We start from the raw sequence: 55,094 nt of genomic DNA, 5'->3' as shown, positions 1-55,094 counted from the left end.
GACCTGCTCGGCACCATCGACCTCGGCGCGCTCGGCTCGCTGGAGCCCACGCAGACGGTGCTGGCCGTCTCCGGGCTCATCGTCATCGCCGGGACGTTCCTGATCCACTCCCCCGTCCCCGAGGTGAGCGCCGAGGCGGACGGCGGGGCGGAGGCGGACGTGGACCACGGCCCCGACGCCGAGCCCTCCGAGCCCTCCGAGCCTGGCCCCGGCCCCGGCGCCGGACCGGGCGCGGACGGCCGGGAGAGCGGGCCCGGCGGGCCCGGCGGGCCGGGCGGGCCGGGTCAGGCGGGCAGCGGGAGCAGCAGCTCGACGACCTGATGCAGGTAGCGGCGGAAGTCCGCCAGGTCCTGCGGGGTGAGGTGCATCCCCTCGCCGTGGCCGTGCGCGTCGGGGTCGCTGTGCATGATGCCGCTGCTGAGGAACCCCGAGATCAGCCACGGGATCGTCCACAGGGCGTAGTCGATGTCGATGTCCTCCGGCGCCGCCCCGCGCAGCGCGCCCGCGAGCCGCGCGAACGGCGGCCGGACGTACAGCTCCTCCAGCTCGGCGATGTCGGCCGCGTCGCCCATCCGGCGGTGCAGCCACAGCGACACCATCCGCGGGTTGCCCGCGTAGAAGTCGAAATAGGCGTCCACGACGCCCGCCATGCCCTGCCGGGTCGGGGTGAACGCCACGGTCGCGTCGGCGAGCGCGGCCCGCTCGGCCTCGTGCGCCCGCATCATCACGGCCCGGTACAGGTCGGTCTTGCCGCCGACGAGGTCGGTCACCGACGCGACGCCCACCCCGGCCGCGTCGGCGATCATGCGGAGGGACGTCCCGTCGAACCCGAGCTCGGCGAACAGCTCGGTGGCGACCGCGATGATCCGCTCCGTACCGTCATCGGTGCTGGTCATGGGCCCATTGTAGAGAACGGGACGGTCCCGGCCCCGACACCGGGGGCGCCGGTGCGGCGCGCGGCCCGCCCCGGGCGGCGCGGCGCCGCGCGGGTCAGGACTTCTTGACCGTGATCTCGCCGTTGCCGGTGGTGAGGTCGAGCGTGTGGTCGCCGGCCGGGTCGTCGGCGACGCCGATCTCCCGGTCGCCGTTGTCGGTCTTCGCCGACACCCGGTAGCGGCCGGGCGGCACCGCGAGGACGATGCCGCCGTTGGACGTCTTCGCCCGTACGTCCATCGCGGTGGCCGGGACGAGGTCGATCGTGCCGTTGGACGTCTCCGCCTGCACCCGCCCGCCCCGGAGCCCGCGCCCCTTGACCTCCCCGTTGGTGGTATGGGCCTTGACGGGTCCGGCGACGCCGTTCAAGCTGATCGACCCGCTCGTCGTGCGGACCGACACCTCGCCCACGTCCGACAGCCGGATCCCGCCCGACGTCGTCCGGCCCGAGACGGGGAGCCCGGCGGGGAGGCGGACGGTGTAGTCCACGGAGCAGTCGTCGCCGCAGCCGCGCAGCACCAGCACGCCGTCCTCGACGCGGTGCGTTTGGCCCTTCGGGCGGTCGCCGCGGTAGCGGACGGTGCGGTGCAGGTCCACCTCGGCGCGGCCCTTCTCGCCCCGCAGGGTGACGCCGCCGGACCGGCCGTCGAGCCGTACCGAGGTGATCTTCTGGGTCACGGTCGCGTCGTCCTCGAACGTGGACCGGGGGCCGCCGTCGCAGGCGGCGACCGCGGTCGCGCCGATCACGCTCGCCGTCGCCGCCGCGATGACGTGGGCCCGCTGCCGCATGGACGCTCCTTCGCAGGTCGTTCCGGTCGGGACCGCCCCGTACCGGCCGTACCCGACCACGTTAGGTAATCCAGGCGGGAGGTTCGTCACGCTGCGGAGCCACAACGGCCTTCATCGCGGGTCGCAGTACCGTCACGCGACCGAGGCGGTCACCAGCCTGGGGAAGCCCGCGGCCTCGACCGCCGCCTCGATCGGGGGCGGGAGCGGACGGCCGTACGCGCGGGACCGCTCGGCCGGGGAGTGCGCCTCGGGCGGCCAGCCGTGCTCGGCGAGCACGGCGGCGGGCTCGTTCTCGCCGTGCGCGTGCCAGAGCGGGCCGACCGCGTCGTCCCCGCCCGCGGACGCCAGCGCCCGCCGCATCGCCTCGCGGCGGCTCCGGCTGTGCAGGTCCAGCCCGAGGACGCTGCCCGGCCCGCTCAGCCGGCCGACCTCGCGGACCAGCGCCCGGTACGCGTCGGGCGTGAGGTAGGGGTGCAGGCCCTCGGCCAGCCACGCGGTCGGCCGGTCGGGCACGTGGCCCGCGCCGCGCAGCGCCGACGGCCAGTCGTCCCGCAGGTCCAGGCCGAGGACGGCCCGCGCGCAGCGCGGCAGGGCGTCCCGCTCGGCCAGCACCGCCTCCTTGAACGCCAGCACCGACGGCACGTCCACCTCGAACAGGTGCGTCCCGTCCGGCCACGCCATCCGGAACGCCCGGGTGTCGAGGCCCGCCGCGAGCAGCACCACCTGACGGGCCCCGGACCGCACCAGGAACTCGTCGTAGAACCTCGTGCGGATCTGGACGTAGGAGGTCACCCACGTCCGCCACCGCTCCTCGGCGCCCCGCCCGCCGGCCGCCTCCTCCGGACGCGGCCCGTGCGCCCGCGACCACGCCGCAACGAAGTGCGCCGCGTACGGATCGACGAACCACGGCGCGCCCCGCTCGGCCTCCGCCGCCCGCGCCGCGGCCACGGCCACGGCCGTCCACCCGACCTGCGCCCCGGCCTCCGCCGCCCTGTCCCCCTGACCACCCATAGGGCAAGGGTCGCACAGAGTGACGTCCCGTCCCCGTTGCGAACGCGCGCCTGTTTCCCATTTCCTCCGGCGCCCGCCGCCATTGGTCAATGCCTTTACGGAACCGGAACCGGACGCGCCGGAAAGGGCGTCCGGACGTGGCCACCGCGCGGCGGGCCGCGTTTCACGACGGCGATTCTCCGGCCAAGTAGGCTGCGACTCCCCGTTGCCTTTCCACGTCCCCGCCCCGACCCACGGAGGTGGCATGCGGACCCTGCCGCGCCTGCTCGCCGTCACGACCGCGCCCGGCCGTTCCGCGCCCGTTCCCGCCGCCCCCGCCACGGACCTCGGCGCGGACGGCACGGCCGCGCTCGTGCTGCGGCCGCACGACCACGCCTGCCGCGAGCCGGACGCGCTCGACCTGCGGGAACGGGTGCTGACCGGCAAGGGGCTCGCGGAGCTGTCCGCGCCGTTCGGCGCCGCGGCCGCGGCGGACGGCGCGGTCACCGTGGCCGCCGATTGGCTCGGGCTGCGGCACCTGTACGGGGTGCAGGGCGACGGCTGGGCGGCGGCGGGCACGTCCGCGCGGGAGCTCGCCCGGCTGGCCGGGCGCGGGCTGGACCGCGAGGCGCTCGGCGTCTACCGGCTCGTCGGCCATTTCCTCGACCAGGACACCGCGTTCCGCGGGGTGAAGAAGCTGCGCCCCGGCCACTCCTGGACGCTGTCCGAAGGACGTCTCGTGGAGAACGAGATACCGCCGGGCGACTTCCGCGCCGAACGCGTTCCGTCCGCCGATGAGGCCGTACGGGAAATGGCCGGGATTCTGCGCGAGGCCATGGAGCGGTGCCTCGATCTGTTCCCCGACGCGGTCTTCCAGCTCTCCGGCGGGCTCGACTCGCGGCTGCTGCTGGCGGCGGTCCCGCCGTCGCGGCGCGCCGGGCTCGGCGCCCTCACCCTGGAGGCGCCCGACAGCGGCGACGGCCGGGTCGCGGCCGCGCTCGCCCGCCGGTACGGGATGCGCCGCGACGTCATCGACCTCGCCGAGCTCGGACGGCTCGGCCCGGCCGAGACGCACCGCCTCGTCGTCGGCACGGCGCTGAGCCGCGAGCAGGTCCTCAGCCCGCTGCACCTCGGCATGCTCGAATGGGTCGAGGGCCGGACGAGCGACGCGCCGCGGATCAGCGGGCTCGGCGGGGAGCTGTCGCGCGGCATGTACTACCCGATGCAGCGGCGGCGCCCGGCGGTCGAGCGCAAGGCGGTCGAACGGCTCGCCCGGTGGCGGATCTTCAGCCTGGACCCCGTCGCGGCGGGGTGCCTGGACGCCGAGTTCGCCCGCGAGTCGGAGGCGACCGCCCTGGACCGGCTCCAGCACGTGTTCGCGGGGTTCGGCGGCGACTGGCTGTCGGCCACCGACGCGTACTACTACCGGCAGCGCTACCACCGCGTCATCGGGCATCGCTCACCGCGTCCTGCACCGAGCACGCGGGCGTCAACCCGCTGCTGCACCCGCGGTTCGTGGCGCTCGCCGAGGCGCTGCCGCCGGACGCCAAGCGCGGCTCGCGGTTCAACGCGCGGCTCGTCGCGGCGCTGGACCCCGAGCTGGCGGCGCTGCCGATGGACACGGGCGTGCGGCCGTCCGCGCTGACCGCGCCGCGTCCCGTCACGGCGGCGCGCACGGCCCGCGCGCAGGGCGGCAAGGTGTGGACCAAGACCCGGCAGCGGATCTCCAAGCGGGGCGAGGCCGTCTCGGTGACCAGCGCGCTGACCCGTTCGCTGGTCGAGCACTGGCGCGCCGAGCCGTACCTGCTGGAGCCCGTCGCCGGGACCGGGCTGCTCAGCCGCGAGTGGCTCGACCGGATGCTGGCCGGGTCGGCCGTCCCCGCCCCGGCGACCGCCGGTTTCATCGCCCTGCTGGAAGCCGCCCTCGACGGCCGGTGACGGCCCATCGCCCCGTCCGCCCGCGCGCACGGCGGGCGGGCGGACCGGGCGGAACGGTCACTTGCGGGTGAGGTACTCCCATCCGGCTTCGAGCTGCGAACGGGGCCAGCACTGGGCGCGCTTGGCCGCGGCCTCGTCCGCGTCGGAGTACGTGCGGATCGGGCCCGCCGCCATGGCCGCGAGCTGGACCTCGCACGCCCGGTCGAGCAGGACGGCGTGCATGACGGCCTCGGGGACGGTCTCGCCCGCCGCGACGAGCCCGTGCTTGGGCATGAGCGCGGCGGGCGCGTCGCCCAGGCAGGCGGCGAGGTCGCGGCCGAGCGCGGGGTGCAGACCAGGCCGCCGGTGGTGGTGAAGCGCGGCGCGTCCGCGCCGCCGAAGATCGTCGCCTCGTGGGAGACCGGGAGCAGCGGGACGTCCAGCGCGGCGAACGCGACGGCGGACCGGGCGTGGGTGTGCACCGAGCAGTTCAGCTCGGGGCGGGCCCGCAGGATCTCCAGGTGGATGTGGCACTCCTTGTGCGGCGTCCCGTCGCCCTCGACCACCTCGGCGTCGAACGACACGAGCTGCACGTCGCCCGGCTCGACCTCCTCCAGGCCCCAGCCCGGCGCCTTGATCCAGATGCCCCGGCCGCCGGGGTCGCGGACCGCGACGTGGCCCCACACCATGTCGCCCTGCCCGGCGGCGGCCAGGGCGCGGCTCGCGCGGACGGCGTCGTCCCGGCTCACGCGGCCGCCTCGGCGCGCACGGTGTTGCGCAGCGTCCCGATGCCCTCGATCTCGACCTCGACCACGTCGCCGTCGGACAGGAACACCTGCGGGTCGCGCCGGTAGCCGACGCCGCCGGGCGTGCCGGTGAGGATCACGTCCCCCGGCTCCAGCACGGTGAACTCGGAGATCACCGCGATCAGCTCCGGCACGTCGAAGATCAGCCGGTCGGTGCTGGACGCCTGCATCTCCTCGCCGTTCAGCCGCAGGGCGATGGCGAGCTTGGACGGGTCCAGCTCGTCGGGCGTGACGAGGACCGGGCCGAGCGGCGTCGAGCCGTCCCACGCCTTGCCCTGCACCCACTGGTGCGTCTTGTACTGGTAGTCGCGCATGGTCACGTCGTTGCAGATCGTATAGCCGAGGACGTGGTCGTACGCGTCGGCGCGCGCGATCCTGCGGCCCCGCCTGCCGATCACGACGGCGAGCTCGGCCTCGTAGTCCACCTGGGCCGACTCGGGCGGCAGCGCGATGTCGGCGCCGTGCCCGACCAGGCTGGAGGCGAACTTGGTGAACAGCACCGGGTACTCCGGCAGGTCGCGTCCCGTCTCGTCCACGTGCGACCGGTAGTTGAGGCCGACACAGAAGATCTTGCCGGGACGGGTCACGACGGGCAGCGGGGTCAGCTCGTCCAGCTCGGTCCCGGCGGTGTCCGCCGGGGCGTCCAGCAGGCCGGCGAGCGAGGTGGCGCGGTCGATCCCGGCCACGCCGCGCAGCCGGTGCGCGCGCGAGCCCTCGACCCGGCCGAACGCCTCGGCGCCGTCGTCGTCCCGGTAGGCGATGAACCGCATCCGGCCTCCATGTCCTGAAAAATGAATCAACCATCCTGTATGGCGATACAGCCTAGGGACTGGAGCGATCGCCGGTCAATCGGTTACGCTCATCTCACATAACAGGATCTATGTTCTGAAAAACAGGACAAGGAGGGGGCCGCATGGCCATCGCCGAACTCGGGCACACCGGACTCTGGGTGTTCGACCTGCCCCTGATGAAGGACTTCTACGAGCGCGTCATCGGGCTCACCGTCACCGACGAGGACGCCGACCACGGCATCGTGTTCTTCAGCTCCCGCCCCGAGGAGGAGCACCACGAGTTCGTGATCCAGACCGGCCGCACCGCCGAGCGCGGCGCGAAGCAGCAGCATCAGATCTCCTGGCGGGTCGAGACGCTCGACGACGTGATCGCCTACCACCGGCGGTTCCGGGAGGAGGGCGTCGAGGTCCAGCAGGAGGTCACGCACGGCAACGCGTTCGGGATCTACTTCTTCGACCCCGAGGGCAACCGCAACGAGGTCTACCTGCGCATCGACCGCGACGTGCGGCAGCCGTTCCGCAAGTCCCTCAACCTGGACCAGCCGGCCGAGGACATCCTCGCCGAGGCCGAGCGCCTGCTCGACGACGGCGGCCCGGCCTACCAGCCCGTCCAGTAGCCCGGCGGCGCGCCTCCTGGCACGGTGCGGCGCGGTGCGGCGAGTCCCGCCGCGCCGGTCAGGAGGCGAGGGTCTTCAGCCGGTCGCTGATCCGCTCGGCGGAGGCGCTGACGGCGCGGGCCACCTCGGGGACGCGCTCGTCGGGGACGCGGTGGGACAGGGCGGCGACGCTCACGGCCGCGACGACCTCGCCGTCGGCGCCGCGGATGGGCGCGGCGAGGCCGAGGACGTCGTCGTCCAGCTCGCCGCGCGACACGGCGATGCCCTCCTGGCGGATGACCTCCAGCCGCCGGCGCAGGGCCGCCGCGTCGGTGAGCGTCCGCCCGGTGAACCTCGGCAGGCCGGCCTTCTCCACGATGCCGTCCACCTCCGCGTCCGGCGCCCAGGCGAGCAGCACGAGCGCGGCGGCGCCCGCGTTGACGGGCAGGACGTGCCCGCGCTCGTACGACAGGCGGACGGGGTGGTCGGCCTCCTCGCGTTCGAGGCAGACGACGGCCGTCCCGGCGCGGCGGGTGAGCAGCGCCGTCTCGCCGACCGAGGCGACCAGCTCGCGCATCACCGGGCGGGAGACCTCCGAGAGGCCGATCCCCTTGCGGGCGAGGCGGGCCAGCTCGAACACGCGCGGGCCGAGCCGGTAGCCGGCCGGGCGCTGCTCCTCGATGAAGCCGGACGAGGCGAGGCTCTGGAGGTAGCGGTAGGCGGTGGAGCGGGCGACGCCGAGCCGGTCGGCGACGTCCTGGCCGCTCAGCACCAGCCGGTCGTCGTCGAAGAGCAGCAGGATGTCCAGTGCCCGGTCGGCCGTGGAGTTGCGCTCCCGGTAGCCGCTCGCCCGTGTCGATTCCCGTCCTGCCATACAGGAAAGCGTACATGGGGCACAGGTCGCGGCGGGGGCGTCCGCGCACATCGGGCAAGGCGCGCCGGACGAGCACGAGGGCGAGCACGATGGCGAGCACGAGGTCGCGGACGCAGGGCCTGGTCAGGCTTGCGTCGCGGGCTCCGCTCGGCCTAATGTTTCACAACACAGGACGCTTGTCCCCGTAATTAGGACACACCGATCGGGAGACGTCATGACCAGCACACCGGCGGGCCCGCGCCCGCGGGAACCGAGGATCGGCAGGTCCCTCACCCTGCACCTGCGCGGCGACTGGGGCGGCGCCAACCTGCACCGCGTCTGCGGCTGGATCTCGCAGGAGCTGACCGACCGCTGCGGGCCGCACACCCGCGTCGCGATCTGGAACGGCCGCGGGTTCTCCGACTCGGTGCGCGCCGTCGGCCGCGGCGAGGTGCACATCGCGCTGACCACGCCCGCCGCGTTCGCCGCCGCCGCGCTGGACGGGCGCGGGGCGTACGAGGGCGAGGGCTTCCCCGAGCTGCGCGCGCTCGGCGTCGTCCCGCAGCGCGATCGGCTCGTGGTGGGCGTGCACCGGTCGCTCGGCGTCTCCACGTTCGCCGAGCTGCGGGAGGCCAAGCCGGTCCTGAGGCTCGCGACGTCCGTCCACGACGGGGTGAACCACGTCGGGCTGGCGGCCCACGAGATCCTGGACCGCTCCGGCGTGGACGTGACCGGCTGGGGCGGCGAGTTCATCGAGGACGAGCGGCCGTTCGAGACGTTCGCGCATGTGAAGGCGGGCCGCGCGAACGCCGTGGCGCACGAGGCCGTCATGCTCCCGCACTGGCAGGAATGGGGCGGTGACCTGCACTTCCTCGAAGTGGAGGAGAATGTGCTGGACGGGCTGTGGAACGACCTGTCCTGGCCCGCCGCCGTCGTGGAGGAGGGCCACTTCCCTGGGTGCCCGCGGTTCCGCACGCTCGACTTCTCCGACTTCCTGGTGCTGGCGCGCTCGGACCTGCCGGACGACGTGGCGTACGCGATCGCGTGGGTCCTCGGCGAGACGCGGCACGTCATCGAACGCCAGTACCGGCACCTCCCGCCGGAGCGCAGCCCCGTCACCTACCCGCTGGACCCCGTGACGATGGGCGAGTCCCCCGTCCCGCTGCACCCCGGCGCCGCCGAGTACTACGGCGCGCTCCCCCAGGCATGACCGTCCCCGAAGCGAAGGAGAACCGAGAGATGACCGGCTGGACCACGGTGGACACCGCCGACGGGCCGATGCGTGTGTACGCCGCGCGGCCCGCCGAGCCGAACGGGAGCGCGGTCGTCGTGCTCCAGGAGGCGTTCGGCGTCAACGACCACATCCAGGACGTCGCCCGCCGCCTCGCCGAGCGGGGCCACCTCGCGCTCGCGCCGGACCTGTTCCACCGCAACGGCGTCGGGACGCTCGGGTACGAGCAGCACGCCGAGGCGATGCCGCTGATCGGCGCGATCGGCGCGGACGCGATCATCACGGACGTGCGGGCCGTCCTCGACCACCTCGCGGCGGCCGAGGGCATCGGCGCGGACCGTACGGCCGTCGTCGGCTTCTGCTTCGGCGGGCGCGCCGCGTTCACCGCCGCGACGGCCCTGCCGGGCCTCGCCGGGACCGTGGTGTTCTACGGGCCCGGCATCGCGGCCGGGCCGCACGCCGTGCTGGACCGGGCCGCGTCGATCGACGCGCCGCTGCTGCTGCACGTCGGCGCGCAGGACCCGACGATCCCCGCCGAGCAGGTCGAGGCGATCGACGCGGCGCTGCGGGACGCGGGCGTGGACTTCGAGCAGCACGTGTACGAGGGCGCCGGGCATGCGTTCGCCTGCGACGCCCGCCCCAACATGTACGTCGCCGGGCCGGCCGAGACCGCCTGGGCCCGCACGCACGCGTTCCTCGACCGCCGCCTGCCCGGCCGCCCGGCCTGACCGGCCCCCGGGCCCGGCCGCCGGGCGGGGCCCGGCCGCCGGGCTAGGTCCGGCCGCAGCAACGCGCGAGAGAGCAAGGAGAACCGTGGGAACCGTCCAGGAGACCGTCGCCCTCATGGGCTCGGACACGCCGCTGCGCACGGTCGAGCGCGACGAGGAGCGGTTGCTGACCGCCGCGCCGCAGGGCCCGATGAAGCTGTGGCGCGTGCACGACCCGCTGACCGTCGTGCACTTCTCGCAGGAGTTCACGGCGCGGCCGTTCGCGCCGCCGCGCGGGGTGTACGAGAACGACCGGATCCGCGTCGAGTGGCAGACGATGGACAACCGGCAGCCGTTCTACCACCGCAACACCGACGTGGACGAGATCTCGTACCAGATCGCGGGCGAGCGGACGCTGATGACCGAGCTGGGCGTGGTCGAGCACCGGCCCGGCGAGTTCTCGCGGCTGCCGCGCGGCGTCGCGCACGACAACCACGGGCGCCGGGAGAGCCACCTGCTGTTCTACACGCCCGCGCCCGTCGCCGAGGAACGGGACGCGGTGCGGCTGTCGGAGCCGGTGTCCCCGCCGTTCGAGGGCTGGGAGCCCGGCGCGGACGCCAAGGAGGCCGTGACCCAGTGCATGGGCGCGCCCGGCAACGACATCGCCGTCTTCCCCATCGACGAGCGGCTGCTGCTCGACCAGGTGCACGCGGAGCGGGACCGGCTGCGGGTGCTGCGCGCGTCCGGCGACACCGGGACGACCTGGCTGTACCGCTCGGCGCACCTGCGCCTCGGCGTCGTCCGGCTGCGCTCGGCGGACGGGCGAGCCTACGTCCGCACGCTGGACGCCGACGAGATCCAGTACCAGGTCAGCGGGCGCCGCACGCTCGTGAGCCAGCGCGGCGTGGTCGAGCTCGGGCCGGGCGACTTCGTCCGCGTGCCGCTCGGCGTCGCGCACACCAGCTTCGTGTCCGGCGGTTCGGAGCACATCCGGCTGCTGTCGGACCGCGAGCTGCCCCAGGTCGCCGCGGCGGCCCGGACCGCCGACCCCTGCGAGCCGGGGCGGATCGCCGCCCTGCGCGCCGCCTGACCCCTTACCCCTGAGAGGGCACCCACGCCGATGACCGCCATGCTCGCCGCGCGCGCCGAGAAGGGCTCCGACGCGCCGCGGATGACCGAGATCCCCGTCCCCGAGCCGGGACCGCTCGACGTACTGGTCAAGGTCGCCGCCGCCGGGCTCGCGCCCGGCATGATGCGGCTGCTCGCGCAGGGCGCGTTCCGGCACCTGCCGACGACGCTCGGGCACGAGGCCGCCGGGACGGTCGCCGCCGTCGGCGGCGCGGTGACCGGCGTCGCGCCCGGCGACCGCGTCCGCGTGCACCCGAACCTCACCTGCCGCGCGTGCCGGTACTGCCGCACCGACCGCGAGATGATGTGCGCGCAGCAGGCGATGATCGGGCACGCCGCGTTCGGCGACGTCCCGATGCCGCTGTACGACGCCTACCACGACGGCGGGCTCGCCGAGTACGTCCGCGTGCCGCACTGGCTGATCGACCCGCTGCCGGACCGCGTCGGGTTCGACCTCGGCGCGAAGGTGCACGACCTGGCCAACGCCGTCCGCGCGCTGAAGTGCGCGGACCTGCCGCTCGGCGGCACGCTCGTCGTGACCGCCGCGACCGGGACGATGGGCACCGCCGCGGTCAAGCTCGCGCCGCACTTCGGGGTGGCGCGGCTCGTGCTGGTCGGCCGCAGCGCCGAGCGGCTGGAGGCCGTCCGCGCGCTCGCGGGAGACGTGCCGGCCGACGCGGTCGCGCTGGAGGAGCTGCCGGACGGCTGGGAGTCGTCCGGGCGGAACGACCTGGCCGGGGCGCTGCGCCGGCTGGTCCCGGAGGGCGCGGACGCGGTGCTGGACTTCGTCCCGGAGGGGCCGGCGTCCGCGCAGGCGATGACGTCGCTGGCCACCGGCGGAACGCTCGTGCACATGGGCGCGAACCGGGCGCCGGTGCCGCTGCCCATGGCCGCGCTCATGGTCAACTGCTGGCGGGTGGTCGGCACCCGGTCCTGCACCCGGACGGACGCCGCGGAGGTCCTCGGCCTGCTGGGGCGCGGCGCGCTGGAGGCGGACGAGCTGATCACGCACCGGTTCCCGCTGGCGGAGACGGGCCGCGCCGTGGCCGAGATGCAGAGCCGCGCGGAGCCGATCTGGATGGCGGTGGTGAACCCGTGACCGCGCCGGAGCCGAGCGGGCCCGAGGCGGAACGGGACCGGGCCGGGGCGGCCGGGGCCGCGCCGGTGCTGGTGGTGGGCGGCGGGCCGGTCGGGCTCACCGTCGCGAACCTGCTGGCCGCGCGCGGCGTCCGCGTCGTCGTGGTCGAGCGCAACGCCGGGACCAGCGACGAGGCCAAGGCGATCAGCCTGGACGACGAGTCGCTGCGCACGCTCCAGGCCGCCGGGCTGGCCGAGCGCGTCCTGGAGATCGTCGTCCCGGGCACCGGGACCCGCTACCACGACCGGAACGGCCGGGTGCTGTTCCACGCCCGCGGCCCCGCCCCGTACCGGCTGGGGTACCCGTTCAAGAACCAGTTCGCGCAGCCCGAGCTCGAACGCGTCCTGCTGGAGGCGCTGCGGGCCCGTCCCGAGGCGGAGGTGCGGTTCTCGACCGAGCTGGTCTCCGTCGCCGAGGACGAGACCGGCGCCGTCGCCGGCCTGCGCACGGCCGGGCCGGACGGACCGAACGGGCACGGGCCGAACGGGCACGGCGGCGGGCACGGCGGCGGTGTCACGGAGCTGCGCGCGTCCTGGGTGCTGGGCTGCGACGGGGGCCGCAGCACGATCCGGGAGCTGCGCGGGATCGACATGACCGGCACCAGCCACCAGGACGTGTGGCTGGTGGCCGACACGGTCGGCGACCACCACGACGAGCGGTTCGGGATGCACCACGGCAGCCCCGACCGCCCGGCGGTGGTCGTCCCCGGGCGGGGCGGGCGGTGCCGGTACGAGTTCCGGCTGCGCCCGGACGAGGGCGAGAAGGGCGTCGAGCCCGACTTCGGGACGGTCCGGCGGCTGATCGCCCCGTACCGCGACATCACCCCTGACCAGGTCGAGCGCTGCACCGCCTACACGTTCAACGCGGTGGTCGCGGACCGCTGGCGGGACGGCCGCTGCCTGCTGCTCGGGACGCGGCGCACATGATGCCGCCGTTCGCCGGGCAGGGCCTGAACTCCGGGGTCCGCGACGCCGCCAACCTCGCGTGGAAGGTCGCCGAGGTGTGGCACGGCCGCGCGGACGCCCGGCTGCTCGACACCTACGAGCCGGAACGGCGCCCGCACGCGGCGGCGACGGTCGCGTTCTCCGAACGGCTCGGCGACGTCGTCATGACCACGAGCCGCCGCCGCGCCCTGGTCCGGGACGTCGCGGCGCGGGCCCTGCTGCTGACCGGGCCGGGGCGGCGGTACCTGACCGAGATGCGGTTCCGGCCGCGCGTCCGGCACGAGGCGGGGGTCGTCGCGGGCGCGCATCCCCTGACCGGCACGCAGATCCCGCAGCCGCGCGTCCTCGTGCCGCCGAGCCTGCGGCCCCGGCTGCTGGACGAGGTGCTCGGCGACGGCCCCGCGCTGCTCGGCGTGGACGTGCCGGACGCCGCGTGGGCGCGGGCGCGCGCGGCGGGCTGGCCCGGCGCGGCGGGGGCGGCGGTGCGGGAGGTCGAGGTCGTCCTCGGCGACCGGCTCCCCGCGCGACCGGGGAGCGGCGGGCGGTCGCTGACGCCGACGGGGCGCTGGAGGCCGCGCTGGGGGCCGCGCGGGGACGGTTCGTGCTGGTGAAGCCCGACCGCTACATCGCCGCGGTGATGGGCCCGGCCGACCTCGGCCCGTTCGCCGCCGCCCTCGCCCCGCTGTTGCGGGCCGGCGGCGAGGCGTCGCCGGACGCGGCGGCCGCCCCCGCCGCGCGACCGAACAGCTAACGCGGCGGACCGGCGCCGGTAGCGGGGTCGGTGAAGTAGCCCGTGGGCGTGGTGCCGAGCGCGCGGCGGAACATCGCGGTGAACGCGCTCGGGGTCGCGTAGCCGAGCGCCGCGGCGATCGTCGTGACGGGCGTGCCGCGGGCGAGCAGCGTGACCGCGTGGACGAGCCTGGCCTGCTGGACCCAGCGGGCCAGGCTCATTCCGGTCGCGGCGGCGAACCGGCGCTGGAGGCTGCGGGCGCTCAGGTGCGCGTGCGCGGCGGCGTCGGCGGTCGTCCAGCGTTCGCCGGGGGCGCGGCGGATCGCCTCGCAGAGCCGGGCGAGGTCAGCGTTGTCGGCGGCGCCGGAACCGCCGGGGCCGTCCGCCGGGGCGGGCAGGTGCAGCGCCGGGACGGGCCGCGGGGCGAGCTGGAGCAGCAGCAGGTCCATGACCTTGCCGTCGCGGCCCTCGGGGTCGTACTCCACCGGGATCCGGGTCGCCTCGTCGATCAGCTCGCGCAGCAGCGGGGACACCGACACGACGGTCGGCTCGGCGGGCAGGTGCCCGGCCGCTCCGGGCTCGATGTAGAGGGTGCGCATGGCGACGGCGCCCGCGCAGGTCATCGCGTGCTCCATCCCGGCCGGGATCCACGCGCCCCGGGTGGCGGGCACCACCCACGCGCCCCGGCCGGTGACCACGGTGATCGCGCCGGTGGTGCCGTAGATGAGCTGGGCCCGGCGGTGCCGGTGGGCGGGGATGCGGTGGCCGTCCGGCAGGTCGCGCGCCATCGCCGCCACGGGCCTCGGGACGTGCTGGTAGTCGTCGCGGTTCTCGCTCTTGCCGTACATGCCCCTCCCCGGTTGGCGCGTTCTCGACAGATGATGGCGTGACAGCGAAAGTATGCCAGCCAGGGACCGTTCTAACGTCGGGCCACGTGACCCGAACAGCCTCGCCGCCCGCGCCCCGCGCGCTGATCCCGCTGCTGGCCGCGGCCAGCGCGGTCACGGCGGCCAACGTCTACCTCAACCAGCCCCTCCTCGCGGACGCGGCGGCCTCGCTGGGCGCCTCCCCCGCCGAGCTCGGCAGCGTCCCGACCGCCACGCAGGCCGGGTACGCGGCGGGCATCCTGCTGCTGGTCCCCGCCGGGGACTCCCTCGACCGGCGCCGCCTGATCCTCGGGCTCGGCGCGGCGTCGGCCGCCGCGCTCGCCGCCTGCGCGGTCTCGCCCACCGTGGCGTTCCTGATCGCGGCGAGCTTCGCGGTCGGCCTGCTGTCCCCGGTGCCGCAGCTCGTGACGCCCCTGGCCGTCCTGCTGGCCGGGGACCGCGGCCGGGGACGGGTCGTCGGGACCGTCCAGGGCGGCCTGCTGGTCGGCGTGCTCGCGTCCCGGGCGTACGCGGGGGCGCTCGCCGACCTGGTCGGGTGGCGGGCGGTGTACGGCTGCTCGTGCGCGCTGACCCTGGTGGTCGTGCTCGTGCTGCGGCGGGTGCTGCCGCCCGTTCCGCCGGTGTCGGCGGGCGCGTACCGGGCCGCCCTCGCGTCGCTGCCCCGGCTGCTCGCGCGGCCGCCGGTCCTGCGCGTCACCGGGTCGGGCGCGCTGGTCGGGGTGGCGTTCGGGGCGTTCTGGACGGCCCTGACGTTCCTGCTGGAGGGGCACTACCACATCGGCCCGACCGGGATCGGGCTGTTCGGGCTGGTGGCCGCCGCGAGCGCGCTCGCCTCCCCGTACGCGGGCCGGGCCGCCGAACGGCTCGGGCGGCGCGGCGCGCTCGCGGCGCTCATCGGCATGGTGATCGCGGGCTGGCTCGTCCTGCTGCCCGGCGGCACGGGCCTCGGGTGGCTGGTGGCGGGCGTGGTCGTCCTGGACGTCGGGGTGTGGGGCAACCAGGCCGCCTCGCAGACCGTCCTGCTGGCGGGCGACCCGGCGGCCCACAACCGGCTCAACACGCTGTACTTCACACTGCGGTTCCTCGGGATCGCGCTCGGCTCCCTGCTCGGCTCGGTCGCCTGGGCGCGCGGCGGCTGGCCCGCCGTCGCCGCGGTCGGCCTCGCGTCGGCCGCCGCCGGCCTGGCCGTCGGAGTCTCCGGCAAGGACGGCCCGTCTCCCCACGACCAGCCCGCGGCCGGAACATCCCGGCCGAAAGCGGGTAGCTCCCCCTAATGAGCACCTCAGCGAACGACGCCGGGCCCTTCGTCCCCGAGAAGGCCGACCTCGCCGGGCTGCGCGAGGCCGCCGCCGGGTGCCGGGGGTGCGCGCTCTACGAGGACGCCACGCAGACGGTCTTCGGGGACGGCGGCGCGGGGCGCGGCTCGTCATGGTCGGCGAGCAGCCCGGCGACCAGGAGGACCGCAAGGGCGAGCCGTTCGTCGGCCCCGCCGGGCGGCTCCTGGACCGGGCCCTGGAGGAGGCCGGCATCGAACGGGGCGACGCGTACCTGACCAACGCGGTGAAGCACTTCAAGTTCACCCGGCGGGAGGGCAAGCGGCGCATCCACCAGAAGCCGGGCGTCACCGAGATGGCGGCGTGCCGTCCCTGGCTGGTCGCGGAGCTGCGCCTGATCGGGCCGGACGTGATCGTCGCGCTCGGCGCCACGGCGGGACGGGCGCTGCTCGGGTCCGCGTTCCGGGTGACCAAGCAGCGGGGGGTGCCGCTGCCCTGCCCGCCGTACGACCGGCTCGGCACGGCGGCGGAGGGCGACGAGGCGAACGGGCGGATCGTCGCCACCGTCCACCCGTCGTCGGTGCTGCGCTCCGACGACCGGGACGCCGCCTACGCCGGGCTCCTCAGCGATCTCAAGGTGGCCGCCGGGCTGCTCGGCCGACCGTGAGCCGAGCGCGTCCGCGGGTCCGGGCTCAGTCGACGTCGACCCAGTCGAGGGTGCGCTCGACGGCCTTCTTCCAGCCCTCGTAGCCCGCGGCCCGTTCGTCCTCGCCCCAGTGCGGCGTCCAGCGCTTGTCCTCCTGCCAGTTCCGGCGCAGCTCGTCGGTGTCCTTCCAGAACCCGACGGCGAGCCCGGCGGCGTACGCGGCTCCGAGCGCGGTCGTCTCGGACACGACGGGGCGGCTCACCGGGACGCCGAGGATGTCGGACTGCAACTGCATGCACAGGTCGTTGGCGGTGACGCCGCCGTCCACCTTCAGCACGTCGAGGGTCACGCCCGAGTCGTTCGCCATCGCCTCGACCACGTCGCGGCTCTGGTAGCAGATCGACTCCAGCGTGGCGCGGGCCAGGTGCCCGTCGTTGTTGAAGCGGGACATCCCGACGATCGCGCCGCGCGCGTCGGGCCGCCAGTACGGCGCGAACAGCCCCGAGAACGCCGGGACGAAGTAGAGCCCGCCGTTGTCCTCGACCTGGCGGGCGAGGGTCTCGCTCTGCGCCGCGCTGCTGATCACGTGGAGCTGGTCGCGCAGCCACTGGACGGCCGAGCCGGTCACCGCGATCGACCCCTCCAGCGCGAACACGGTGGGCTCGTCGCCGAACTTGTAGGCGACCGTGGTCAGCAGCCCGCTCTCGGACCGTACGAGGTCGGTGCCGGTGTTGAGCAGCATGAAGTTGCCGGTGCCGTAGGTGTTCTTGGCCTCGCCCGGCGCGAAGCACACCTGCCCGACCGTCGCCGCCTGCTGGTCGCCGAGCACGCCGGTCAGCGGGACGGCGCCGCCGACCGGCCCCTGCCTGATGGTCGTGCCGTACGTCGCGGGCTCGGACGACGGCCGGATCTCGGGAAGCATCCGGCGCGGGATGCCGAAGAACGACAGCAGCTCGTCGTCCCACTGGAGCGTCTCCAGGTCCATCAGCATGGTGCGGCTGGCATTGGTGACGTCGGTGACGTGGACGCCGCCGTGGGTGCCGCCGGTGAGGTTCCACAGCATCCAGGAGTCCATGTTGCCGAAGACGGCCTCGCCCTTCTCGGCGGCCTCGCGGACGCCGTCGACGTTCTCCAGGATCCATTGGATCTTGCCGCCGGAGAAGTACGCGCCGGGCGTGAGGCCCGCCTTGCGGCGGATGACGTCGCCGCGCCCGTCGCGGTCGAGGGCGCGGGCGATCCGGTCGGTGCGGGTGTCCTGCCACACGATCGCGTTGTAGTACGGGCGGCCGGTCTTCGGGTTCCACACCACGGTCGTCTCACGCTGGTTGGTGATCCCCATCGCGGCGAGGTCGGTGTCGTGCAGCCCGGTCTCCTGCATCGCGCTCTGGATCACGGCGCTGGCGCGCGTCCAGATCTCGATCGGGTTGTGCTCGACCCAGCCCGCGCGCGGCAGGAACTGCTCGTGCTCAAGCTGGTAGCGGCCGACCTCCGTGCCGCTGTGGTCGAAGATCATGAACCGGGTGCTGGTGGTGCCCTGGTCGACCGCTCCCACGAAGTCGGGCATGGTCATCGTCCTTCCTGGCCGTCGGCCGGATCGGGGTCGCGGCGGGCGCTGGTCGGCTCCAGCTCGCTCGCGGGCGCGGGCAGGAACCTGCCGACGAGCGCGCGGTACAGCGCGGCGCCGACCACGCCGCCGACGAGCGGCCCGACGATCGGCACCCAGAAGTAGAAGTCGCCGTACTGGTCCCGCCAGGCCGTCCGGTAGCCGGTGAGGTACTGGGCGAGCCGCGGCCCGAAGTCGCGGGCCGGGTTGATCGCGTAGCCCGCGTCGGTGCCCCAGGCCATGCCGATCGCGACGATCAGCAGGCCGATGACGACCGGGCCGAGGTTCGACTCGGGCGCCATGTTGCGGCTGTCGGAGAGCGCGAACAGCACGAACATCAGGATCGCCGTGCCGATGATCTGGTCGCGCAGCCCGCCCCACATGCTGACCGGCAGCGTCCCGTTGCCGGGGAGCGTGGAGAACACGCCCTGCGTCTTGAAGGTGTGCCCGGGGTCGGCCTTGGCGAGGACCTCGGTGAAGTTCCAGCGGACGATCAGCGCGGCGATGAACGCCCCCGCCGTCTGCGCCAGCATGTACGGCAGCACCTTGCGCCAGGGGAACTCCCGGAACACGGCGAACGACAGCGTCACCGCCGGGTTGATGTGCGCGCCGGTCGTCCGGCCCGCGACGTAGACGCCGAGCGTGACGCCGATGCCCCACGCCCACGCGATGCTGTCGTGGTCGCCGATCATCGCCGCGCTGACCTGGGCGACGACCGCGGTGCCGAAAAGGATCAGCACCATCGTCCCGGCGAACTCGGCGAGCATCTCGCCCGCCAGCCCCATCCTGCTCAACCGTCCGGCCACGCGCGCCCCCCGAGTCCCGCTGCTCCCCCGAACACCACGGCCCATACCCACCCGGCCGGTGACTTTATGCGTTCTGTAGCCTGTTCCTTACGGAACGTACGTACCACGCGAAACACACGTGGCGCAGACGCGGACTCGGGGGACGACGCATGAACGTGACTGGGGGCCTCGACGCCCGGAGACGGCGGGACACCATCGACCGGCTCGCCTCGGAGCGGTTCGACGTGCTGGTGGTCGGCGGCGGGGTGACCGGCGCGGGCGCGGCGCTCGACGCGGCGTCGCGAGGGCTGCGGGTCGCGCTGGTGGAGGGCCGCGACCTGGCGTCCGGCACGTCCAGCCGGTCCAGCAAGCTGATCCACGGCGGGCTGCGGTACCTGGAGCAGCTCGACTTCAAGCTGGTGCGCGAGGCGCTCAAGGAGCGCGACCTGCTGGTGTCGCGGCTCGCGCCGCACCTGGTGAAGCCGGTGACCTTCCTCTACCCGCTGCACCACAAGGTGGTCGAGCGCCCCTACGTCGGCGCGGGCCTGACCCTGTACGACACGCTGGAGGGCGTCCGGCGGCCCATGCCGCGGCACCGGCACCTGTCGGCGCAGGCCGCGCGGCGGCTCGTCCCCGGGCTGCGGGCCGACGACCTGACCGGCGGGATGATCTACTACGACGCGCAGGTGGACGACGCGCGCTTCACCCTGACGCTCGCCCGCACCGCCGCCGCCCACGGCGCGGCGGTCGCGACCCGCGCCACCGTCACGGGGCTGCTGCGCGGCGAGGACGGCGAGCGGGTCGTCGGCGCCCGCGTCCGCGACGCCGAGGACGGCCGGGAGGTCGAGGTCACCGCCGACGCCGTCGTGGTCTGCGCCGGGGTGTGGACCGACCCGCTGAACGACTCGGCGGAGGTGCGGCCGGGCTTCACGGTGCGGATGTCGAAGGGCGTGCACGTGATGGTGCCCGCCGCCGCGATCGACTCGACGACCGGGATGATCCTGCGCACCGAGAAGAGCGTGCTGTTCATCATCCCGTGGGGCGGCGAGCGGTGGATCGTCGGCACGACCGACACCGACTGGACGGGCGACCGCGCCGAGCCGGGCGCGACCGGCGAGGACGTCGACTACATCCTCGGGCACGCCAACACCGTGCTGACGCGCCCGCTGACCCGCGACGACGTGGTCGGCGTCTACTCCGGGCTGCGCCCGCTGGTCGCCGCCGACGCCGACTCCCCGACGACCAAGCTGTCCCGCGAGCACGTGGTCGACTCGCCCGCGCCGGGCCTGACGAGCATCGCGGGCGGCAAGTTCACCACGTACCGGATCATGGCGCGGGACGTCGTGGACGCGGCGCTGGACGGCTTCGAGGTGCCGGAGTCGGTCACCGACCGGCTGCCGCTGATCGGCGCCGACGGGCTGCCCGCGATCCGGGCGGGGGTCGGGCGCCTCGCCGAGGACCACGACCTGGACACCGCCGTCGTGGAACGGCTCGTCTCCCGCTACGGCAACCTCGCCGCGCAGGTCCTCGAACTGATCGACGGCGACGCTTCGCTCGCCGAGCCGCTGCTGGCCGGGCGGCCGTGGCTGAAGGCCGAGATCGTCTACGCGGTGACGCACGAGGGCGCGCTGCACCTGGAGGACGTGCTCGCGCGCCGTACCCGGATGCTGATCGAGGCGTACGGCGACGCGCGGGAGGCCGCCGTGCCCGCCGCCTCGATCATGGCGGGCCTGCTCGGCTGGGACGACGAGCGCGTCCGGCGGGAGGTCGCGGAGGTCATCGGGCTGGTCGAGGTGGACGAGGCGGCCGTCGCCGCCGCGTCCGCGACGCCCGTCCTGCCGGAGGCGCCGCCCGCGTCCGCGCAGCCGGGCGTCGCCGAACGCGTCCGCAAGCGGGTGCAGGGCGGCCGGGCGGGCCGCCTCAAGGAGGCCGACTGACGGGCCGCGCCGCCCGCCGGCGCGGGGGCGGACGTGCGGCGGGGCGGCACGCGCGGGACGATGATGATCCGGGACGAGCCGGACCGACAACCTGAGGAGCTTTCATGGTGGACGCGCGCGCCGGGCAGCCCGCCCTCCCCGCCGATCTCGTGGACGTGCCGCGGCTGGTCACCGCCTACTACAGCCTGCGGCCCGACCCGTCGGTCGCGGCGCAGCGGGTGGCGTTCGGGACGTCCGGCCACCGCGGGTCGGCGTTCGACGCGGCGTTCAACGAGGACCACATCGTCGCGACCAGCCAGGCGATCTGCGAGTACCGCGCGGCGCAGGGCACCACCGGGCCGCTGTTCCTCGGCGCCGACACGCACGCGCTGTCCGCGCCCGCGCAGGCGTCCGCCCTGGAGGTGTTCGCCGCGAACGGCGTCCGCGTGCTGGTCGACGCCCGCGACGGCTACACCCCCACCCCGGCCGTGTCCCACGCGATCCTCACCTACAACCGCGGCCGGACGTCGGGCCTCGCGGACGGCGTGGTCGTCACCCCGTCGCACAACCCGCCGCGCGACGGCGGGTTCAAGTACAACCCGCCGAACGGCGGCCCCGCGGGCACCGGCGCGACCTCGTGGATCCAGGACCGGGCCAACGCGATCATCGAGGGCGGGCTGAAGGAGGCCCGGCGGATCCCGTACGAGCGGGCCCTCGACGCCGACACCACGGGCCGCCACGACTTCCTCGCCGCGTACGTGGACGACCTGCCGTCCGTCGTGGACCTCGACGCGGTCCGGGACGCGGGCGTGCGGATCGGCGCCGACCCGCTCGGCGGCGCGAGCGTCGCGTACTGGGCCGAGATCGCCGAACGGCACCGCCTCGACCTCACCGTGGTCAACCCCGAGACCGACCCGACCTGGCGGTTCATGACCCTCGACTGGGACGGGAAGATCCGGATGGACTGCTCGTCCCCGCACGCGATGGCGTCGCTGATCGCCAACCGCTCGGCGTACGACGTGTCCACCGGCAACGACGCCGACTCCGACCGGCACGGGATCGTCACGCCCGACGCGGGCCTGATGAACCCCAACCACTTCCTCGCCGCCGCCATCGCCTACCTGTACGCGCACCGCCCCGGCTGGCCGGACGCCGCGGGCGTCGGCAAGACCCTGGTCAGCAGCGGCATGATCGACCGGGTCGCCGCCGCGCTGGGCCGCCGCCTGTACGAGGTGCCGGTCGGGTTCAAGTGGTTCGTGCCGGGCCTGCTGGACGGCTCGCTCGGTTTCGGCGGCGAGGAGAGCGCGGGCGCGTCGTTCCTGCGCCGCGACGGGTCGCCGTGGACGACCGACAAGGACGGCGTCATCCTCGCCCTGCTCGCGTCCGAGATCACCGCGGTCACGGGAGCCTCGCCCAGCCGCCTCTACGCCGAACTGACTGAACGCCACGGCAGCCCCGCCTACGCCCGCGTGGACGCCCCCGCCACACCCGACGAGAAGGCCGTCCTCAAGAAACTGGACGCGTCCCAGGTCACCGCCGACACCCTCGCCGGAGAGCCGATCACCTCGGTCCTGACCGAGGCGCCGGGCAACAGCGAGCCGATCGGCGGCGTGAAGGTCTGCACCGAATCCGCCTGGTTCGCCGCGCGCCCGTCCGGCACCGAGGACGTCTACAAGATCTACGCCGAGTCGTTCAAGGGCGAGGAGCACCTCAGGGCCGTCCAGGACCAGGCCCGCGACCTCGTGGCCTCGGCCCTCACCCGCTGACGACGTCCTGTAGCAGCCCCCACACGAAATGCGCGACGTAGGTCTCGCCGTCCGCGCCGAACCGCACGTGCCACCGGCTCGGCGCGTCCCCCGCGAAGTGCTCCACCGGCCCGAACGCGTCGAGGTCACCCACCACGCACGACCAGGGCACCATCTCGTCCACCGTCCTCGGCCCGGCGCCGTCCGCCCGCACGAGCCACTCGTGCAGGACGGTCCCGTCCGGGCCGAGCAACGTCTCGAACCTCAACTCGGGCCAGAGCGACAGCCGCCACCACGCCACCCGGCACGAGACGTCCCCGACCCGCCGCTCCCGCGTCTCCTCCGGCGGCCCGATCACCGCCTCGTACCGCCGCACCCCCTGCGGGAACGCCCGCGACCGCACGATCCGCTGCCACCGCGCGTTCACCCCGCGCATCTCAGTACGCGAAGCCCCCAGTTCCCTCATGGCCGCCTCGACCATCTCCGGCCGGTAATCAGCCATCCGCCGAAGCAGCACAAGCTGAAACTCCCGCCGAGCAAACCCGTTCACAACCTCTACTTCACACCCTCAACACCCGCACAAGCTCACCAAACTCTTCCCGCCCCACCCGCAGAACCCCACCCTCGGGGTCCTTACTGTCCCGAACGGCGATGACATTTCCGAGGTCGGCCAGCTCCACGCAGTCGCCCTGCTGCACGCCGCTGTGACTGCTCTTCCGCCACACGATGCTCGTCATGTCATCGCCTCCATCACGTTCCAGATGAGGTCCCTGGACGCTCCCGCGGGCAGCGCCTTGGCACTGATCCGATCATGCCGCACGGCGAACTTCCGCACATCCTCCGCCAACGAGACGAGCCGCCCGCCCTCCGGCGATTCGGTGTAAGCCACTTCACCGTAGTCCGCCCCGGACAGCCGCGTGAACGACCCGTCCAGCCCAAGATAGGCACCCGTCTCCCAGTTCCTGGGGACCACCCGGAGCACGACGTTCCACTGCTCTCCGGCCGCCAGCAGATGGGCGAGCTGCCGCCGCATGATGTCGGGGCTGCCCACGGGCCACTCCAGCGCGTTCTGGGACAGGATCACGGAGAGGTGCGGAGGCGGAGTCTCGCGAAGAACGAGCTGGCGCTCTATGCGCTCCCGCAACAGCCGATCGACGTCGTCCGGGTCGCCCGCCTCGAACAGCCCTCGCGCGTAGTCCTCGGGACTTCCGACCCAGACAGGCCCAACGTTGCGATGTGCACGCACATCATCACGGAGGGTGATCACATGAAGGTCGTCACTGCGGGCGCGGAGGTTGTGCGCGTGCTGGACTGGAAGGCGCTGCCTGGCGCCGGTACGGCGGGTGCGGCCAGGTTGCTTCTGGAGGGGCGCATCGCGGTGGGCGGGTTGTCGCCATTCTTCAAGGAGCGTGTGGGCGACCTCTGCCTCGCGACTTCGGAGCTTGTCACCAACGCGTGCAAGGAGACGCCGGAGACGCCCATTCGCTTCCGGGTGGTGTTCAGGGTGCGGGCGGTCTGGTTGGGCGTGTGGGACGCGTCCGACGTTCTTCCCCCGGAACCCGCGCCGGTGGACGAGCTGGACTTCGCGGCGTTGGACGGTCTGGCGGAGGAGCAGCTCGTCACCGGGCGGGGCCTGGCCATCGTCCGCGAACTGGCCGACACGTGCGGTGTGACGTCCACTCCCCCGAACGGCAAATGGGTCTGGGCCGAGTTCGCCTGTCCACTGTCCCGGCAGGACGGGCCGCGGGGCGGGTGAGGTCGTGGCGCCGTTCAAGCCCCGGGCGGCGGCGGCCCGGGGTTTGAACGGCGGGGGTCAGCGGGTGCGGGTGTAGGTTACGGCGAGTTCGCCTAGGGTGCCGGTCTGCTGGTGGGTGAGGGTCCACTTGGTGGGAGGGAGGCCGTCGTCGAAGAGGCGGGCGGCGCCGCCGGCGATCTCGGGGACGATCACGAGGTGGAGGCGGTCGATCAGGTCCGCCGCGAGGAGGGGCTTGATGACGCTGGCGCTGCTGTTGACGAGGATGTCGCCCTCGCCGGTGGCCTTGAGTTCGGTGATGACGTCCGCGGCCGGGGCGTTCACCACGCGGGTGCGTGCCCACGGGGCTTCGGTCAGGGTGGACGACAGCACGACCTTTTCCGTGTCGACCAGCCATTTCGCGTAGCCGCGGTCGCGGGGGTCGGCGTTCTCGTCGGCGGCGACGGCGGGCCAGAAGCCCATGAAGCCCTCGGCGTTGAGCCGTCCGAGGACCGCGGTCGTCGCGCCCTCCCGCATGCGGGTCATGTGGTCGCGCGCGGCCTCGGTGGTCGCGTACGGGGCGAACGCCGCGAAGTCGGCGGGGCCGCCCGCGCCGTGGTAGCGGCCGTCGAGGGTGAGGACCAGGTTCGCGGTCACGGTGCGGTCGGTCATGTCGTGCTCCTTGTGTCGGGGGGTTGCGTGGTGAGGGCCGCCGCGAGCTTGTCGAGGCTCTGGCCGTAGCCGAGCTCGATGCCCGCGACGAAGTCCGCGGAGTCGACGGTGCTGCCGGTGATCCGCCAGTGGACGTCGAGGTCGGTGCCCGTGCCGGTGGGCCGGAGGGCGAGGTCGAGGTGGGCGGTGAAGGCGAGGCCGCCGCCCGGCAGCAGTGGGGAGAGCCGGTAGGCGAGCCGTTCACCCGGGCGTACGTCGATGACGGTGCCCTCCGCGCGCCCGGCGACGGGGTCGGAGCCGTCGGTGTCGTCGGCGTCGCGGTACTCCTGGACGATCCGTCCGCCCGGCCGCGGCTCGAAGACGAGTTCGGAGACGCGCAGGTCGTCGGGCGTCCACCAGCGGGCGAGGAGGGCGGGTTCGGTCAGGTGGCGCCAGACCCGCTCGGGCGGCCCCTCCAGCGACCGGAGGAACGTGAACGTGCGGCCGTCGGCCCATCCCGGCTCGTCCGCGGCGAGCCGCTCGGTGCGGAGGCCCGCGCCATAGCGGTCGTAGGTGGCGTTCGGCCCGTCGGCGGTGTCGGCGAGGCGGTCGAGGGCGGCCGCGAGGTCCCGCAGGGCGGCGGAACGGAGCGCGTAGACGCGGCGCTGGCCGGAGCGCTGGGACGTGACGACGCCGGCGCGTTCGAGGGTCTGGAGGTGCTTGGTCGTCTGCGGCTGGCGGGCCTCGGCGAGCCGGGCGAGGACGCCGACCGGGCGCGGCCGCTCGGCCAGCAGGGTCACGAGCCGCCAGCGGGCCGGGTCGGCCAGCGCGGAGAGGAGGGGTTCCACTGCGTCCATGGGCATGAGTATTCCTTACGACGAATATTCGTGTCAAGGAATAGATGCGCGCCGGTCGGCGGTGCGCGCTTTCGGGTGCGATGAGAGGCTTGCGTGTTCGCGCCTCCCCGGACAGCAAAGACGCACCCTCGGGGTCAACGCTCCGCATCGCCGCAGGTAGTAGTGGCCATGGCCCGCCGTCCGCCGGCGTAAGGGTGGGCTTGCGAGGTCGGACGCATGGTGTCCTGGTTGGTGCGGAGAAGGAGTGCACCGGCGAAGGAGGCTCCTGTGGCGCGGGATCGGCTGGAGTTGGGTGAGGTCCTGGCCGCGGCGGCGGACGCCGCGCCGGTGGCCTCCATCGACGTGGTCGCCCGCACCCTGCGGGAACGGTTCGACGCGGTGGCGGTGTCGTTCCTGTTCGTCGACGTCATCGGCCGGCAGGTGGTGCGGTTCACCGAGAAGGCCGCGGCGCACCGGGGGAAGGGCGTCGAGCTGATCCCCCTGACCGGCAGCGTCTACGAGCGGGCGCTGCGCACCCAGCGGCTGACCCGGGCGTCCGGCGGGCGGCGCGGGCACCGGGTGATCGTGCCGGTCACCAACCGGGGCGACGCCATCGGCGTGCTGGAGCTGACCCTGCCCGAGGCGGGACGGGACGTCCTGGAGCAGGTCGGCCAGGCCGCGCACGCGCTGGCGTACATCATCGTCGCCGACCGCCGCTTCACCGACCTCTACCACTGGGGGCGGCGCACCACCCCGCTCAGCCTGGCCGCCGAGATCCAGCACCAGCTCCTGCCCGCGTCCACCTGCTGCGAGGCCGCCGAGTTCACCCTCGCCTGCGCGCTGGTGCCCGCCGACAACATCGGCGGCGACACCTACGACTACACCCTCGACCACGACACCCTGCACGTGTCCATCACCGACGCCATGGGCCACGACGTCGGCTCCGCCATGCTGGCCACGCTGCTGGTCAACGCGTCCCGCGGCGCCCGCCGCGCCGGGCGCGACCTGACCGAGCAGGCCCGCCAGACCCACCAGGCCATGGTGGACCACGGCCGCGACGCGCTGGCCACCGGCCTGCTGCTGCGCATCTCGCTGGACGGCACCCGGGTCGAGCTGGTCAACGCCGGGCACCCGTGGCCGCTGCGGCTGCGCGACGGCCGGGTGGAACGGGTCCGGCTCGACGTCGACCTGCCGTTCGGCACCCCGCTGGTGGACGCGCACCGCGTGCAGGAGATCGACCTGCGGCCCGGCGACCGCCTCGTGCTCCACACCGACGGCATGCAGGAACGCCGGGCGCAGAAGGTGGACCTGCCCGCGCTCATCCGCGGCACCGCGTCCGAGCATCCGCGCGAGGTCGCGCGGGCCCTGACCACCGCGGTCGACGACGCCACCGGCGGCAACCTCCAGGACGACGCCACCGTCCTGTGCCTGGATTGGCACGGTCCTCAGTCCGGAGGCCGTCCCGCGCGGGCCTGAACCCGTCGTGCGGTGCGGCCTCGTCGAGGCGGTTCAGTCGGGGCGGAGGGCGGGGATCCGCACGGTGAAGGTCGAGCGGTCGGTGACGCGGACGGTGCCGCCGAGGGCGGTGACCAGTTCGCGGACGATGGTCAGGCCGAGGCCCGTTCCGCCGCCCGCGCGGGTGCGGGACTCGTCCAGGCGGACGAACCTGTCGAAGATCCGTTCCCTGTCGGCCGCCGGGACGCCGGGCCCGTCGTCGGCGACGGTCAGGACGACGGCGCCCGCCTCCGGCCGGACCGTCGCGTGCACCGCCCCGCGGGCGTGCCGCGCGGCGTTGTCGAGGAGGTTGCGGACGACGCGGCCGAGCCGCACCTCGTCGCCGGGGACGAGCGCGGGCCGTTCGGCGTCGCAGGTGAACACGGGCGCGCCGCGGACGTAGGCGCGTTCGGCGACCTGCTCCTCCACGATGTCGGCCAGGTCGACGGCGGCGCCGGTCCGCGGCGGTCGGCCCCCTTCGGAGGACAGCAGGAGCAGGTCGTCGGTGAGGCGCTGGAGGCGGGCGGTGTCGGCGAGCGCGGCGGAGACCACGGCGGGCCAGTCGGCGCGTTCCGGACGCGCCAGCGGTATCTCCAGCGTGCCGCGCAGCGCGGCGAGCGGCGAGCGCAGCTCGTGGGAGGCGTCGGCGACGAACCGCCGCTGGCGGACGAGGGCCTGTTCGAGCCGTTCGAGCGTCTCGTTGGTGGTCCGCGCGAGCCTGGCGATCACGTCCGCCGAGGGCGGGACGGGCACGCGCCGGTCGAGGGCCCCCGCGGTGATGCCGGCCATCTCGGCCCGGATCGCCTCCACCGGGCGCAGGGCCCTGCCGGTGACGAGCCAGGCGGTCAGGCCGACGAACGCCACCGCGACCGGGAGTCCCAGGCCGAACACGCGGTCGAACGTGGCGACGGCCGCCTCGGCGCCCCGAGGCGAGGCGAGCGCGTAGACGGTGAGCCGCTGGGCCGTCCGCACGTCGTCCAGGCCGGTGATCCGGCGGATCCGTTCGGGCGGCAGGACGTCGGTGGTCCCGACAACGAACGTCCGGAGGGGCCGCTCGCCTCCCTCCGCGGCCGGCGGCCGGAGCCTGCGGGTGCCCCAGCCGACCGTGGGCGCGAACCCCGGCCAGGCCCGTTCCGGGCTCGGCCCGGACGCCGCGTCCATGCCGCCGCCCAGCCTCCCGTCGGCCAGCACCACGACGAACGGGCTGTCGAACCCGATCGGCTGGCGTCCGGCCTCCAGCGCGGAGACCACCTGGAAGGCGTCCTGGGTCGCCCGCCTCTCCGCCTCGTCCGCCCACCGCGCCCCGATGCTCTCGCGGGCCCAGAACACGCCGAGGCCGAACGCGACGGCGGCCGCGGCCATCGCGCCGAGGGCGGCCTTGGTCCGGACCGACCACCGCCGCGGCCGGCGCTCACGCATCGCGGGCCGCCAGCCGGTAGCCCGCGCCCCGTACGGTCTGGATCGTCGAGCGCCCGAACGGCAGGTCGAGCTTGCGGCGCAGCGCCCGGACGTAGACCTCGACGATGTTGACGTCGCCGTCGAACGCCTGGTCCCACACCTCGTCGATGATGTCGATCTTGGCGACGGCCTCGTCCGGGCGGCGGGCGAGGCACTCCAGCACCGCGAACTCCTTGGCGGTCAGCCGCACCTCGGTGCCGCCGCGCCGGCAGCGCCGGGCCGCCGGGTCCAGCCACAGGTCGCCGACCTTCAGCGCCGCCGGGCGGACCGCGCCGCCGCGGCGCAGCAGCGCGCGGAGCCGCGCGACGAGCACGACGTAGGAGAACGGCTTGCAGAGGTAGTCGTCGGCGCCGGTGTCGAGCGCCTCGGCCTCGTCGTACTCGCCGTTCTTCGCGGTCAGCATGAGGATCGGGACGGTGCTGCCCTCCGCGCGCAGGCGGGCGCAGACCGCGTACCCGTTGAGGCCGGGCAGCATGATGTCGAGGATCAGCGCGGCGTACGGATGGGTGCGGGCGAGGGTCAGGCCCTCCCAGCCGTCGCCGGCGACGTCGACCGCGTACCCCTCCCCGCGCAGGCCGTCGCTCAGGGCGGTGGCGAGCCGTTCCTCATCCTCGATCATCAGCAGCCGCATCGGCTCAGTATGCACGCGCGCCGAAGTCCGAAGCTGAAATGCTCTTCAGCTCGCTTAAGCGGGTCTTCAGCCGCGATCGGCCAGCCTCGGCCGCATGTTCTCGCCCCGCCGCGTTTCCTGGACGGTCGCGGCCGTCCTTTTCACCGCCTATTCCACACTCTCGCTCGAACGGCACCGCCGCATGGAGAGCACGGGGTACGATCTGGGCATCTTCGAGCAGGCCGTCCGCGGCTACGCTCATTTCCGCGCGCCCGTGTCCGACTACAAGGGCCCGGGTTTCAATGTGCTCGGCGACCATTTCCATCCGATCCTCGCCGTGATCGCCCCGCTGTACCGGCTCGCTCCGAGCCCGGTGACGCTGCTGGTCGTCCAGGCCGCGCTGCTCGCCCTCTCGGCGGTCCTGGTGACCCGGCTCGGTGCCGAGTGGTACGGAGTGCGCGCGGGGGCCTGCGTCGGCTTCGGCTACGGCCTGGCCTGGGGAATCCAGCAGGCGGTGGTGTTCGACTTCCACGAGGTGGCCTTCGCCGTCCCGCTGGCCGCGCGCTGCGCCGTGCTCCTCGCCCTCCACCGCGAGCGCGCCGCTGCCGCGTGGTCGCTCCCGCTGCTGCTGGTGAAGGAGGACCAGGCGCTCATCGTCGCCGCGATCGGCGTCCTTGTGTTCTGTAGAGGTGAACGCAAGGTCGGCGCACTACTGGTCGTCATCGCGGTCGCGGCGGCGGCGCTGACCACTCTCGTCATCATCCCGGCATTCAATCCGAGCCATTCCTACGCCTATTTTGGAGTGGCCGAACCCGGGCCCGCCAACCCGATTCTCCGGCTCATCGAACCCGTGACGACAAAGGCGTCCACGGTGCTGGCGCTGTTGGCCCCGACGCTCTTTCTCTGCCTGCGCTCGCCGCTGGCGCTGATAGCCGTTCCGACGCTCGCGGCCCGTTTCTGGGCCGCCAACCCGCTGCTCTGGGAGCCCCGGTTCCACTACAGCGCCGTGCTGGTGCCCGTCCTGTTCGCCGCCGCGCTCGACGGGCTGAGGCTCCTGCGGGCGAGCCGCCTTCCGCAGCGGCTCACCGGCGCCGTCCAGGCCGCCGTGCCCGTCCTCGTCCTCGCCGCCGGGCTCGTTCCCACCGTGATCGGCTCGCAGCCCCTCGGACGGCTCGCGCACGCGTCGTACGGTCACGTGCCGTCCCGGGTGGCGGCCGCGCGGCGGGTGCTGGCGATCATCCCGGACGGGGCCGCGGTCGCCGCGTCCAACCGCCTCGCCCCACAGCTCACGGGCCGCTGCCGCGTCTTCCGCGTCGTCCCGGTCATGCTGGCGCTGCGCCCGGAGTGGGCGGTCGCCGCACCTCCCGGTCCCGCGCCGACGCCGCTGAACGGGGAGGGCGCGACCATCAAGCGGCTCGCGCTCTGGGGCTACCGTCCCGTGGCGAGCGGCGGCGGGATCGTCCTGTACCGCCTCCAGAACCCCGCCAGGACGGCCTAGACCCGCCCGGGACGGATCAGGATTCTCCGGAGAGCTTGGTGGAGGCGACGGAGGCGTTGGCGATGGCCCGGGCCGCGGTCTGGGTGGACGAGCTGTTGTTCAGCTCGGTCAGTTTCGCCTTGTTGAGCGCGTGCACGGTGAACTCGTAGGTGTTCACCGTCCGGGGCGAGCACGGGCCCTGGTAGCCGTACAGGCTCGCGCTGCCGCGGTAGTAGACCTGCCTGGCGCCCGCCGGGACGGACGGCATGTAGGCGTGCTCGACGTTCTGCGGGAGCGACGTCGCGGCGGGCGGGATGTCGTAGATGACCCAGTGGATGAGGTTCGCGTTGTCGAGGTCGCGCATGACGATCGCGTAGCTCTTCGCGGCGGCCGGCGCGCCCGCCCACGCCAGCGGCGGGGACTCGTTCTTCTGGCGCGGGTCGTTGCCGCCGCTCGTGCACTCGTGGACCTTGGGGATCGTCCCGCCCTCGGTGAAGGCGGAACTCGTCAGGGTGAACGCGGCGCGCGGCCCGGACGCCGCCGCCGCGCCGGACGGTACGGCGGCGGCGGTGGGGAGGGCGAGCGCGCCGGCGACGAGCAGGGCGTGCGGCGCGATGCGTTTGATGGTCACGGAGATCTCCTTGGGAGCCTGGGGCGGAGCGGCCCGTCACCTGAGGTGCGTTCGAGATGCGTAGGGATGCGCTGGAGTGCGTTGCCCGCGCTGCGGGCCCGCGGCCTCACACGAGGCCGCGGGCGCGGGCGTCAGCGGGCGGCGGCGGACCTGGCCTTGGGGACGAGGCAGCCGGGACGGTTGGTGTCGATCACGCTGCCGGGGCGACGCAGCCGGCGAGGGTGTAGGTCTCCTGCGCGTACCCGATGTTGGGACGCACCGTCACGTTGCCGTTCTGGTCGACCTCACACGGGTTGTTGAGGGTGCACCGGCCGCCGCTCTCGTTGATGGTGTTGTTGGCGCCGATGACCTTGCCGGACGCGACGTCGATGACCGGCGAGCCCGAGGTGCCGCCGATGACCTGGCACTCGGGCGTGTAGCGCAGCGAGTCCTTCCAGGTCCACGCGGCCTCGCGGACGCGGTAGGCGAAGCCGTCGACGCGGCAGGAGTAGATCCGCTTCCAGTAGCCGGACACGACGCGGATGTCCGCGCCCGCGGTCGGGTGGTCGAGCGACAGTTGCAGCGCCGGCGTGTTGTACGACTGCCTGATCTGGGCGTAGGTGGTGCTGAGCTTGTAGAGCGCCACGTCGGTGTCGGTCATCGTCGCGTACAGCATCGTCGTCGCGCGCAGGGTGCCGAGCGTGCGGCGGCCGGTGGAGTCCAGCAGGCTGAACGTGCGGCTGGACGGCCGGTTCCTGATCACCTGGCCGGCGCCGGGCTCGCCGCCCTCGTAGCAGTGGCCGTTGGTGAGCACCAGGGCCGGGTCGGTGTCGGCGGCGCCCGGCACGCGGACCAGGGAGCCCGAGCAGTTGCTCAGGGCCACGATGCCGGTGAAGTCGACGGCGACCTTCGGCGGCGCGGGCGGCGCGGGCGCGGCGGAGGCGGCGTCGACGGCGGTCACCGACGCGGCGCCGAACACGGCGGCGGCGATCACGCCGAGCAGGCGTCTGGACATGGCGGGGTCCTCCCGGGCGGGTCGAGAAGCGGTCGGGCGGGCACGGGCGGCGGCGGCCCCGAACCGCCGTCGCCCGCGGGGTGGTGGATCGTCTGGCAGCGCGACGGTAACCACGGAACCCGCGATCGAGAAGGCCCCGATTCGGCCGACCTGCGAGGACGGCGGCGATTGGGCAGGCAATGACAAGTCCGTCCGGCAATGGTGACGTTCCGTCGCCGTTCGACCACGTGAAAGGGAACGGGCGGCGGTTCCGGGCGTCGCGTCCTGAGGGGCCGGGAAATGGCGGGGTCAGGTCGCGGAGTTCTCCGGGTGCGTTCGTTGGGCGCGGGCTTCGGCGTGGAGGCCGAGGGCCTCGTAGCTCTCCGCGAGACGGCCTCGGCATTTCGCGCCCGCCGCGTACGCCTCTTGCGACGAGAACAGTTCGGCGGCGCGAAGCAGGAGCGGCACGGCCGCCTCGTGGTCGCCCAACCCCTGGTGGGCGTAGCCCCATTGCTCGTTGAAATAGGCGTCGCCCAGGCGGTGGCCGATGCTCCCGGTCAGGGCGAGGCCCTCTTCGCACAGTTTCGGCACGCGTTCGTAATGGCCCGCGGTCAGGTGGACGCGGACGAGCGTGTAGAGCGTCATGCCCTGGTACGCGGCCTCGCCGAGGTCCCGCGCGATCGCCAGGGAGCGTTCGCAGGCGTCGGCGGCGCGGACGTGCTCGCCCTTCTGGCTGAGGACAAGGCCCAGCACGCGCAGGCAGTGGAACGCGGCGTGCCCGTCGCGGACCTCGCGGGCCAGGGCGAGGCCGCGTTCGGCGTCGCGCTCGGCGTCGTCCAGGCGGGCGAGGAGCTGGGCGCAGTAGGCGCGCAGGCCGAGCGCGCGGGCCAGGTCCGGGCGGGCGTGCGCGCTCTCGAACACGGTCGTGCACTCGTCGATCAGGGGGTACGCGTCGGACGGCCGGCCGCGGTCGGCGGCGATCACCATCGCGGCGCGGTAGCCGCAGCGGGCGGCGGCGGCCTCGTCGCCGCAGGACGAGGCGGCCTCCATGACCGTCCGCCAGAGGTGCTCGGCGTCGTCGTGGCGGTGGTTCAGGTGCAGGTGCGCGGCGAGCCGCAGGACGAGGCCGGTGGCCAGCCGGAAGCGCCCCGCCTTGCAGGCGATCTCGACGGCGGTGCGCAGGCTCGGCAGCTCGCCGTCGAGCCACTCCGCCGCGCCGGGCTCGATCAGCTCGGCGACCAGGCCGTCGTCCACCACGACGCGCTTGGTGAAGCGCGCGGGGGCCGGGAAGTACGGGTCGCGGGGCACGCGGGCGTCGGCGGCGTCGACCAGCTCCAGCCAGCCGAGGGTGAGCCGTTCGAGCGCCGCCTCCGCGCCGGGGTCCTCGCGGAGCCGCTCGCCCGCGTACTCGCGGATCAGGTCGTGCATCCGGTAGCGGGGACGGCCCGCGCGGTCCACGCCGGCGGCGTCGAGCAGGCACTTGTCGACCAGCGTGTCGACGGCGTCGCCCGCCGGCCCGCCGAGCAGGACGCCCACCAGCCAGGCGGCCACGTCGTGCGGCCCCGCGAGGGCGAGCAGGCGGAACGCGCGCCGGGACCGCTCGTCCAGCGAGTCGTACCCGGCCTCGATGTGGGCGCGGACGGCCGCGTTCCCGGCGACGAGGTGGTCCAGGCGGCGGCTGCGGTCGAGCAGCAGCCCGGCGAGGTGCGCGAGCGGCCACGACGGGCGGGCGGCGAGGCGGGCGCCCGCGATGCGGACGGCGAGCGGCAGCCCGTCGCAGGCGGCGACGAGCCGTCCGGCGTCGTCGCGCTCGGCGTCGATCCGCGCGGCGCCGATGATCCGGCCGAGCATCCGGACGGCCTCGGCGGGCGGCAGCCCCGCCAGGTCGACCAGGTGCGCGCCGTCCAGGTTCAGCGACCGGGACCGCCCGGTGACGATGATCGCGGCGCCCGGCGCCCCGGGCAGCAGCGGCGCGATCTGGTCCGGGTCCGCCGCGTCGTCGGCGAGCACGAGCACCCGGCGGCCCGCGAGCCGGGACCGGTACGCGGCGGCCCGTTCGGCGAGCGTGTCGGGGATGTCGGCGGGCGCGACGCCGACCGCGCGCAGCACCTCGTTGAGCACGACCGCCGGGTCCCGGGGCGCCGACGACGCGCCGGCGAGCTGGAGGTAGAGCTGCCCGTCGGGGAACGACGCGGCGGCGGCGTGCGCGGCGTGCAGGGCGAGGGAGGTCTTGCCGACGCCCGGGGCCCCGGTGATGTGGACGATCGGCGGCGCGGCCGACGTCGCGGCGGACGCGAGCAGCTCCGCGATGCCGTCCCGTTCGGCCTCGCGGCCGGTGAAGTCGCGGACGCCCGGCGGGAGCTGCCGCGCGAGCGGGGCCGGGGCGGGCGGCGCCTGCGCGCGTCCGGCGGCCGGGGCGGCCGGGACGAGGCCCGGGTCGTTGACCTTGACGCGGTGCCACATCCGCTGGAGCTCGGGACCGGGCTCGGCCCCGGTCGCGCGGACGAGCGTGTCGTGCGCGTCGTCGTACAGGTGCAGCGCCTCGGCCCGGCGGCCCGACCGGTACAGGGCGAGCAGGAGCTGCGCCCACAGGTGCTCGTGCAGCGGCTCGTCGTCCACCCAGGCGCGCAGCATCGGCACCAGGTCGCGGTGCCGGCCGAGCGCGAGGCCGGCGACCGCCAGCTCCTCCCGCGCCTGGCGGCGCTCGGCGAGCAGCCCGGCGACGAGCCCGGACGTCGCGGCGGTGCGCGGCAGGTCCGCGAGCGGCGGGTCGCGCCACAGCGCGAGGCCCCGCCCGTACAGCTCGGCGGCGAGCGGCCCGTCCCCGCGGTCGCGGGCCTCGCGGGCCTGCCCGAGCAGGTCACGGAACGTGGCGAGGTCGAGGGAGTCGCGCTCGCCGAGCCGCAGCCGGTAGCCGCCGTGGCCGAGCGGGACGCGGTCGTGCGTGAGCACCCGGCGCACCCCGCTGACACAGGTCTTGACAGCGCCGGGGCCGCGCGCGGCGAGCAGGTCGCCCAGCCGGGCGGTGCTGAGCGGGCGGTCGCCGGTGAGGGCCAGGACGCAGATCGCCGAGCGGATCAGCGGCTGCCGCACCGCAACGGGCCCGCCCCGGTCGGACAGCACCTCCAGATGCCCGAGAATCCGCACCTCCACGCGCTCTCACCCCTGTCCGCAGGCCGTCCGGGATCACGGTAGTGAGCCGGGGCCCGCGCGGCGGTGTCCGGATCCGGTCACAGTCAGATGGAGTCAACGCCTTCGTCACCGCCGCCTGCGCGGTCATGCTCGCTAGCTGACGGGGACGGCGGGGCACCGGGCGGGCACGGGGGCGTGCTGACCTTCGGCTGACCTTGACCGTCTAACGTCAAAGGCTTCTGACGGGGTTTGGAGTTGCGGGGTGACGATGACGACGACGCGCCCGCCGTCCATCGGCGAGTTCGGCCGGGACGGGCTGACGCTGGATCCGCGCTACGGGGAGTTGCGCCGCGCCGGGGGGCCGGTCGTCCGCGTGCGGCTCCCGGACGGGGGCGAGGGCTGGCTGGTGACCGGCTGGGAGGAGGCGCGCCGCGTGCTGTCCGACCCGGCGTTCAGCCGGGCCCTCGCGGTCGGCCGGAACGCGGGCGCGCGGCGCCGCGAGACGTTCATCACCGACATGGACGCGCCCGAGCACACCCGCGTGCGGCGGCACGCGGTCCGGGCGTTCACGCACCGGCGGGTGCAGCGGCTGCGCCCGCGCGTCGAGGAGGTCGTCGCGGACCTGCTGGACGCGATGCTCGCCGAAGGCCCGCCCGCCGACCTGGTCGAACGGCTCGCGCTGCCGCTGCCGATCACCGTGATCGGGGAGCTGCTCGGCGTCCCGCCGGGCGACCGCGACCGGTTCCAGGGCTGGTCGGACGCTTTCCTGTCGACCTCGGCGTACTCCCCCGACGCGATCCGGGAGGCGCACGCGCGTCTGGACGCGTACCTGGTCGAGCTGATCGACCGGCGCCGCGCCGAGCCGTCCGGCGACCTGCTGTCCGCGCTGGTGCACGCCCGCGACGAGGAGGGCGGGCTGGACGAGGACGAGCTCGTCAACCTCGGCGTCGGCCTGCTGATCGCCGGGTACGAGACCACGGCCGGGCAGATCGCCAACCTGGCGTACACGCTGCTCTCCCGGCCGGAGCGGTGGGCCCGGCTCGCCGCCGACCCGGACCTGCTGCCCACCGCCGTGGAGGAGCTGCTGCGCTTCGTCCCGCTCGGCTCCGACACCGGGATGCCGCGCGTCGCGGCCCGCGACGTCGAGCTCGGCGGCGTGCGGATCGCCGCCGGGGACGTCGTGCACGTGGCCCGCGCCGCCGCCAACCGCGACGAGTCGGTCTACACCGACCCCGAGACGCTCGTGCTCGACCGCGCCGACAACCCGCACCTGGCCTTCGGGCACGGCATCCACCACTGCCTCGGCGCGCACCTCGCGCGGCTGGAGCTGACCGCCGCCCTCGGCGGGCTGCTGCGCCGCGTCCCCGCGCTGCGGCTCGCCGTCCGCGAGGACGAGCTGAGGTGGAAGGAGGGCCTGGCGGTGCGCGGCCTCCGCGAGCTGCCCGTCACCTGGACGGGGGCCGTGTCGTGAACGGGCTCCAGCCGGACACCGACGCGGGGCCCGGCTGCGCGCCCGACCTCGGCCCCGCGAGCCCGGCGCGCGTGTACGACTACCTGCTCGGCGGCAAGGACAACTACGCCGCCGACCGCGTCCTGGTGGACGACCTGCTGCGGCTCCAGCCCCACCTGGTGGACGCGGCCCGCGAGAACCGGGCGTTCGTGCGGCGCGCCGTCCGGGACCTGGCGGGCCTCGGGATCGGGCAGTTCCTCGACATCGGCTGCGGCCTGCCGACGCCGCGCAACGTGCACCAGATCGCGGCCCGCCACGCCCCGGGCGCGCGCGTCGCGTACGTCGACAACGACCCGATCGTGCTCGCGCACGCGCGCGCGTTGCTGACCCACGACGGCGGCGTCCGCGTCGTCCAGGCCGACCTGCGCAAGCCGGACGAGCTGCTCGGCCTCGCCCGCGACGGGCTGGACCTGTCGGCGCCGGTCGCGGTGCTGCTCGCGTCGGTGCTGCACCTGCTCGCCGACGCCGAGGACCCGCACGGCGCCGTCGCCGAGCTGCGCGGCGCGCTCGCGCCCGGCAGCGCCCTCGTCGTCTCGCACCTCGCGACCGGTTTCTCCTCGGCCGCCGCCGCGCTCTACACCGAGCGCTGCACCGCGCCGCTCGTCCCGCGCGAACGGCACGACATCGCCCGCTTCTTCGGGGGCCTGCGCCTCGCCGACCCGGGTCTCGTGCCCACCACCCGGTGGCGGCCGGACGGCCCGGCGCGGCCCGACGAGCACGCCCTCATGTACGCCGGGGTCGCGTTCGCCTGACCGCGGCGCGGCGGGTCCGGGGACCCGGCCCGTCAGGTCCGGGGGCGCCAGGGCGAGCCCGGCTCGGTGGGCCGGGGCGCGGCGGCCACGCGCAGCGCGTACGTCGGGGCGCGGGTGAGGCCCGGGGCGTCCGGCGTCGGGACGGTGCCGAGGTAGGCGTGGCCGGTCAGGTGGCACCAGGCGGCCAGGTCGAGCGGCGCGGCCGGGTCGGACGCGATGAGGTGCACGACCGTCCCGGCGTCCAGGGCGGCCAGCCGGCCGCGCAGTTCCAGCAGCAGCCGCACGCACGCGCGGTCGCCGCCGTCGATCAGCACCGGCTCGGCCTCGTCGGCTGGCAGCACCCGCGCCCCCTCGCTCGCGTCGAACACCCCGCCTATTTTTGCGCATTCCACGCGCTACGGCGCCGATATACCGAAAGGGATTGCGGAGGTCAGAGCGCGGTGGTTGGGTGTGACTTCTCCCGGAACGCCCGGCGGCCGGTCCGGGCCGCGGACAGGTGGAGGGCACGGGCTGTGGATCTGGACTCCGGCAGGCCCAACGTCGCCCGCATGTACGACTACTACCTCGGCGGCAAGGACAACTTCGCGGCCGACCGCGCTGCGGTCGCCGACGTGCTCCGCGCGGCGCCCGAGGCGGCCGTGCTGGCGCGGGCCAACCGGGCGTTCCTCGGCCGGGCCGTCCGCTGGCTGGCCGCGCACGGCGTCCGGCAGTTCCTCGATCTCGGCACGGGCCTGCCGACCCGGGAGAACGTGCACCAGGTCGCCCTGGAGGCCCGTCCGGACGCCCGCGTCGTCTACGTGGACCACGACCCGGTCGTGCTCGTCCACGCGCGGGCGCTGCTCGGCTCCTGCGAGCGGGTCCGGATCGTCGGCGCCGACATGCGCGAGCCCGGCGCGATCCTCGCCGCGCCCGAGGTGGCGGAGCTGCTCGACCTGGACGAGCCGGTGGGCGTGCTGTTCGTGTCGGTGCTGCACTTCCTCACCGACGCCGAGGACCCGGCGGGCGTCGTCGGCGCGTTCATGGACGCCGTGCCGAGCGGCAGCCACCTGGTGATCTCGCACGCGACCGCGGAGGTGCGGCCGGACGCGGCGCGGCAGGCGGCGGCCGTCTACGACCGGGCGTCCGCGCCGATGGTGCAGCGGTCCGGCGAGCAGGTCGAGGCGCTGTTCCGGGGCGTGCGGCTGCTGCCGCCCGGGGTCGTCCCGGTCACCGACTGGCCGCTGCCGAGGCCGTCGGCGGGCGGCCACCGCTGGATCCTCGGCGGCGTCGGCCGCCGCCCCTGACCCGGCCGCCGCGCCCGACCTGGCCCCCGCCCCTGACCCGGCCACCGCGCCCGGCCCGGCGGGCGGTCAGGCGGGCCAGCGCAGCGGGAGCGTGTCGAGGCCGAGCACCTGGGCGGCGTGCTCCAGGGCGGGACGGTCCGGGTCCGGCTCGTACGCGGGGATGCGCCGGTGCCATTCCTCCACCGCGATCCGCAGTTCGAGGCGGGCGAGGTGCGCGCCGAGGCAGCGGTGCGGGCCCGCGCCGAACGCCAGGTGCCGGTTCGGGTGCCGTCCGAGGTCCACGCGCTCCGGCTCCGGGAACGCGGCGGGGTCGCGGGTCGCGGAGTTGAGCGGCAGCAGCACCATGTCGCCCGCCTTCATCGGGCAGCCGTGGAACTCGCCGTCCCTGGTCACCTTGCGGCCGGTCACGGTGATCGCGTGGGCGCGCAGGAACTCCTCCACCGCCGTCGGGACCGCCGCCGGGTCGGACGCGAGGCGGTCGCGGTCGGCGGGGTGGCCCGCCAGGTGCCAGAACATGTAGGCGAGCTGCGCGGTGACCGTGTCGAGCCCGGCGAGGAACAGCAGCAGGCACAGCGACAGCAGGTCGTCCTCGGCGACGGGCTCGCCGTCCATCCGCCAGGCGAGCGCCGCGCTGACCAGGTCGTCGCGGGGTTCGGCGCGGCGGTCGGCGATCAGCTCGCGGAAGCACCCGACGACGGCGGCCAGCGCCTTGCGGCGCCCCGTCGCGCGGCCCGGCTCGTACGGCCGGTGCAGGATGGTGTCCTCCCACTCCAGGAACGTGGCGAGCCGCTCGGTCGGCAGGCCCATCATCTCCAGGAACACCACGGTCGGGAACCGCGTGGCGAAGTCGGCCACGAAGTCGCAGCCGCCCTTGCCCGCGAGGCCGTCCACCAGTTCCCGGCAGTGCTCCCGGATCCGCTCCTCCATCGCCGCCGCGCTCGCGGGCGTGAAGTGCGGGCGCAGCAGCCGCCGCCACGCGGTGTGCTCGGGCGGGTCGAGCATCTCCGGGATCCACCGGTAGGCGGGCTCGGGGTCGAGCACCGTGATCGCGCTGGACGAGAACCGCTCCGGGTCGTTCAGGGCCTCCAGGATCCGCTCGTACCGGGTCAGCACCCAGAACCCCTGCCCGACCGTGCTGCGGAACCAGTCGTACTGCTCGCGCAGCTCCGCGAACACCGTGAACGAGGCCCCGGCGGGCCTCAGCCCCGCCATCGGGTTGAACTCCACCTGCGGTACGCGGTCCACGCGGCCTCCCCGGACGTCGCCCCCACACCACACAAGCCCGCCGGACGATCATCGTCAAGGCACGCGCGGCGGCTTTCCGCCACCCGGCAAATTCTCAGCACAGTTCGTCCCGCATAACCCTGTTCATCGCATATCGGGCCCCGTGCCGGGTAGGCGGCGCGTTGAACCCAGCACGACAGGCCGAGGAGGAGTGGAACGTGCCTGACCCCACAGCACGCGACGACGCCAAGCAGCGCCAGCTCGACCGGCACCGGATCGGCCCCGAGGGCGCGAACCTCACCACCGATCAGGGCGTCCAGGTCGACGACACCGACAACTCGCTGAGCGTGGGAGAGCGCGGGCCGACGCTGCTGGAGGACTTCCACTTCCGGGAGAAGATCACCCACTTCGACCACGAGCGGATCCCCGAACGCGTCGTCCACGCGCGCGGCGCGGGCGCCTACGGCCACTTCCAGCCGTACGACGCGTCGCTCGCCGAGTTCACGGCGGCGCGGTTCCTGACCGACCCGTCGGTGAGCACGCCGGTCTTCGTCCGGTTCTCCACGGTCGCCGGGTCGCGCGGGTCGGCCGACACCGTGCGGGACGTGCGCGGCTTCGCGACGAAGTTCTACACCGACCAGGGGAACTTCGACCTGGTCGGCAACAACATGCCGGTGTTCTTCATCCAGGACGGCATCAAGTTCCCCGACTTCGTGCACGCGGTGAAGCCCGAGCCCGACAGCGAGATCCCGCAGGCGCAGTCCGCGCACGACACGCTCTGGGACTTCGTCCGGCTCCAGCCCGAGACCACGCACATGATGATGTGGCTGATGTCGGACCGCGCGCTGCCGCGCAGCTACGCGATGATGCAGGGCTTCGGCGTCCACACGTTCCGGCTGGTGAACGCGGAGGGGCGCGGCACGTTCGTCAAGTTCCACTGGAAGCCGAAGCTCGGCACGCACTCCATGGACTGGGACGAGACGCAGAAGGTCGCGGGCAAGGACCCCGACTTCAACCGGCGCGTGCTGTGGGACTCGATCGAGGCCGGCCTGTACCCCGAGTGGGAGCTCGGCGTGCAGCTCGTCCCGGAGGAGGACGAGCACGCGTTCGACTTCGACCTGCTCGACCCGACCAAGATCATCCCCGAGGAGCAGGTCCCGGTCCGCCCGGTCGGCCGGATGGTGCTGGACCGCAACCCGGACAACTTCTTCGCCGAGACCGAGCAGGTCGCGTTCCACACCGCGAACGTCGTGCCCGGCATCGACTTCACCAACGACCCGCTGCTCCAGGCGCGGCTGTTCTCGTACCTGGACACCCAGCTCATCCGGCTCGGCGGGCCGAACTTCACGCAGCTCCCGGTCAACCGGCCCGTCGCGCCCGTCCGCAACCACCACCGCGACGGCTACCACCAGAGCGACATCCACACGGCCAAGTCGGCGTACCACAAGAACGCCCTGTCGGGCGGCTGCCCGGCCGTCGTGAGCGAGGGCGCGTTCAAGCACTACCAGGAGCGGATCGACGGCAACGCGATCCGCAAGCGCAGCGCGAGCTTCGCCGACCACTACGGCCAGGCGACGCTGTTCTGGAACAGCATGGCCGACTGGGAGAAGGAGCACATCGTCGCCGCGTTCCGGTTCGAGCTCGGCAAGTGCACCGACATGGGCGTGCGCGAGGGCGTCGTCGCGAACCTCGCCAACGTCGACCACGGCCTCGCGACGCAGGTCGCCGAGGGCGTCGGGGTGACGCCCCCGGACCCCGTGCCCGGCGCCGGGCACGACCGCAGCTCGCCCGCGCTGAGCCAGGCCAACGCGCCCCGCGACTCGATCGAGGGCCGCAAGGTCGCCGTCCTGGTCGCCGACGGCGTCGACTCCGGCGCGGTCGCCGCGATCGGCGACGCGCTGGTGGACGGCGGGGCGATCCCGGAGCTGCTCGCCGCCAAGGACGGGTACGTCCAGGCCGACGACGGCGGCCGCGTCGAGGTGACCCGGGCGCTGTCCACCATGTCCTCGGTGCTGTACGACGCGGTGGTCGTGCCGGGCGGCGCGCGCAACGCGCAGGCGCTCAAGGCCGACGGCCTCGCCGTGCACTACGTCGCCGAGGCGTACAAGCACGGCAAGCCGATCGGCCTGCTCGACGCGGGTATCGAGCTGCTGAACCGGGCCGGGATCACCGAGGTCCGCACCGCCGAGTCCGGCACGCTGACCGACCGGGGCGTGGTCACGCGGCGCGGGGCCGGCGGCGACTTCGCCGGCGCGCTGGTCGAGGCCCTCGCCGCCCACCGGCACTGGAACCGCGACCGCGACGCCGTCGTGGCCTGACTGGAGAGGAGCCGCCGTGAAGGCGCTCACCTGGCACGGCAAGCGCGACGTGCGCGTGCAGGACGTCCCGGACCCCGCGATCAAGGAGCCGACCGACGCGATCGTCAGGATCACCACGTCGGGGCTCTGCGGCTCGGACCTGCACCTGTACGAGGTGCTCGGGCCGTTCATCAACGAGGGCGACGTCCTCGGGCACGAGCCGATGGGCGTGGTCGAGGAGGTCGGCTCCGAGGTGGGGCACATCGCGCCCGGCGACCGCGTCGTGGTCCCGTTCAACATCTCCTGCGGCCACTGCCACATGTGCGGGCTCGGCCTGTACGCGCAGTGCGAGACCACCCAGGTCCGCGACCAGGGCTCCGGCGCGGCGCTGTTCGGCTACACCAAGCTGTACGGCGACGTGCCCGGCGGGCAGGCCGAGTACCTGCGCGTGCCGCAGGCGCAGTTCGGGCCGGTCAAGGTCCCGAGGGGCCGCCGGACGAGCGGTTCGTCTACCTGTCGGACGTCCTGCCGACCGCGTGGCAGGCCGTGGACTTCGCCGACCTCCCCGAGAACGGCACCGTCACCGTCCTCGGCCTCGGCCCGATCGGGCAGATGGCCGCCCGGATCGCCCGCCACCTCGGGCACCGCGTGATCGGCGTGGACCTCGTCCCCGAACGCCTGGAGATGGCCCGCAGGCACGGCGTGGAGACCATCGAGCAGTCCCCGGGCGTCCCCGACGAGATCCGCGACCGCACCGGCGGTCGCGGCACGGACGCGGTGATCGAGGCCGTCGGCATGGAGGCGCACGGCTCGCCGGCCGGCAAGCTCGCGCACACCCTGGCGGGCCTCGTCCCCGACAAGGCCGCCGCCGCGCTGATGTCGAAGGCCGGGGTGGACCGGCTCGCCGCGATCTACCAGGCCATCGACATCGTCCGGCGCGGCGGGACGATCTCGATCGTCGGCGTGTACGGCGGCATGGCCGACCCGTTCCCCATGCTGCGGATGTTCGACAAGGGCATCACGCTGCGCATGGGCCAGGCGCACGTCAAGCGGTGGATGGACGACCTGCTGCCGCTGGTGTCGGACGAGTCCGACCCGCTCGGCGTCATGGACCTCGCCACGCACCGGCTGCCGCTGGACGACGCGCCGCACGCCTACGAGATCTTCCAGAAGAAGCGGGACGGCGCCATCAAGATCCTCTTCACGCCGTGACGCCCGCCGGTTAGCACGCGATCCGCCGCGCGGTCCCGAGGGGCCGCGCGGCGGTTCGCGTGGGCGGGGCGGTCAGCCGCTCCAGGTCCAGTCGCGGATCTCCGGCGCGTCCTCGCCGTGCTCGCGGGTGTAGGCGCGGAGCCTGAGCCGCTCGTCGGCCATGTGCTGGCGGAGCTGGGCCACGCTGCCGCCGAGGGACGGGACGCGGTCGATGACGTCCATGACCAGGTGGTAGCGGTCCAGGTCGTTCATCATCACCATGTCGAACGGCGTGGTGGTCGTGCCCTCCTCGCGGAAGCCGCGCACGTGCAGGTGGTCGTGGCCGGTGCGCCGGTACGTGAGCCGGTGGATCAGGTACGGGTAGCCGTGGAAGGCGAAGATCACCGGCTTGTCGGTGGTGAAGATCGCGTCGTAGTCGGTGTCGGGCAGCCCGTGCGGGTGCTCGCGCGGCGGCTGGAGCCGCATCAGGTCCACCACGTTGACGACCCGGACCCGCAGGTCGGGCAGGTGCCGCCGCAGCAGGTCGACCGCCGCGAGCGTCTCCAGCGTCGGGATGTCGCCCGCGCACGCCAGCACCACGTCGGGGTCCGCGCCGTCGTCGCTGCCCGCCCACTCCCAGATGCCGATGCCGCGCGCGGCGTGCGCGACCGCCTCGTCCATGGACAGCCAGTTCAGGGCGGGCTGCTTGCCCGCGACGACGACGTTGACGTAGTCCCGGGACCGCAGGCAGTGGTCGGCGACCGGCAGCAGCGTGTTGGCGTCCGGCGGCAGGTACACCCGGACGATCTCGGGCTTCTTGTTCAGCACCACGTCCAGGAACCCGGGTCCTGGTGGGTGAACCCGTTGTGGTCCTGCCGCCACACGTGCGAGGACAGCAGGTAGTTCAGCGACGCGATCGGCCGCCGCCACGGTAGGTCCCGCGTGACCTTGAGCCACTTGGCGTGCTGGTTGAACATCGAGTCGACGATGTGCACGAACGCCTCGTAGCTGTTGAACAGCCCGTGCCGCCCGGTCAGCAGGTAGCCCTCCAGCCAGCCCTGGCACAGGTGCTCGCTCAGCACCTCCATCACGCGCCCGGACGGCCCGAGGTGCTCGTCGGTGCCGTACGGCTCGCCCTGGAAGACCCGGTCGGTCACCTCGAACAGCGCGCCGAGCCGGTTGGACGCCGTCTCGTCCGGGCCCATCACGCGGAAGTTGTCGGGGTTGGCCGACACGATCCCGGCGAGGAACGCGCCGAGCGCGCGGGTCGGCTCGGTCGAGGTGGCGCCCGGCTCGTCCACCGGGACCGCGTGGTCGCGGAAGTCCGGCAGGGCGAGGGGCTTGAGCACCAGGCCGCCGTTCGCGTGCGGGTTGGCGCTCATCCGCCGCTCGCCGTACGGCGCGAGGGCCCGCAGCTCGGCGACCGGCCGCCCGCCCGAGTCGAACAGCTCCTCGGGGCGGTACGAGCGCATCCACGCTTCGAGCTGCGCCAGGTGCCCGGGATCGTTCCGGACGCCCGGCAGCGGCACCTGGTGCGACCGCCACGTGCCCTCCACCGGGACGCCGTCCACCTCCGCCGGGCCCGTCCAGCCCTTCGGCGTCCGCAGCACGATCACCGGCCAGCGCTGCCGCCGCGTCACCTTCCCCGAGCGCGCCTCGCGCTGGATCCGGGCGATGTCGTCGAGCGCCTGGTCCACCGCGGCGGCCATCCGGCGGTGCACCGACAGCGGCTCGATCCCGCCCGCCATTCCGGCCGCGTCCGCGCCGTCCACCAGGATCGGGCGGTGGCCGTAGCCCTCCAGCAGCAGCGACAGCTCCTCCTCCCCGATCCGGGCCGGCACCGCCGGGTTGGCGATCTTGTAGCCGTTCAGGTGCAGGATCGGGAGCACCGCGCCGTCCCGCACCGGGTCCAGGAACTTGGTCGAGTGCCAGCTCGCCGCGAGCGGCCCCGTCTCGGCCTCGCCGTCCCCGACGACGCACGCGACGACCAGGTCCGGGTTGTCGAACGCCGCGCCGTACGCGTGCGCGAGCGAGTAGCCGAGCTCGCCGCCCTCGTGGATCGAGCCGGGCGTCTCGGGCGCCACGTGGCTCGGGATGCCGCCGGGGAACGAGAACTGCCGGAACAGCCGCCCCATTCCCTCCTCGTCCCGCGGCACGTTCGGATAGACCTCGCTGTAGGTGCCCTCCAGCCACGCGTTCGCGACCGCGGCCGGGCCGCCGTGCCCCGGCCCGAACACGTAGATCATGTCGAGATCACGGGCCCGGATCGCCCGGTTCAGGTGCGCGTAGCAGAAGTTCAGCCCCGGCGAGGTCCCCCAATGCCCGAGCAGCCTGGGCTTGATGTGCTCGGGCCGCAGCCCCTCTCGCAACAACGGATTGCCCAGCAGATAGATCTGCCCCACCGACAGGTAGTTGGCCGCCCTCCAGTACGCGTCGATCAGCCGGAGTTCCTTGTCCTTCGGGCCCGCAGCAAGGTTCATGGCGAAGGCCCTTCCCGGGTCCGGCGCGGCAATCACCGCCGCCCGCTCCCCCCGCCGCCATGCGGATTCCCCGGCCCGCCCGCACCGGTCCCGGACGGGACGGGACGGGCGAAGCGGAAACTGCTCCGGGTCGAACACCGCGCCCGGCCGCCGCGCCGTGGCGTCAACCGGTCGCGGAATCCGCTACGGTCAAGGTCGCCGCGTTGGCAAGGGGAAGGAAGACGGAGCACACATGGCCGAGAAGGTCATTCGCGTGGACGACATCGACGGCTCCGAAGCGGGCGATGTCGCAAAGCGAGACTTCGAAGTCTTGGGTCGGACGTTCACGATCGACTTGAGCGAAGACAACCACAAGCGCCTGCACGAGACGCTGACCGCCCTCGGACCGTTCCTGGACAACGCCGTCGAGGTCAAGCCCGCCGGGAAGGGCCGTAAGGCGGGCCGAACGGCGAAGATCAAGGGCTACACCAACGGCGACGTCCGCGAGTGGGCATTGAACGAGGGCGTCGAAGTGTCCGAACGTGGCAAGATATCCGATGAGGTCTATGCTGCATTCATCGAGGCCCATCCGGACGCCAAGCCGGACGCATAGCTAGGGAGTCCCCGCATGGCACAGAAGGTCGAAGTCCTTCTCGTAGACGACATCGACGGCGGAGAGGCGGACGAGACCGTCAGCTTTTCCCTCGATGGCACCACTTACGAGATCGATCTGAGCAAGAAGAACGCCGCCAAGCTCCGTGAGGGACTTGAGCCGTTCGTGTCCAGCGCGCGCAAGGCCCGCAAGACGCCGGGCAAGGCGGGCCGCGGCGCGCGCACCACCAACAGCCGCGAGCGGTCCGCCGAGATTCGCGAGTGGGCGAAGAACCACGGCATCAAGGTCAATGAGCGCGGACGCATTCCCGCCCATGTGATCGAGAAGTACGACGCCGCGCACTAGCGGAACGCGCAAATCGGGGGATTCCCCTGCGGCCGGGGGCCGGGTGACGCAATTCACCCGGCCCCTTCGCCGTGTCCGCGCGTTCGCCGTGACCGCGCGCGGGCCGCTCAGAGGAGCGTTATGCCGAGGGCCTGGTCGAGCTGGAGCGCGGTCGAGGCGAGCAGGCTCATGACGCAGCCGGCCGTGAGCACGACCAGCGGCCCCGACACCGCGTTCTTCGGCGGCGGCTCGCCGAGCAGCGCCTGCACCCGCTGCACGACGCCCGACCCGCCGAGCCCCGCGAACGGCCGGCCGTACGGGCTGCCGTACGCGGCGGACGGGGCGGTGAGGGCGACGCGGGCGATCGTGCGGGCCACGAGGGCGCGGTCGCCGACGGTCTCGGCGGCCTCCTCGTCGGCCCAGCGCTCGACGGCGAAGCGCAGCCGCGCGTCCAGCGGGCGCAGCGGCGGCAGCACGGCCGCGGCGAGCGCGCCCGCCGCCAGGTAGCGGTGGTGCCGGTGCCGCAGATGGGACCGCTCGTGCTCGAACACCACGCGCAGTTCCTCGGGCCCCAGCATCGCGAGCAGGCCGCGCGAGACCGCGACCCCTCCCCCGCGTCCCGGCACGGCGAGCGCGATCGGCGCGTCGGTGTCGAGGGGCCGCCGCGCGTCGGCCCGCGCGGCGCGCACGTCGGCGGTCCAGCGGGCCAGCAGCCGCCAGACGACCGCCGCGCCCGCCGCGGCGAGCACCAGCGCGGGCACGCCCACCGGCGCGGGCAGCGGCCGGTCGTCGCCGAACAGCGCCCACTCGGGCAGCCAGGTGGTCAGCCCCGGCGCGAGCCCGGCCAGGTAGTTGACGCCGACGAACACGACCGTGCCCGCGACCGCGACGGCCGTCGTCACCGCGACGGTCGCGAGCAGCCGGGCCGACCAGACCGGGTGCAGCGGCAGCGGGCGCGCGCCGAGCACCACCGCGAGGGTGACGGTCACGGCGCCGGGCAGGAAGGTGAACCAGTTCATGCGCCCGGCGCGTCGTCGCCGAGGATCGAGCGCAGCACCCGCTCCTCCTCGCTGCTGAGCGTCTGCACGAAGCGGCTGAGCACGCCGGACGGGTCGCTGGCGTACCGCAGGTGGTCGTGCATCCGGTCGGCGACGAGGCGGGACTCGTCCACCGCGAGGCGGTAGGTGAAGTGCCGGCCCTGCCGTTCGCGCGTGACCAGGCGCTTGTCGTACAGGCGGAACAGCACCGTGTTGACCGTGGTGTAGGCGGGCTCGCCGTCCAGCCGGGACCGGATCTGCGCGGGCGACAGGTGCCCGTCGGCCGCGGCGAGCGCGGCCAGGATCTCGGCCTCGAGCTGGCCGAGCTGTCGTCGTACCACTGCGGACGCCCTCACAGACTCGGGAACGGAGCGACGGTGAGGTCATACCCTAGCCGCGCACAACTATTACGCTCGTAGTAGCATGTCGGAAATGCGCATGCGAAAGGGGCGCGCGATCCCGCACAATTGAAGTGCGGGAGCGATCCGAGGTGGGCGGACTGATGCTGGTACGGCTGGGCGCGCAGATGGCGGAGGTGGAGGCGCTGTTCGCGTGCGCCCTCGACGCCCGCGACGCCGCCGCCGAGCGCCGCCTCCTCGCCGAGCTCGCGATGTCGGCCGCGCGGCTGGCCGCGCTCGCCGAGACCGCCGCCAACGGCGAGACCGCGGCCAACGGCGAGGCCGCCGCGAACGGCGAGGCGCAGCCCGTCCCCGTTCCGAGGCGCCGCACTCCGGGCGCGCCGGCTGCGGCGGGCACGGGCAGGAAGCCCGGCGGCGCGGGCCGCCGCCCGGCCGCACGCCCCAAGGTCCGCCGGCGCATCGCGCGCACGCAGCGCACCGCCGACTGGATCATCGCGCGCACCACCCGCCGGACCCCCTGAGCCTCCGGCCGGGCGTTCCGGACGTTCGGGGTCAGTCGGCGGGGACGTCGAGGCGCTGGCCGGCGTTGAGGGCGTCCTTGACGGTGGCGCGGAGGGCGGTCTCGACGCGCTGGGCGTCGTCGGCCAGGTCGCGGAGTTCGACGCCTGCGAGCTCGTCGCCCGCGGTGGCGGCGAGCAGGTCGCGGTAGCGGGCGTTCTGCTCCGGCAGGCCCTGGAGGATTTGCGACTCGTGGTAGGCGTCGTCGGCGTCGTGGGCGCGGCCCGCGTACGCCTCCAGCGCCTCGATCCGGCGGGTGACCGAACGGACCGACAGGTCGAGGGCGCGCTGCTGGGGTTCGAGGAGGGCGCGGACGCTCGCGCTGAGCCGTTCGTGCTGCTGGGCGCGGCGCTCGCGGCGCAGGCGGGTGTGCTCGGCGAGGGCGCTCGCGATCGCCCACTCCTGGCGGGGCAGCACGACGGCGTTGTTGACGTCGTCGAGGAGCCCGGCGCGGTGCGACTGCGAGCCGAGCACGGCGTCGATGGCGCGCTGCGCGCGGGCGAGCAGGCGCGCGGCGGGGCCGTCGAAGTCGGCGGGCAGCAGGTAGCGGCCGTGGTGGTCGCGGGCGGCGCGGGCCGCGGCGGGCTCGCCGAGGTGCGCCAGCGCGCCCGCGCTCCAGCCCGCGAACGACACGGCGGCGAGGATCGCGGCGGCCTCGCCCTGCCCGGCCAGGATCAGCGCGATCTGCACGGCCGGGGCGATCATCATCGCGAGCAGCGGCAGCCGCCCCCACCGCAGGAGGCCGCCCATGAGGTCCTCCTCGTCGAGGGACACGGCGAGGAACGCCTGGATCCAGCCGCCGGGCAGCACCCCGTAGAAGATCGCGACCATCGGGATCCAGACGGCGCGGCCCGCGACGGCGGCGGCGCTGAGCCGCGGCGGCGCGGGCGGCGGGAGGCTCGCCGCGACGAGCCGTTCGGGGGCGGACGCGAGGAGTTCGCGGTCGGCGCCGGAGAGTGCCGGGTCGAACACCGGACGGGGGCGGATCTCGTCGCTCATTGGCCCTCCCGCCGTTTCGGGGGCGGGCGGTCGCCCGCCCCTTCCGTGCCTATCACGCGCGGCCGGGCACGCTCCAGATCGTCACGGAATCCGGACAGGGGAACCGGTGGCGAGCCGGTCGCCGAGCGGCGTCCTCGCGTACAGGACGGACCGTCCGGCGCGGGCCCGCCCGACCAGGCCCGCCCGCGCAGCACGGCGAGGTGCTGCGAGACCGCGCCGGGCGTGACGCCGAGGCGGCGGGCGAGGTCGGTGGTGGAGGCGGGCCGTTCGAGGCAGGCGAGGATCGCGGCCTTGCGCCGTCCGACCAGGTCGGCGAGCACGCCGGGACCGGCGGGCGGCGCGCTCTCCCAGACCGTCGCGACGCCGCGCGCCGGGTACGACACGGTGGGCGGCTCGCCGGGGTCGAGCGGCATGCCGGGCGTCTTGACGAACACCGCGGGCATCAGGCACAGCCCGCGCCCGGTGATCGGGATCCGCAGCTCGCGGTGCGGGTAGCTGAGTTCGAGCCGGAGCACGCCGTCGCGCCAGGTGATGCCCGGGTGCAGGTCGGCGAACAGCAGCCGGGCGCCGCCGCGCGCGAGCCGCTGCGCCCGGTAGAGCAGGTCGGCCTCCAGGACGCCGCGCATCCTCGGCCAGTGCGGTTCGAGGGTCGCGGTCCAGTACGCGTGCAGGAGCTCGGCGAGGCGGTCGCGCAGCCGCGCGGGGCGGCGCAGCCCGTCGGCGAGGACGGCGGGCACGGGGCGCCCCTCGTGCACGGCGGCGATGTCGGCGGCGACCTTGGCGGGCGGGACGCGGCGGACGCGGTCGAGCTCGGCGTCGAACCCGGCGACGGGCTCGTCCGGACGCGGGGTGAGGAAGTCGGGGACGGCGCGGTTGGGGCCGACCAGGGCGAGCAGCGGCGCGATGTCGAGGCCGCCGAGGGACTCGCGGGCGTGGTGCAGCCAGGGGAGCTGGAGCGCGTAGTAGCCGGGCAGCAGCCAGACGCGCAGGCTCAGCACCGCCTCGTTGAACGCCGAGACGGCGAAGCGGGTGTCGGCGAGGTCCTCGATCTCCAGCCTCAACTCGATCATCGTCCCCGCCCGCGCCTCGCTCCCCGTCCCTTTAGCTCCAGCCTAAAACTCTACGCGGATCGCCCGATCGCCGATGGGGTGGCGGCATGACCGCCGCACTCGCCGTGATCTTCGCCGGTGTCCTGCACGCCACCTGGAACGCCATGGCCAAGGGGGCGGCGGACCGCTGGGTGTCGTTCGCGCTGATCGGTGCCGGGCAGGCGCTGCTGACGCTGCCGCTGCTGCCGTTCCTCCCGGCTCCGGACGCGGCGGCCGTGCCGTACCTGGCGGCGTCGGTGGCCGTGCACCTGGTCTACATGGGGCTGCTGCTCAAGTCGTACGAGCTGGGCGACTTCAGCCAGGTGTACCCGCTCGCCCGCGGCAGCGCGCCGCTGGCCGTCGCGCTGGTGGCGGCGGTGTTCCTCGGCGAACGGCTGTCGTGGGCGCAGTTCGGCGGCGTCGCGGCGGTGTGCGGCGGGCTCGGGGTGCTCGCGTTCGCGGGCGGGCTGCGGCCCGGGTCCCGGCGGGAGCCGAAGGCGGTGGCGGCGGCGCTGCTCACCGGGGCGTCGATCGCCTCGTACACGCTGCTGGACGGCATCGGGGTGCGGGAGGCGGGGAGCGCGGCCTCGTACACGGCGTGGCTGTTCGCGATCGAGGGGCCGGTGACCGTCGCGGCCCTGTGGGCGGTCCGGCGGAGCGCCCTGCACCGGGGCCTCGCGGTACGCCAGGTGGCGACCGGGCTGGGCGGCGGCGTGATCGCGATGGCGGGGTACGGGATCGTCCTGTGGGCGCAGACGCGCGGCGCCCTGGCGTCGGTGGCGGCCCTGCGCGAGACCGGCGTCATCTCCGGCGCGGTCATCGGCGCGGTGTTCTTCGGCGAGCACCTGGGCAAGAGCCGGATCGCCGCCGCCTGCGTGGTGGCGGCGGGCGTGGTCCTCATCACCGCCCACTGAGCCGTCGCGCGGGCGACGCCCGCCTGGCCGTCCGGCGGGTTCGGGACGCGGCGGCGGAGGGGATGGACCGGGGTAGGAAGGATCTTGGCAGGGAAGGTAGGTGGGGTGAACGCCGCGCTCGGCCTGCTCGCCGTCCTGGTGCTGACCGCCGCGACCGGCTACTTCGTCGCGCAGGAGTTCGCGTTCGTCACCGCGGACCGGCTCGACCTGGAGGAGCGCGGCAGGAACGGCGACCGGGCGGCCGAACGCGCCGTCCGGGTGATGGAGCGGCTGTCGTTCATGCTGTCGGGCGCGCAGCTCGGCATCACCGTGACGGCGCTGGTGGTGGGGTTCATCGCCAAGCCCGCGCTCGCCGACCTGATCGCGCCCGCGCTGCGCGCCGCCGGGGTCCCGGGCGGCGCGGCCGGCGGGGTCGCGGTCGCGCTCGGGTTCGCGCTGGCCACGGTGGTCCAGATGGTGCTGGGCGAGCTGTTCCCGAAGAACCTGGCGCTCGTGCGCGCCGAGTCGCTCGCCCGCGCCCTCGCGCCGTCCACCCTCGCGTACCTGATGCTGGCCGCGCCGCTGATCAGGCTGTTCGACGCGTCCGCCAACCGGCTGCTGCGGGCCGTCGGGATCGAGCCGGTGGAGGAGCTGCACCACGGCGCGACGCTGGAGGAGCTCGGGCACATCATCGGCGAGTCGGGCGAGAAGCTGAAGGACGCGCACGCCGCCCTGCTCGAACGGGCCCTGGCGTTCTCCGACCTGTCGGCCGAGGAGGTGATGGTGCCGCGGGTCGACGCGGTGACGGTGCCGGGCGACGCGCCCGCGAGCACGCTGAGCGAGGTGATCACGGCGAGCGGCCACACCCGCTACCCGGTCGTCGGCGAGAGCGTCGACGACGTCCTCGGCGTGGTCGGGCTGGACGAGCTGATCCTGCTCGCCCCGGAGGAGATCCCCCGCACCCGCGTGCGGGAGATCGCCCGCGCGCCGGTGATGCTGCCGTCCACGCTGCCGCTGCCGGAGGTCGTCGCGCAGCTCCAGCGGGGCGGCGGCCCGATGGCGCTGGTCGTGGACGAGTACGGCGGCTTCGCCGGCCTGGTCACCTGGGAGGACGTCGCGGAGGAGCTGGTCGGGGAGATCGCCGACGAGAACGAGGCGGGCGAGGACCTCGCGATCCTGCGCGGCGAGTGGTGGACCGTCGACGCGGGCCTGCGGATGGACGAGGTCGCGCACGAGACGGGCATCGCCCTGCCGGAGGGCGCCTACGAGACGGTCGCCGGCCTCATCATGGAGCGCCTGCACCGCGTCGCCGAGCCCGGCGACGTCGTGACGGTGCCGCTCGCCCCCACCGGCATGGACGAGCCGCCGCGCCACGCCGTCATCGAGGTGATGACCGTGCACCGCCACGTCCCGGAGCTGATCCGCGTCCGCGCCGTCGAGGACGCCCCGCCGGACGGCGACGAGCCGGACGCCGGGCCGAACGCCGGGCCGGGCGGCGGGACCGCGGCGGACGCGCGGCGCGGACGCGACGGGACCGGGGAGCGGAAGGGCGGGGACCGGTGAACCTCTCGGTCGGAGCGCCGGTGACGCTGGCCCTGCTCGCGGGCAACGGGTTCTTCGTGGCGTCGGAGTTCGCGCTGGTGGCGGCGAAGCGGCCCCGGCTGGAACGGGCGGCGGCGGAGGGCAGCCGGTCGGCGGCGAGCGCGGTGGCGGGGATCAGGGAGCTGTCGCTGATGCTGGCGGGCGCGCAGCTCGGCATCACGATGTGCTCGCTCGGGCTCGGCCTGGTCTCCGAGCCGGTGATCGCCGACACGCTCGTACCGCTGTTCCACGCGGTGGGGGTGCCGTCGGCGGCGGCGCATCCGGTGGCGTTCGTGCTGGCGCTGGCGGTGGTGACGTTCCTGCACATGGTGGTCGGCGAGATGGCGCCGAAGACGTGGGCGATCGCGCGGCCGGAACGGTCGGCGACGGTGCTGGCGCCGACGTTCCGGGCGTTCACCGCGGTGGTGCGGCCGGTGCTCGCGGCGCTGAACGCGTCCACGAACCTGCTGCTGCGCATGGTCGGCGTCCGTCCGGGCGACGCGGTGAGCGTGTCGCGGACGCCCGAGCAGCTCCGCAGCCTCGCGGTGGAGTCGCGGCGGCTCGGGCTGATCGGGGAGGCCGACCTCAGCCTGCTGACCGCCGCGCTGGACGCGCCGCGCGCGCCGCTCGCGGACCTGGTCATCCCGGTCGGTGACATCGTGTCGGTCGCGCCGGCGGCGTCCCCGCAGGAGGTGATCGACACCGCCGCGCGGACGGGCCGGACCCGGATCATGCTGCGCGGTCCGGGCCGTCCGCGCATGGTGCACGTCCGGGACGCCTACCTCGCGCGGGCCCGGGGCCGCCCGACCCCGGCGGGCGCGCTCGCGCACGCGGTGCCCGCGCTCGACATCGGCACGCAGGTCGGCGACGCCGTCGGGACGCTGCGCGCGGGCCACAGCCACTTGGGCCTGGTGACGGGCGAGGACGGCCGTCCCGCCGGGCTGGTCAGCCTGGACGACCTGCTCACCACGCTCCTCCTCCCGGACCGTCCCGTCAACGAAGGTTGACACCGGACGGCTGTCAACCTAGATTGACACCCATGAGCGATGGAGTGACGCTCGCCCAGGAGGCGAGCAGCCGTGACCCGGCCGTCGGCCTGCGCGCCGTCCGCGCGCTGCGCGAGCTGGCCGAACGGCTCGAAGCGCTACAGGTGTCCAACGCGCGCGAGCAGGGCTGGTCCTGGCAGGAGATCGCGGTCTGCCTCGGCGTGAGCCGGCAGGCCGTCCACAAGAAGCACGGCGGGGGCCGCGGCCTCCTCAGGAAGGAACGGTAGGCATGTTCGAGCGTTTCACCGCCGCCGCGAGGAACGCGGTCACCGAGGCCCAGAGCGTCGCCCGCGCCCTCGGCGACCGGCACATCGGCACCGAGCACCTCCTGATCGCGCTCCTCGACGGCGACGGCCCGGCGAACGCGGCGATGCGCGGACGCGGACTGACCGTGGAGAAGCTGCGCGGCCACCTGGCCCGGACGCGCGGCCGGGGCGGCGACCCCCTCGACCCGAGGCGCTGCGCGCGATCGGCATC

53 protein-coding genes and 4 pseudogenes (2 of these 57 running past the window's edge) are annotated in these 55,094 nt (G+C 74.3%); 30 read left to right on the top strand and 27 right to left on the bottom strand.

Annotated elements, in window-relative coordinates:
* Positions 1-321 carry the 3' portion of an MFS transporter gene (locus tag GEV43_RS31295; protein WP_160823743.1) on the top strand. 1,167 nt of this gene lie to the left of the window's left edge, so only the last 321 of its 1,488 coding nucleotides appear in the window; its start codon lies off the left edge, out of view; the stop codon is at positions 319-321.
* On the opposite strand, the gene GEV43_RS31290 is transcribed toward GEV43_RS31295, so the two are convergent.
* The 3 genes from GEV43_RS31290 to GEV43_RS31280 all read right to left on the bottom strand — a co-directional run bounded on the left by GEV43_RS31290 (position 285) and on the right by GEV43_RS31280 (position 2,733).
* Positions 285-896: a TetR/AcrR family transcriptional regulator gene (locus GEV43_RS31290; RefSeq protein ID WP_160823742.1), complete on the bottom strand. Its 612-nt coding sequence runs from the start codon at positions 894-896 to the stop codon at positions 285-287. The two genes, GEV43_RS31295 and GEV43_RS31290, sit on opposite strands and share 37 nt — an antisense overlap.
* Before the next feature lie 94 nt (positions 897-990).
* Complete coding sequence (locus GEV43_RS31285) at positions 991-1,722, bottom strand: DUF4097 family beta strand repeat-containing protein (RefSeq protein WP_160823741.1); 732 nt, start codon at positions 1,720-1,722, stop codon at positions 991-993.
* A 132-nt stretch (positions 1,723-1,854) separates the two neighbouring features.
* On the bottom strand, positions 1,855-2,733 hold the full coding sequence (locus GEV43_RS31280) for an SAM-dependent methyltransferase (RefSeq protein ID WP_160823740.1): 879 nt from the start codon (positions 2,731-2,733) through the stop codon (positions 1,855-1,857).
* A 244-nt stretch (positions 2,734-2,977) separates the two neighbouring features.
* On the opposite strand from GEV43_RS31280, the gene GEV43_RS31275 reads away from it, so the two are divergent.
* Together GEV43_RS31275 and GEV43_RS31270 are read left to right on the top strand one after the other, a co-directional pair.
* Positions 2,978-4,357 (top strand): hypothetical protein, encoded by a 1,380-nt coding sequence (locus GEV43_RS31275; RefSeq protein WP_160823739.1) that lies wholly within the window; start codon positions 2,978-2,980, stop codon positions 4,355-4,357.
* Positions 4,327-4,650: a hypothetical protein gene (locus GEV43_RS31270; protein WP_206681344.1), complete on the top strand. Its 324-nt coding sequence runs from the start codon at positions 4,327-4,329 to the stop codon at positions 4,648-4,650. Before GEV43_RS31275 ends, GEV43_RS31270 begins: the two co-directional genes overlap by 31 nt.
* A gap of 57 nt (positions 4,651-4,707) precedes the next feature.
* Here GEV43_RS31270 and GEV43_RS56440 read toward each other — a convergent pair whose 3' ends face one another.
* The 3 genes and pseudogenes from GEV43_RS56440 to GEV43_RS31260 form a co-directional block, all read right to left on the bottom strand.
* On the bottom strand, positions 4,708-5,163 hold the full coding sequence (locus tag GEV43_RS56440; protein WP_375539067.1) for a class II aldolase/adducin family protein: 456 nt from the start codon (positions 5,161-5,163) through the stop codon (positions 4,708-4,710).
* Positions 5,079-5,318, bottom strand: a pseudogene (locus tag GEV43_RS53350) (class II aldolase/adducin family protein); the annotation flags it as partial. The gene GEV43_RS56440 and the pseudogene GEV43_RS53350, both read right to left, overlap by 85 nt.
* 56 nt (positions 5,319-5,374) lie before the next feature.
* Positions 5,375-6,205, bottom strand: coding sequence for a fumarylacetoacetate hydrolase family protein (locus tag GEV43_RS31260; RefSeq protein ID WP_160823737.1), 831 nt, complete (start codon positions 6,203-6,205; stop codon positions 5,375-5,377).
* Positions 6,206-6,348: 143 nt separating this feature from the next.
* On the opposite strand from GEV43_RS31260, the gene GEV43_RS31255 reads away from it, so the two are divergent.
* Complete coding sequence (locus tag GEV43_RS31255; RefSeq protein WP_160823736.1) at positions 6,349-6,843, top strand: VOC family protein; 495 nt, start codon at positions 6,349-6,351, stop codon at positions 6,841-6,843.
* Positions 6,844-6,901: 58 nt separating this feature from the next.
* Here GEV43_RS31255 and GEV43_RS31250 read toward each other — a convergent pair whose 3' ends face one another.
* On the bottom strand, positions 6,902-7,696 hold the full coding sequence (locus GEV43_RS31250) for an IclR family transcriptional regulator (RefSeq protein ID WP_160823735.1): 795 nt from the start codon (positions 7,694-7,696) through the stop codon (positions 6,902-6,904).
* A 214-nt stretch (positions 7,697-7,910) separates the two neighbouring features.
* On the opposite strand from GEV43_RS31250, the gene GEV43_RS31245 reads away from it, so the two are divergent.
* The 6 genes and pseudogenes from GEV43_RS31245 to GEV43_RS51510 all read left to right on the top strand — a co-directional run bounded on the left by GEV43_RS31245 (position 7,911) and on the right by GEV43_RS51510 (position 13,574).
* On the top strand, positions 7,911-8,885 hold the full coding sequence (locus GEV43_RS31245) for a TAXI family TRAP transporter solute-binding subunit (protein WP_160823734.1): 975 nt from the start codon (positions 7,911-7,913) through the stop codon (positions 8,883-8,885).
* 29 nt (positions 8,886-8,914) lie between these two features.
* On the top strand, positions 8,915-9,634 hold the full coding sequence (locus GEV43_RS31240; RefSeq protein ID WP_160823733.1) for a dienelactone hydrolase family protein: 720 nt from the start codon (positions 8,915-8,917) through the stop codon (positions 9,632-9,634).
* A gap of 85 nt (positions 9,635-9,719) precedes the next feature.
* Positions 9,720-10,703: a hypothetical protein gene (locus tag GEV43_RS31235; protein WP_309239935.1), complete on the top strand. Its 984-nt coding sequence runs from the start codon at positions 9,720-9,722 to the stop codon at positions 10,701-10,703.
* 30 nt (positions 10,704-10,733) lie between these two features.
* A complete protein-coding gene (locus GEV43_RS31230; protein WP_160823732.1) occupies positions 10,734-11,840 on the top strand; it encodes an alcohol dehydrogenase catalytic domain-containing protein in 1,107 nt (368 codons plus the stop codon).
* Positions 11,837-13,434: pseudogene (locus GEV43_RS31225) on the top strand (FAD-dependent monooxygenase). Before GEV43_RS31230 ends, GEV43_RS31225 begins: the two are co-directional and overlap by 4 nt.
* On the top strand, positions 13,425-13,574 hold the full coding sequence (locus tag GEV43_RS51510) for a hypothetical protein (protein ID WP_241683110.1): 150 nt from the start codon (positions 13,425-13,427) through the stop codon (positions 13,572-13,574). The pseudogene GEV43_RS31225 and the gene GEV43_RS51510 overlap by 10 nt, the downstream one beginning before the upstream one ends.
* On the opposite strand, the gene GEV43_RS31220 is transcribed toward GEV43_RS51510, so the two are convergent.
* On the bottom strand, positions 13,571-14,401 hold the full coding sequence (locus GEV43_RS31220) for a helix-turn-helix domain-containing protein (RefSeq protein ID WP_160823731.1): 831 nt from the start codon (positions 14,399-14,401) through the stop codon (positions 13,571-13,573). The genes GEV43_RS51510 and GEV43_RS31220 overlap by 4 nt on opposite strands.
* 86 nt (positions 14,402-14,487) lie before the next feature.
* Between GEV43_RS31220 and GEV43_RS31215 the strand changes: the two genes are divergently transcribed.
* Both GEV43_RS31215 and GEV43_RS31210 read left to right on the top strand, forming a co-directional pair.
* Positions 14,488-15,714, top strand: coding sequence for an MFS transporter (locus GEV43_RS31215; protein WP_206681343.1), 1,227 nt, complete (start codon positions 14,488-14,490; stop codon positions 15,712-15,714).
* 154 nt (positions 15,715-15,868) lie between these two features.
* On the top strand, positions 15,869-16,381 hold the full coding sequence (locus GEV43_RS31210) for a UdgX family uracil-DNA binding protein (RefSeq protein ID WP_241683109.1): 513 nt from the start codon (positions 15,869-15,871) through the stop codon (positions 16,379-16,381).
* Positions 16,382-16,406: 25 nt separating this feature from the next.
* Here GEV43_RS31210 and glpK read toward each other — a convergent pair whose 3' ends face one another.
* Entirely contained in the window at positions 16,407-17,924 is a 1,518-nt protein-coding gene (glpK, locus tag GEV43_RS31205) for a glycerol kinase GlpK (RefSeq protein ID WP_160823730.1), read from the bottom strand.
* Positions 17,925-17,926: 2 nt separating this feature from the next.
* Complete coding sequence (locus GEV43_RS31200) at positions 17,927-18,769, bottom strand: MIP/aquaporin family protein (RefSeq protein WP_309239934.1); 843 nt, start codon at positions 18,767-18,769, stop codon at positions 17,927-17,929.
* A 149-nt stretch (positions 18,770-18,918) separates the two neighbouring features.
* On the opposite strand from GEV43_RS31200, the gene GEV43_RS31195 reads away from it, so the two are divergent.
* A complete protein-coding gene (locus tag GEV43_RS31195) occupies positions 18,919-20,685 on the top strand; it encodes a glycerol-3-phosphate dehydrogenase/oxidase (protein WP_160823729.1) in 1,767 nt (588 codons plus the stop codon).
* A 104-nt stretch (positions 20,686-20,789) separates the two neighbouring features.
* Positions 20,790-22,430, top strand: coding sequence for a phosphoglucomutase (alpha-D-glucose-1,6-bisphosphate-dependent) (pgm, locus tag GEV43_RS31190; protein WP_160823728.1), 1,641 nt, complete (start codon positions 20,790-20,792; stop codon positions 22,428-22,430).
* Here the strand turns inward: pgm and GEV43_RS31185 are convergent.
* The 3 genes from GEV43_RS31185 to GEV43_RS31175 all read right to left on the bottom strand — a co-directional run bounded on the left by GEV43_RS31185 (position 22,420) and on the right by GEV43_RS31175 (position 23,676).
* A complete protein-coding gene (locus GEV43_RS31185; protein WP_241683108.1) occupies positions 22,420-22,845 on the bottom strand; it encodes a hypothetical protein in 426 nt (141 codons plus the stop codon). The two genes, pgm and GEV43_RS31185, sit on opposite strands and share 11 nt — an antisense overlap.
* A gap of 124 nt (positions 22,846-22,969) precedes the next feature.
* Complete coding sequence (locus GEV43_RS31180) at positions 22,970-23,146, bottom strand: DUF397 domain-containing protein (protein WP_160823726.1); 177 nt, start codon at positions 23,144-23,146, stop codon at positions 22,970-22,972.
* On the bottom strand, positions 23,143-23,676 hold the full coding sequence (locus GEV43_RS31175) for a DUF5753 domain-containing protein (RefSeq protein WP_160823725.1): 534 nt from the start codon (positions 23,674-23,676) through the stop codon (positions 23,143-23,145). The genes GEV43_RS31180 and GEV43_RS31175 overlap by 4 nt, the downstream gene beginning before the upstream one ends.
* Between GEV43_RS31175 and GEV43_RS31170 the strand changes: the two genes are divergently transcribed.
* Positions 23,677-24,165 carry an ATP-binding protein gene (locus GEV43_RS31170; protein WP_160823724.1) on the top strand — a complete coding sequence of 163 codons (489 nt, stop codon included), beginning with the start codon at positions 23,677-23,679 and terminating at the stop codon, positions 24,163-24,165.
* A 57-nt stretch (positions 24,166-24,222) separates the two neighbouring features.
* Here the strand turns inward: GEV43_RS31170 and GEV43_RS31165 are convergent, their stop codons facing one another.
* Both GEV43_RS31165 and GEV43_RS31160 read right to left on the bottom strand, forming a co-directional pair.
* Positions 24,223-24,813: a dihydrofolate reductase family protein gene (locus GEV43_RS31165; protein WP_160823723.1), complete on the bottom strand. Its 591-nt coding sequence runs from the start codon at positions 24,811-24,813 to the stop codon at positions 24,223-24,225.
* The gene (locus GEV43_RS31160; protein WP_175250172.1) at positions 24,810-25,649 is read right to left on the bottom strand and encodes a metalloregulator ArsR/SmtB family transcription factor; all 840 of its coding nucleotides are present in this window, start codon (positions 25,647-25,649) and stop codon (positions 24,810-24,812) included. Before GEV43_RS31160 ends, GEV43_RS31165 begins: the two co-directional genes overlap by 4 nt.
* A 267-nt stretch (positions 25,650-25,916) precedes the next feature.
* Here GEV43_RS31160 and GEV43_RS31155 point away from each other — a divergent pair, with 267 nt between their 5' ends.
* Positions 25,917-27,104, top strand: a complete 1,188-nt coding sequence (locus GEV43_RS31155) for a PP2C family protein-serine/threonine phosphatase (protein WP_309239933.1) — start codon at positions 25,917-25,919, stop codon at positions 27,102-27,104.
* Between the two features lie 33 nt (positions 27,105-27,137).
* Here the strand turns inward: GEV43_RS31155 and GEV43_RS31150 are convergent, their stop codons facing one another.
* Together GEV43_RS31150 and GEV43_RS31145 are read right to left on the bottom strand one after the other, a co-directional pair.
* Positions 27,138-28,541 (bottom strand): HAMP domain-containing sensor histidine kinase, encoded by a 1,404-nt coding sequence (locus GEV43_RS31150; RefSeq protein ID WP_160823721.1) that lies wholly within the window; start codon positions 28,539-28,541, stop codon positions 27,138-27,140.
* Positions 28,534-29,211, bottom strand: coding sequence for a response regulator transcription factor (locus tag GEV43_RS31145; protein ID WP_160823720.1), 678 nt, complete (start codon positions 29,209-29,211; stop codon positions 28,534-28,536). Before GEV43_RS31145 ends, GEV43_RS31150 begins: the two co-directional genes overlap by 8 nt.
* Before the next feature lie 94 nt (positions 29,212-29,305).
* Between GEV43_RS31145 and GEV43_RS31140 the strand changes: the two genes are divergently transcribed.
* Positions 29,306-30,688 (top strand): DUF2079 domain-containing protein, encoded by a 1,383-nt coding sequence (locus GEV43_RS31140; protein WP_160823719.1) that lies wholly within the window; start codon positions 29,306-29,308, stop codon positions 30,686-30,688.
* A 16-nt stretch (positions 30,689-30,704) separates the two neighbouring features.
* Here the strand turns inward: GEV43_RS31140 and GEV43_RS51505 are convergent, their stop codons facing one another.
* The 3 genes from GEV43_RS51505 to GEV43_RS31125 form a co-directional block, all read right to left on the bottom strand.
* Entirely contained in the window at positions 30,705-31,298 is a 594-nt protein-coding gene (locus GEV43_RS51505; protein WP_206681342.1) for a YbhB/YbcL family Raf kinase inhibitor-like protein, read from the bottom strand.
* A gap of 190 nt (positions 31,299-31,488) precedes the next feature.
* Positions 31,489-32,292 carry a serine protease gene (locus GEV43_RS31130; protein ID WP_160823718.1) on the bottom strand — a complete coding sequence of 268 codons (804 nt, stop codon included), beginning with the start codon at positions 32,290-32,292 and terminating at the stop codon, positions 31,489-31,491.
* Positions 32,293-32,580: 288 nt separating this feature from the next.
* Positions 32,581-35,424 carry a BTAD domain-containing putative transcriptional regulator gene (locus tag GEV43_RS31125; RefSeq protein WP_160823717.1) on the bottom strand — a complete coding sequence of 948 codons (2,844 nt, stop codon included), beginning with the start codon at positions 35,422-35,424 and terminating at the stop codon, positions 32,581-32,583.
* A 247-nt stretch (positions 35,425-35,671) separates the two neighbouring features.
* On the opposite strand from GEV43_RS31125, the gene GEV43_RS31120 reads away from it, so the two are divergent.
* Positions 35,672-36,874: a cytochrome P450 gene (locus GEV43_RS31120; RefSeq protein ID WP_160824895.1), complete on the top strand. Its 1,203-nt coding sequence runs from the start codon at positions 35,672-35,674 to the stop codon at positions 36,872-36,874.
* Positions 36,871-37,665 (top strand): SAM-dependent methyltransferase, encoded by a 795-nt coding sequence (locus tag GEV43_RS31115; RefSeq protein ID WP_160823716.1) that lies wholly within the window; start codon positions 36,871-36,873, stop codon positions 37,663-37,665. The genes GEV43_RS31120 and GEV43_RS31115 overlap by 4 nt, the downstream gene beginning before the upstream one ends.
* 32 nt (positions 37,666-37,697) lie before the next feature.
* Here GEV43_RS31115 and GEV43_RS31110 read toward each other — a convergent pair whose 3' ends face one another.
* Positions 37,698-38,033 carry a sulfurtransferase TusA family protein gene (locus tag GEV43_RS31110; protein ID WP_309239932.1) on the bottom strand — a complete coding sequence of 112 codons (336 nt, stop codon included), beginning with the start codon at positions 38,031-38,033 and terminating at the stop codon, positions 37,698-37,700.
* A 144-nt stretch (positions 38,034-38,177) separates the two neighbouring features.
* On the opposite strand from GEV43_RS31110, the gene GEV43_RS31105 reads away from it, so the two are divergent.
* The gene (locus GEV43_RS31105; protein ID WP_160823715.1) at positions 38,178-38,948 is read left to right on the top strand and encodes an SAM-dependent methyltransferase; all 771 of its coding nucleotides are present in this window, start codon (positions 38,178-38,180) and stop codon (positions 38,946-38,948) included.
* A 66-nt stretch (positions 38,949-39,014) separates the two neighbouring features.
* Here the strand turns inward: GEV43_RS31105 and GEV43_RS31100 are convergent, their stop codons facing one another.
* Positions 39,015-40,193, bottom strand: coding sequence for a cytochrome P450 (locus GEV43_RS31100; RefSeq protein ID WP_309239931.1), 1,179 nt, complete (start codon positions 40,191-40,193; stop codon positions 39,015-39,017).
* A 197-nt stretch (positions 40,194-40,390) separates the two neighbouring features.
* Between GEV43_RS31100 and GEV43_RS31095 the strand changes: the two genes are divergently transcribed.
* Both GEV43_RS31095 and GEV43_RS31090 read left to right on the top strand, forming a co-directional pair.
* On the top strand, positions 40,391-42,490 hold the full coding sequence (locus GEV43_RS31095) for a catalase (protein ID WP_160823714.1): 2,100 nt from the start codon (positions 40,391-40,393) through the stop codon (positions 42,488-42,490).
* Between the two features lie 16 nt (positions 42,491-42,506).
* Positions 42,507-43,681: pseudogene (locus GEV43_RS31090) on the top strand (zinc-dependent alcohol dehydrogenase).
* 72 nt (positions 43,682-43,753) lie between these two features.
* Here GEV43_RS31090 and GEV43_RS31085 read toward each other — a convergent pair.
* Positions 43,754-46,140, bottom strand: a pseudogene (locus GEV43_RS31085) (phosphoketolase).
* Between the two features lie 232 nt (positions 46,141-46,372).
* Between GEV43_RS31085 and GEV43_RS31080 the strand changes: the two are divergent.
* On the top strand, positions 46,373-46,732 hold the full coding sequence (locus GEV43_RS31080; protein WP_160823713.1) for an Lsr2 family protein: 360 nt from the start codon (positions 46,373-46,375) through the stop codon (positions 46,730-46,732).
* Positions 46,733-46,747: 15 nt separating this feature from the next.
* Entirely contained in the window at positions 46,748-47,077 is a 330-nt protein-coding gene (locus tag GEV43_RS31075) for an Lsr2 family protein (RefSeq protein WP_160823712.1), read from the top strand.
* A 107-nt stretch (positions 47,078-47,184) separates the two neighbouring features.
* Here GEV43_RS31075 and GEV43_RS31070 read toward each other — a convergent pair whose 3' ends face one another.
* Positions 47,185-48,075 carry a M48 family metalloprotease gene (locus GEV43_RS31070; protein ID WP_160823711.1) on the bottom strand — a complete coding sequence of 297 codons (891 nt, stop codon included), beginning with the start codon at positions 48,073-48,075 and terminating at the stop codon, positions 47,185-47,187.
* Positions 48,072-48,434 (bottom strand): BlaI/MecI/CopY family transcriptional regulator, encoded by a 363-nt coding sequence (locus GEV43_RS31065; RefSeq protein ID WP_160823710.1) that lies wholly within the window; start codon positions 48,432-48,434, stop codon positions 48,072-48,074. Before GEV43_RS31065 ends, GEV43_RS31070 begins: the two co-directional genes overlap by 4 nt.
* Positions 48,435-48,595: 161 nt before the next feature.
* Here GEV43_RS31065 and GEV43_RS31060 point away from each other — a divergent pair, with 161 nt between their 5' ends.
* Complete coding sequence (locus GEV43_RS31060; protein WP_160823709.1) at positions 48,596-48,973, top strand: hypothetical protein; 378 nt, start codon at positions 48,596-48,598, stop codon at positions 48,971-48,973.
* 31 nt (positions 48,974-49,004) lie between these two features.
* On the opposite strand, the gene GEV43_RS31055 is transcribed toward GEV43_RS31060, so the two are convergent.
* Both GEV43_RS31055 and GEV43_RS31050 read right to left on the bottom strand, forming a co-directional pair.
* Positions 49,005-50,009 carry a hypothetical protein gene (locus GEV43_RS31055; RefSeq protein WP_160823708.1) on the bottom strand — a complete coding sequence of 335 codons (1,005 nt, stop codon included), beginning with the start codon at positions 50,007-50,009 and terminating at the stop codon, positions 49,005-49,007.
* Positions 50,006-51,079, bottom strand: a complete 1,074-nt coding sequence (locus tag GEV43_RS31050) for an ArsR family transcriptional regulator (protein ID WP_241683107.1) — start codon at positions 51,077-51,079, stop codon at positions 50,006-50,008. The genes GEV43_RS31055 and GEV43_RS31050 overlap by 4 nt, the downstream gene beginning before the upstream one ends.
* A gap of 86 nt (positions 51,080-51,165) precedes the next feature.
* Between GEV43_RS31050 and GEV43_RS31045 the strand changes: the two genes are divergently transcribed.
* The 5 genes from GEV43_RS31045 to GEV43_RS31025 all read left to right on the top strand — a co-directional run.
* Positions 51,166-52,011, top strand: coding sequence for an EamA family transporter (locus GEV43_RS31045; RefSeq protein WP_160823707.1), 846 nt, complete (start codon positions 51,166-51,168; stop codon positions 52,009-52,011).
* Between the two features lie 105 nt (positions 52,012-52,116).
* A complete protein-coding gene (locus GEV43_RS31040) occupies positions 52,117-53,553 on the top strand; it encodes a hemolysin family protein (protein WP_160823706.1) in 1,437 nt (478 codons plus the stop codon).
* Positions 53,550-54,578, top strand: coding sequence for a CNNM domain-containing protein (locus tag GEV43_RS31035; RefSeq protein WP_160823705.1), 1,029 nt, complete (start codon positions 53,550-53,552; stop codon positions 54,576-54,578). The genes GEV43_RS31040 and GEV43_RS31035 overlap by 4 nt, the downstream gene beginning before the upstream one ends.
* 32 nt (positions 54,579-54,610) lie before the next feature.
* Positions 54,611-54,844 (top strand): helix-turn-helix domain-containing protein, encoded by a 234-nt coding sequence (locus GEV43_RS31030; protein WP_160823704.1) that lies wholly within the window; start codon positions 54,611-54,613, stop codon positions 54,842-54,844.
* Between the two features lie 2 nt (positions 54,845-54,846).
* Positions 54,847-55,094, top strand: partial view of a Clp protease N-terminal domain-containing protein gene (locus GEV43_RS31025; protein WP_206681341.1) — the 5' portion only. Its footprint extends 136 nt past the window's final position; the window shows 248 of its 384 coding nt (coding positions 1-248); the start codon lies at positions 54,847-54,849; the stop codon falls past the right edge of the window.

This window comes from Actinomadura sp. J1-007, from assembly GCF_009793335.1.
GTDB classification, from domain to species: domain Bacteria; phylum Actinomycetota; class Actinomycetes; order Streptosporangiales; family Streptosporangiaceae; genus Spirillospora; species Spirillospora yumaensis.
This window is presented reverse-complemented; position numbering and strand designations above follow the sequence as displayed.

Excerpts from the sequence above, each read along its gene's own strand:
- GEV43_RS31170 (WP_160823724.1), top strand. The coding sequence starts at position 23,677 with ATGAAGGTCGTCACTGCGGGCGCGGAGGTTGTGCGCGTGCTGGACTGG.
- GEV43_RS31280 (WP_160823740.1), bottom strand. The coding sequence starts at position 2,733 with ATGGGTGGTCAGGGGGACAGGGCGGCGGAGGCCGGGGCGCAGGTCGGG.
- GEV43_RS31210 (WP_241683109.1), top strand. The coding sequence starts at position 15,869 with ATGGTCGGCGAGCAGCCCGGCGACCAGGAGGACCGCAAGGGCGAGCCG.
- GEV43_RS31075 (WP_160823712.1), top strand. The coding sequence starts at position 46,748 with ATGGCACAGAAGGTCGAAGTCCTTCTCGTAGACGACATCGACGGCGGA.
- pgm (WP_160823728.1), top strand. The coding sequence starts at position 20,790 with ATGGTGGACGCGCGCGCCGGGCAGCCCGCCCTCCCCGCCGATCTCGTG.
- GEV43_RS31055 (WP_160823708.1), bottom strand. The coding sequence starts at position 50,009 with ATGAGCGACGAGATCCGCCCCCGTCCGGTGTTCGACCCGGCACTCTCC.
- GEV43_RS31275 (WP_160823739.1), top strand. The coding sequence starts at position 2,978 with ATGCGGACCCTGCCGCGCCTGCTCGCCGTCACGACCGCGCCCGGCCGT.
- GEV43_RS31230 (WP_160823732.1), top strand. The coding sequence starts at position 10,734 with ATGACCGCCATGCTCGCCGCGCGCGCCGAGAAGGGCTCCGACGCGCCG.
- GEV43_RS31160 (WP_175250172.1), bottom strand. The coding sequence starts at position 25,649 with ATGGACGCAGTGGAACCCCTCCTCTCCGCGCTGGCCGACCCGGCCCGC.
- GEV43_RS31030 (WP_160823704.1), top strand. The coding sequence starts at position 54,611 with ATGAGCGATGGAGTGACGCTCGCCCAGGAGGCGAGCAGCCGTGACCCG.
- GEV43_RS31150 (WP_160823721.1), bottom strand. The coding sequence starts at position 28,541 with ATGCGTGAGCGCCGGCCGCGGCGGTGGTCGGTCCGGACCAAGGCCGCC.
- GEV43_RS31270 (WP_206681344.1), top strand. The coding sequence starts at position 4,327 with ATGGACACGGGCGTGCGGCCGTCCGCGCTGACCGCGCCGCGTCCCGTC.
- GEV43_RS31165 (WP_160823723.1), bottom strand. The coding sequence starts at position 24,813 with ATGACCGACCGCACCGTGACCGCGAACCTGGTCCTCACCCTCGACGGC.
- GEV43_RS31195 (WP_160823729.1), top strand. The coding sequence starts at position 18,919 with ATGAACGTGACTGGGGGCCTCGACGCCCGGAGACGGCGGGACACCATC.
- GEV43_RS31250 (WP_160823735.1), bottom strand. The coding sequence starts at position 7,696 with ATGGCAGGACGGGAATCGACACGGGCGAGCGGCTACCGGGAGCGCAAC.
- GEV43_RS31220 (WP_160823731.1), bottom strand. The coding sequence starts at position 14,401 with ATGTACGGCAAGAGCGAGAACCGCGACGACTACCAGCACGTCCCGAGG.
- GEV43_RS31050 (WP_241683107.1), bottom strand. The coding sequence starts at position 51,079 with ATGATCGAGTTGAGGCTGGAGATCGAGGACCTCGCCGACACCCGCTTC.
- GEV43_RS31045 (WP_160823707.1), top strand. The coding sequence starts at position 51,166 with ATGACCGCCGCACTCGCCGTGATCTTCGCCGGTGTCCTGCACGCCACC.
- GEV43_RS31070 (WP_160823711.1), bottom strand. The coding sequence starts at position 48,075 with ATGAACTGGTTCACCTTCCTGCCCGGCGCCGTGACCGTCACCCTCGCG.
- GEV43_RS31285 (WP_160823741.1), bottom strand. The coding sequence starts at position 1,722 with ATGCGGCAGCGGGCCCACGTCATCGCGGCGGCGACGGCGAGCGTGATC.
- GEV43_RS31130 (WP_160823718.1), bottom strand. The coding sequence starts at position 32,292 with ATGTCCAGACGCCTGCTCGGCGTGATCGCCGCCGCCGTGTTCGGCGCC.
- glpK (WP_160823730.1), bottom strand. The coding sequence starts at position 17,924 with ATGCCCGACTTCGTGGGAGCGGTCGACCAGGGCACCACCAGCACCCGG.
- GEV43_RS31120 (WP_160824895.1), top strand. The coding sequence starts at position 35,672 with ATGACGACGACGCGCCCGCCGTCCATCGGCGAGTTCGGCCGGGACGGG.
- GEV43_RS31240 (WP_160823733.1), top strand. The coding sequence starts at position 8,915 with ATGACCGGCTGGACCACGGTGGACACCGCCGACGGGCCGATGCGTGTG.
- GEV43_RS31080 (WP_160823713.1), top strand. The coding sequence starts at position 46,373 with ATGGCCGAGAAGGTCATTCGCGTGGACGACATCGACGGCTCCGAAGCG.
- GEV43_RS31245 (WP_160823734.1), top strand. The coding sequence starts at position 7,911 with ATGACCAGCACACCGGCGGGCCCGCGCCCGCGGGAACCGAGGATCGGC.
- GEV43_RS31145 (WP_160823720.1), bottom strand. The coding sequence starts at position 29,211 with ATGCGGCTGCTGATGATCGAGGATGAGGAACGGCTCGCCACCGCCCTG.
- GEV43_RS31140 (WP_160823719.1), top strand. The coding sequence starts at position 29,306 with ATGTTCTCGCCCCGCCGCGTTTCCTGGACGGTCGCGGCCGTCCTTTTC.
- GEV43_RS31180 (WP_160823726.1), bottom strand. The coding sequence starts at position 23,146 with ATGACGAGCATCGTGTGGCGGAAGAGCAGTCACAGCGGCGTGCAGCAG.
- GEV43_RS31255 (WP_160823736.1), top strand. The coding sequence starts at position 6,349 with ATGGCCATCGCCGAACTCGGGCACACCGGACTCTGGGTGTTCGACCTG.
- GEV43_RS31185 (WP_241683108.1), bottom strand. The coding sequence starts at position 22,845 with ATGCGCGGGGTGAACGCGCGGTGGCAGCGGATCGTGCGGTCGCGGGCG.
- GEV43_RS31290 (WP_160823742.1), bottom strand. The coding sequence starts at position 896 with ATGACCAGCACCGATGACGGTACGGAGCGGATCATCGCGGTCGCCACC.
- GEV43_RS31060 (WP_160823709.1), top strand. The coding sequence starts at position 48,596 with ATGCTGGTACGGCTGGGCGCGCAGATGGCGGAGGTGGAGGCGCTGTTC.
- GEV43_RS31260 (WP_160823737.1), bottom strand. The coding sequence starts at position 6,205 with ATGCGGTTCATCGCCTACCGGGACGACGACGGCGCCGAGGCGTTCGGC.